Origin of the sequence: Jhaorihella thermophila, from assembly GCF_900108275.1 — a bacterium.
Classification (GTDB): domain Bacteria; phylum Pseudomonadota; class Alphaproteobacteria; order Rhodobacterales; family Rhodobacteraceae; genus Jhaorihella; species Jhaorihella thermophila.
In genome coordinates this window covers 1-43,132 of sequence record NZ_FNVD01000018.1, presented here as the reverse complement: position 1 = coordinate 43,132, position 43,132 = coordinate 1, and the positions used below count along the sequence as shown (strand labels likewise).

Annotated in this window: 36 protein-coding genes and 2 pseudogenes; 19 read left to right on the top strand and 19 right to left on the bottom strand. The window is 65.5% G+C overall.

Annotation, left to right across the window (positions count from 1 at the left end; genetic code table 11):
* The 6 genes from C4S70_RS15580 to C4S70_RS15555 form a co-directional block, all read right to left on the bottom strand.
* Window positions 1-1,253, bottom strand: a 1,253-nt coding sequence (locus C4S70_RS15580; protein WP_104009035.1) for a site-specific DNA-methyltransferase, incomplete at its 3' end; no start/stop codon positions are given.
* 425 nt (window positions 1,254-1,678) lie between these two features.
* Window positions 1,679-2,059, bottom strand: a complete 381-nt coding sequence (locus C4S70_RS15575; RefSeq protein ID WP_104009034.1) for a DUF6362 family protein — start codon at window positions 2,057-2,059, stop codon at window positions 1,679-1,681.
* The gene (locus C4S70_RS15570) at window positions 2,052-2,258 is read right to left on the bottom strand and encodes a hypothetical protein (protein ID WP_380218937.1); all 207 of its coding nucleotides are present in this window, start codon (window positions 2,256-2,258) and stop codon (window positions 2,052-2,054) included. Before C4S70_RS15570 ends, C4S70_RS15575 begins: the two co-directional genes overlap by 8 nt.
* Entirely contained in the window at window positions 2,255-2,782 is a 528-nt protein-coding gene (locus tag C4S70_RS15565) for a hypothetical protein (RefSeq protein WP_104009032.1), read from the bottom strand. The genes C4S70_RS15570 and C4S70_RS15565 overlap by 4 nt, the downstream gene beginning before the upstream one ends.
* Entirely contained in the window at window positions 2,779-6,279 is a 3,501-nt protein-coding gene (locus C4S70_RS15560) for a toprim domain-containing protein (RefSeq protein WP_104009031.1), read from the bottom strand. Before C4S70_RS15560 ends, C4S70_RS15565 begins: the two co-directional genes overlap by 4 nt.
* A gap of 510 nt (window positions 6,280-6,789) precedes the next feature.
* Window positions 6,790-7,494, bottom strand: coding sequence for a hypothetical protein (locus C4S70_RS15555; RefSeq protein ID WP_104009030.1), 705 nt, complete (start codon window positions 7,492-7,494; stop codon window positions 6,790-6,792).
* A 387-nt stretch (window positions 7,495-7,881) separates the two neighbouring features.
* On the opposite strand from C4S70_RS15555, the gene C4S70_RS15545 reads away from it, so the two are divergent.
* The 11 genes from C4S70_RS15545 (at window position 7,882) to C4S70_RS15495 (ending at window position 19,511) form a co-directional block, all read left to right on the top strand.
* Window positions 7,882-8,331, top strand: a complete 450-nt coding sequence (locus C4S70_RS15545) for a DUF2924 domain-containing protein (protein WP_104009028.1) — start codon at window positions 7,882-7,884, stop codon at window positions 8,329-8,331.
* Entirely contained in the window at window positions 8,328-9,635 is a 1,308-nt protein-coding gene (locus C4S70_RS15540) for a recombinase family protein (protein ID WP_104009027.1), read from the top strand. Before C4S70_RS15545 ends, C4S70_RS15540 begins: the two co-directional genes overlap by 4 nt.
* Window positions 9,632-10,018 (top strand): hypothetical protein, encoded by a 387-nt coding sequence (locus C4S70_RS15535; protein ID WP_104009026.1) that lies wholly within the window; start codon window positions 9,632-9,634, stop codon window positions 10,016-10,018. The genes C4S70_RS15540 and C4S70_RS15535 overlap by 4 nt, the downstream gene beginning before the upstream one ends.
* 150 nt (window positions 10,019-10,168) lie before the next feature.
* Window positions 10,169-10,351, top strand: a complete 183-nt coding sequence (locus C4S70_RS15530; protein WP_072746518.1) for a type II toxin-antitoxin system Phd/YefM family antitoxin — start codon at window positions 10,169-10,171, stop codon at window positions 10,349-10,351.
* Window positions 10,351-11,892, top strand: a complete 1,542-nt coding sequence (locus C4S70_RS15525; RefSeq protein WP_104009025.1) for a class I SAM-dependent DNA methyltransferase — start codon at window positions 10,351-10,353, stop codon at window positions 11,890-11,892. Before C4S70_RS15530 ends, C4S70_RS15525 begins: the two co-directional genes overlap by 1 nt.
* On the top strand, window positions 11,885-13,186 hold the full coding sequence (locus tag C4S70_RS15520) for a restriction endonuclease subunit S (protein ID WP_104009024.1): 1,302 nt from the start codon (window positions 11,885-11,887) through the stop codon (window positions 13,184-13,186). The genes C4S70_RS15525 and C4S70_RS15520 overlap by 8 nt, the downstream gene beginning before the upstream one ends.
* Window positions 13,183-14,013 (top strand): hypothetical protein, encoded by an 831-nt coding sequence (locus C4S70_RS15515; RefSeq protein WP_104009023.1) that lies wholly within the window; start codon window positions 13,183-13,185, stop codon window positions 14,011-14,013. The genes C4S70_RS15520 and C4S70_RS15515 overlap by 4 nt, the downstream gene beginning before the upstream one ends.
* On the top strand, window positions 14,010-14,738 hold the full coding sequence (locus C4S70_RS15510) for an abortive infection family protein (RefSeq protein ID WP_104009022.1): 729 nt from the start codon (window positions 14,010-14,012) through the stop codon (window positions 14,736-14,738). Before C4S70_RS15515 ends, C4S70_RS15510 begins: the two co-directional genes overlap by 4 nt.
* Window positions 14,735-15,889 carry an ImmA/IrrE family metallo-endopeptidase gene (locus C4S70_RS15505; RefSeq protein ID WP_104009021.1) on the top strand — a complete coding sequence of 385 codons (1,155 nt, stop codon included), beginning with the start codon at window positions 14,735-14,737 and terminating at the stop codon, window positions 15,887-15,889. Before C4S70_RS15510 ends, C4S70_RS15505 begins: the two co-directional genes overlap by 4 nt.
* Window positions 15,886-16,383 carry a DUF4411 family protein gene (locus C4S70_RS15500; protein WP_104009020.1) on the top strand — a complete coding sequence of 166 codons (498 nt, stop codon included), beginning with the start codon at window positions 15,886-15,888 and terminating at the stop codon, window positions 16,381-16,383. Before C4S70_RS15505 ends, C4S70_RS15500 begins: the two co-directional genes overlap by 4 nt.
* A 2-nt stretch (window positions 16,384-16,385) precedes the next feature.
* Window positions 16,386-19,511, top strand: coding sequence for a type I restriction endonuclease subunit R (locus C4S70_RS15495; RefSeq protein WP_104009019.1), 3,126 nt, complete (start codon window positions 16,386-16,388; stop codon window positions 19,509-19,511).
* A gap of 445 nt (window positions 19,512-19,956) precedes the next feature.
* On the opposite strand, the gene C4S70_RS15490 is transcribed toward C4S70_RS15495, so the two are convergent.
* Together C4S70_RS15490 and C4S70_RS15485 are read right to left on the bottom strand one after the other, a co-directional pair.
* The gene (locus C4S70_RS15490) at window positions 19,957-20,520 is read right to left on the bottom strand and encodes a contact-dependent growth inhibition system immunity protein (RefSeq protein WP_104009018.1); all 564 of its coding nucleotides are present in this window, start codon (window positions 20,518-20,520) and stop codon (window positions 19,957-19,959) included.
* Complete coding sequence (locus C4S70_RS15485) at window positions 20,517-22,100, bottom strand: endonuclease toxin domain-containing protein (protein WP_104009017.1); 1,584 nt, start codon at window positions 22,098-22,100, stop codon at window positions 20,517-20,519. Before C4S70_RS15485 ends, C4S70_RS15490 begins: the two co-directional genes overlap by 4 nt.
* A gap of 260 nt (window positions 22,101-22,360) precedes the next feature.
* Between C4S70_RS15485 and C4S70_RS15480 the strand changes: the two genes are divergently transcribed.
* From C4S70_RS15480 to C4S70_RS15455, 6 genes are all read left to right on the top strand, one after another.
* Window positions 22,361-23,194, top strand: coding sequence for a CPBP family intramembrane glutamic endopeptidase (locus tag C4S70_RS15480; RefSeq protein WP_235003851.1), 834 nt, complete (start codon window positions 22,361-22,363; stop codon window positions 23,192-23,194).
* Complete coding sequence (locus C4S70_RS15475) at window positions 23,191-24,381, top strand: serine hydrolase domain-containing protein (RefSeq protein WP_235003850.1); 1,191 nt, start codon at window positions 23,191-23,193, stop codon at window positions 24,379-24,381. The genes C4S70_RS15480 and C4S70_RS15475 overlap by 4 nt, the downstream gene beginning before the upstream one ends.
* Complete coding sequence (locus C4S70_RS15470; RefSeq protein ID WP_104009016.1) at window positions 24,378-25,337, top strand: alpha/beta fold hydrolase; 960 nt, start codon at window positions 24,378-24,380, stop codon at window positions 25,335-25,337. Before C4S70_RS15475 ends, C4S70_RS15470 begins: the two co-directional genes overlap by 4 nt.
* 12 nt (window positions 25,338-25,349) lie before the next feature.
* Window positions 25,350-26,363 carry a medium chain dehydrogenase/reductase family protein gene (locus C4S70_RS15465; protein WP_104009015.1) on the top strand — a complete coding sequence of 338 codons (1,014 nt, stop codon included), beginning with the start codon at window positions 25,350-25,352 and terminating at the stop codon, window positions 26,361-26,363.
* A complete protein-coding gene (locus tag C4S70_RS15460; protein WP_104009014.1) occupies window positions 26,360-27,787 on the top strand; it encodes an amidohydrolase family protein in 1,428 nt (475 codons plus the stop codon). The genes C4S70_RS15465 and C4S70_RS15460 overlap by 4 nt, the downstream gene beginning before the upstream one ends.
* A 187-nt stretch (window positions 27,788-27,974) precedes the next feature.
* Window positions 27,975-29,312, top strand: a complete 1,338-nt coding sequence (locus C4S70_RS15455) for a serine hydrolase domain-containing protein (RefSeq protein ID WP_235003852.1) — start codon at window positions 27,975-27,977, stop codon at window positions 29,310-29,312.
* A 125-nt stretch (window positions 29,313-29,437) separates the two neighbouring features.
* On the opposite strand, the gene C4S70_RS15450 is transcribed toward C4S70_RS15455, so the two are convergent.
* The 6 genes and pseudogenes from C4S70_RS15450 to C4S70_RS15425 all read right to left on the bottom strand — a co-directional run.
* Window positions 29,438-29,830 carry a hypothetical protein gene (locus C4S70_RS15450; protein WP_104009012.1) on the bottom strand — a complete coding sequence of 131 codons (393 nt, stop codon included), beginning with the start codon at window positions 29,828-29,830 and terminating at the stop codon, window positions 29,438-29,440.
* Entirely contained in the window at window positions 29,830-30,624 is a 795-nt protein-coding gene (locus C4S70_RS15445; protein WP_104009011.1) for a CPBP family intramembrane glutamic endopeptidase, read from the bottom strand. The genes C4S70_RS15450 and C4S70_RS15445 overlap by 1 nt, the downstream gene beginning before the upstream one ends.
* Window positions 30,621-31,586 (bottom strand): M23 family metallopeptidase, encoded by a 966-nt coding sequence (locus C4S70_RS15440; RefSeq protein ID WP_160114892.1) that lies wholly within the window; start codon window positions 31,584-31,586, stop codon window positions 30,621-30,623. Before C4S70_RS15440 ends, C4S70_RS15445 begins: the two co-directional genes overlap by 4 nt.
* Entirely contained in the window at window positions 31,586-33,472 is a 1,887-nt protein-coding gene (locus C4S70_RS15435; RefSeq protein ID WP_104009009.1) for a serine hydrolase domain-containing protein, read from the bottom strand. The genes C4S70_RS15440 and C4S70_RS15435 overlap by 1 nt, the downstream gene beginning before the upstream one ends.
* Window positions 33,472-34,215, bottom strand: coding sequence for a DUF6544 family protein (locus C4S70_RS15430; protein WP_235003849.1), 744 nt, complete (start codon window positions 34,213-34,215; stop codon window positions 33,472-33,474). Before C4S70_RS15430 ends, C4S70_RS15435 begins: the two co-directional genes overlap by 1 nt.
* A gap of 355 nt (window positions 34,216-34,570) precedes the next feature.
* Window positions 34,571-34,696, bottom strand: a pseudogene (locus tag C4S70_RS15425) (IS3 family transposase); the annotation flags it as partial.
* Window positions 34,697-35,021: 325 nt separating this feature from the next.
* Between C4S70_RS15425 and C4S70_RS15420 the strand changes: the two are divergent.
* Window positions 35,022-35,791 (top strand): annotated as a pseudogene (locus C4S70_RS15420) (IS5 family transposase).
* A gap of 140 nt (window positions 35,792-35,931) precedes the next feature.
* Here the strand turns inward: C4S70_RS15420 and C4S70_RS15415 are convergent.
* The 3 genes from C4S70_RS15415 to C4S70_RS15405 all read right to left on the bottom strand — a co-directional run bounded on the left by C4S70_RS15415 (window position 35,932) and on the right by C4S70_RS15405 (window position 38,787).
* A complete protein-coding gene (locus tag C4S70_RS15415; protein WP_104009007.1) occupies window positions 35,932-36,348 on the bottom strand; it encodes an ester cyclase in 417 nt (138 codons plus the stop codon).
* A 68-nt stretch (window positions 36,349-36,416) separates the two neighbouring features.
* Complete coding sequence (locus tag C4S70_RS15410) at window positions 36,417-37,619, bottom strand: serine hydrolase domain-containing protein (RefSeq protein ID WP_104009006.1); 1,203 nt, start codon at window positions 37,617-37,619, stop codon at window positions 36,417-36,419.
* A 73-nt stretch (window positions 37,620-37,692) separates the two neighbouring features.
* Window positions 37,693-38,787 (bottom strand): class I SAM-dependent methyltransferase, encoded by a 1,095-nt coding sequence (locus C4S70_RS15405; protein WP_104009005.1) that lies wholly within the window; start codon window positions 38,785-38,787, stop codon window positions 37,693-37,695.
* 154 nt (window positions 38,788-38,941) lie between these two features.
* Here C4S70_RS15405 and C4S70_RS15400 point away from each other — a divergent pair, with 154 nt between their 5' ends.
* Window positions 38,942-39,970: a GlxA family transcriptional regulator gene (locus C4S70_RS15400; protein ID WP_104009004.1), complete on the top strand. Its 1,029-nt coding sequence runs from the start codon at window positions 38,942-38,944 to the stop codon at window positions 39,968-39,970.
* Between the two features lie 17 nt (window positions 39,971-39,987).
* Here the strand turns inward: C4S70_RS15400 and C4S70_RS15395 are convergent, their stop codons facing one another.
* Both C4S70_RS15395 and C4S70_RS15390 read right to left on the bottom strand, forming a co-directional pair.
* A complete protein-coding gene (locus C4S70_RS15395) occupies window positions 39,988-41,064 on the bottom strand; it encodes a DUF2793 domain-containing protein (protein ID WP_104009003.1) in 1,077 nt (358 codons plus the stop codon).
* Between the two features lie 7 nt (window positions 41,065-41,071).
* Window positions 41,072-43,132 (bottom strand): baseplate megatron protein TIM-barrel domain-containing protein (locus tag C4S70_RS15390; RefSeq protein ID WP_200822775.1); only part of this gene is annotated, 2,061 nt, incomplete at its 5' end.

Genomic DNA, 43,132 nt, shown 5'->3' with positions numbered 1-43,132 from the left:
CCATCGAGGATCGCGTCCTTGCCAGTCTCCGCCTGCCAGCGCTCGACGGCGACGTCGACATAGGCTGGGCTGATCTCCATCGCGAAGACGCGGCGACCGTTGGCTTCGCCCGCCATGATCTGCGAGCCGGAGCCCGAGAATGGCTCGTAGCAGAGGCCGCCCCGCGCCACATGCTGACGCATCGGGATCCCGAAGGCGTCGAGCGGTTTCGGCGTCGGATGGTCCGGGCGCTCGTCCTTCGCGAAGGACGGCATCTCCCAAGTGGACGGGAGCGTTTCCTCGGCCACTTTCGGAGGCCGGTTCGGGCGGCGCCAGCCCATGAAGCAGGGTTCATGTTTCCACAGGTAATGCGACCGGGTCAGGACTCCCCGATCCTTCACCCAGATGATCTGCTGGTGGACGAAGGCGCCGGCCTTCTCCCAGCAGGCCTCCAGCATCGCCTGGCGCCGGGAGGCGTGCCAGCAATACCAGGCGGCGTCCTCGGTGATCGCCTCGGCCACCGCCGCGGCGATGAAACCGTCGTAGAGGTCCGCGCCCTGCGAGCTGTCGTCCCAGGTGACGCCGTAGGATTGGCTCCAGTCCTTGTTGCGGGTTGGATGGTTGGAGCCGTCGTAGTCCACGAGATACGGCGGGTCGGTGGCGAACAACACCGCGCGCTCGCCGTTCATCAGGCGGCGCACATCGTCGTCGTTTGTGCTGTCCCCGCAGAGCAGCCGGTGATCGCCGAGGATCCACAGATCGCCCGTGCGCGATGCCGGGTTGCGCGGCGGTTCGGGGATGGTCACCGGCGGCACGGAGCCCCCGGCGCCGCCTTCTTCTTCACCGTCCCCGTCAGGATCGAAGGCCAGGAGCTTGTCGAGCTCGCCGTCGGAAAACCCCACGAGCGACAGGTCGAAGTCCTCGGCCAGCAGGTCCTGCAGCTCGGCCGACAGCAGCGCCTCGTCCCATGGGGATTCAGTCAGCCGGTTGTCCGCGATGCGATAGGCCCGCCGCTGCGCCTCGGTCAGGTGCCCGAGCACGATCACCGGCGCCTCGGTCAGCCCGAGCTGCGTCGCCGCAAGCACGCGTCCGTGGCCCGCAATCAGTTCGCCGTCCTCGCCCACGAGGCAGGGCACGGTCCAGCCGAACTCGGCCATGCTGGCGGCGATCTTCGCGACCTGGTCGGCCCCGTGCACCTTCGCGTTCTTCGCGTAGGGTTGGAGCTTGGCCAGCGGCCAGGTCTCGATCCGCTCCGGGGCGAAGCTCAGCGTCATGGGCAGTGTTCCGTGAATGTGGTGGATCCCAGCGCGGCGGATTCCGGATGCCGCGCTGGACTCCTCGCGGGGTCCAGCGGCATCCGGGGGTATCCGGCCGAAAGGCCAGTGTTTATTGGGGTTTACGCGGGGTTTGGGTGGATCCGGATTCCGGGTGGCTTCCCAAAAAACCGGCCCTGTCGCTGGCGATATTGCGCGCCAAGCCCGCCAGCATACGTATCCGGCCCAGAAGGAACCAAGAATTCAAAGGGTTAGTGGATTGGACCCCATCTGGACCCTTCGGTGGATTCCGGGGACCCGATGGGTATCCGCCAATGAAAACGGGGAGAGCCGTCTTCCAACGCACTCTCCCCATCATGCCCTACGGATAGCACGGATTTGTTGCATGTGTCGAACACAAAAGTGTTGCAACACATTGGATTCACTCACGCATTCAGTCGTGAGGCGATCTTGGTGAGCGCGATCTGCCAGCGCCGCCACGCGGTGGTACGATCGCAGCCCAGCTCGCCGCTGATCTGCTTCCACGGCACACGGGCGGCGCGGGACCAGACCAGCTTGCGCTCGTCCTCCTCGATCCAGAGCACCCAGTCGAAGGTCATCTCAAGGCGGGTGATCGCCGAAGCAGACGGCCAGACCCGCATCGGTTGCGGTTCCATCGCCGCGATCTCACGCGCCGACCGCACGACGTCGGGCCAGGCGTTGAAATATCCCCGCGCTTTCACGGGCGGCAGCTTTCGCAACGTGCGAAACGCCTCCTCGAAATGATCGGCAACGTCGTTCGCGGTCCAGATCTTCCTTTCAGCCATGGCGCACCTCTTCCTCCGGGCGCGGCCCGTAGAGCCTGGTGCCCAGCTGTTCCACCAATTCACGCTCGGGCCAGGTCAGACGGGGGTCGTCGACATCGACGGCGAAAATGCCCTGCTCAAGCCATCCCTCCCGCTTGACCTGTTCAGGGTCACGGCGCCGGCCGCCTTGGCCCGGCGGAGTGAAACGCATCCGTCTCATGCCCGCCCCTCACGCCGTTCTCGTTCCATGGCCGCGCGGGCCTGTTGCGCCATTCGCCGGGTGCGGTCGTTGTCGAGGTCGATACGGCTGAGGCCCGTCTCCCTGTCGACATGGCTGCCTTCGCCATGGCGTGCCCAGGCGATGAAGGCGTTGCCGATCCTGTTGTGGTGCGCGATAAGGGAGCTCTGATTGGCGACGGTGATCAATGGCGCCAGGTAACGGGAGAGGAAGGGCAGCCAATCGGCCGGGTTCAGGATGACGATCTGCTCGACAATGGACAGCGGTGTTTCGACCAGCACGAAAATGCCGTGGATCTCGCTCGGCCAGAACCGGATCTCGAGCGCGCCGCCCAGCAGGCCTTCTTCGGTCAGGAGCGTGTGCTCGCAATCGAGGACGCGGTCGAAGGCCCGGTGGAAATCCACGCGTTCGGTCTCGCTGAGCCGTTCGGCCTTGTGATACCAGTCGGGCAGCTCCGTGTCGTGGAAGCGGCCGGCGTCGTAAAGGCGGATCCTGTCGTAACTCATGGGGTCGTCTCCTCTTTAGGTTGGGGATGCTGGGGCTGCCGCAGGACGGCGGGCTTCGCGGCCTCCAGCCGGGCGGAGAGTGCGTCGAGCGCTGCCCGGTGCGTGGCGAGCACGGCCTGCATGCTGGCGGTCAGGCGGGATGAGAGGGTGTCGAGGCGCGCTGCGTCGCCGCGGCAGGCAGCGACTGCGCCGACCGCGTGGTCCCGCCGAATCTCAAAGCTGGCGAGCGGCCCGAGGCGGCTCACGAGCCAGGCTTCCGGATCGGGGATGCGGGAGAGATCGACGCAGGCAGACCGAGCGCGATGGCCGGCGCCTTGCGGCCGGTAGGTCACCTCCACCGAGGAGGGGGACATTCTGCTATTATAGAGGTCTCTATAATAGTCATTTGTCCCCTTCCTCTTCCGATCCTTCTTAGCGGCCTCGCGGGTCGGCCAGAACTCCGGAAAACAGGCGGCCATGTCGGCGGCGTTCTCCAGCACGATGCCGGTGAGCGCCATCAGGTTGCGCCGGGTCGGGCGCAGGTCGGCCCAAGGCACCAGCGCATCGACGGTGACCGGCAGGGCCACATCCGTGAGCAGGTCGATCTCGAGCGGAGTGGCGGCGCTGCGGTTGACCCCGCGCCCACGGCCCATGGCCTGGATCAGCTCGCCCTCGCAGATGGTCCAGCGCACCGCCTCGGCGATGGAATCTGCGTGTTCTTCCATGGCGAGCGGGGCGCTCCGGTCTCCGGCAAGCCGGACACGGCGCACGGCCATGGGATACCACCAGCCCGCGTCCTTCGGGTTCGGCTCCGGTACGCGGCCGGTCAGCGCCATGGCGATCAGCTCTACCGTGCGCGGCGCCGGCAACGTGCGACCGAGAATGATCATGCCGCCGATCCCGCCCCAGCGATCGAGCCCGCTCAGCGCGTTGAAATGAACCGCCTCGACCCGCGGCGGCAGCCCGGCCGACCTGAGCGCATCGATCGCCGCCTTCTGCCCTACCACCAGGAGATCGACCAACTGGCCGGGGCGGTGGCACTGCCGGGCCCGGAGGTCGATCCAGGCGCGGAGGTCGCGCAGACGAGTGGCCGCGGCCTTGCGGTCCCGCGCGGGCGCGTCGGCGGCCGGTGTCAGGGCGCGGGCCGAGGTCGGGCTGCCGGTGACCTGGCGGACGCGGACATGGGGTTGGCGCGCGGCGACGGGCGTGCCGATGTCGATCCCTGGCAGGTAAGTCCGGACAAGTTCCGGGCGCAGCGTGGCGTCGAGATGCAGGATCGGCGCCTGGGCGGCCCAGCCGGTCCGCATGCGCCCGCGCCAGCGCAGGCGAAGGGCGCGGACGGACCCCGCCTCGGTCATCTCGTGGACGAGCTCGGCGCCGGCGGCATCGTGACCGTTCTCCAGCGCCTCGGCGAGGATCAGCCAGAGCGTGGCGCAGCGCCCGGGCGGCGCCCATGGCTCGCCCGCTGGCGGCAGCACCGCCTCGATGCGCTTGCGCCGCGCCGTCGGGGACATGCCGGGGCGCAGGCCCGCGTCGCGCATCCGGCGGCGTTCCAGCGTCGCGGCGTGGCGGCAATCCTCCGGGGTGAGACCCACGGCTTCGAGGAGGCCGAGGCGCAGCGGACCGGGCTCCGTGACCCGCAGCGCCTTGCACAGCCGCTCGCGGGCGGCGATCAGGTCGGCTGTTGCGCCGACATCCATCTTTCCTTTCGCCCCGTAGCAGACAAGCGAGGTGCGGCCGGGCTCCAGCCCGTCCTGCGTCAGCGTCGCCTTGCCGTCGAGACCGCGCAGGCCCGACTGCCAGAACGCCTCGTCGATGACCAGAAGCCCGACCTCGCCGATGGCCTTCGGCTTCATGTGGAAGAGGCTGTCATGGGCGCAGACGATGACCTGCGCGCTCTGCGCCAGCGGCTTCTGGCGCTGGTAGCCGCAGTCGTGGAAGAAGGGGCAGAGCAGCAGCTCCGCGCCGTTCTTCACCTTGCAGCAGCTCTGTTCGACCGGGTGCTCGATCTCGAGCGCATCGAAGGTTGCGTCGGGGTCGAGGCACATGAGCCGGTCGGGATTGTCGTCGGTCGGATCGGGCGCGGTGCGGCCCTTCCAGAGCATGGCGGTGAGCCCCAATGCCTCGAAGGCGGCAACCTGCTCGGCGCCGAGATCGTGGCGTGGAACGGCATAGACGACCTTGCGGCGGCCGAGACCGCCGGAAGTGACCAGTTCCGCGATCGCGGCGCGTGCGCGCGATGTCTTGCCAAGACCGACATCGACCGGAAGACCGAGGAGCGGCGGCAGGGCGGCCCTTGCCACGATGTTGAAATCCAGCGGGTCGCGGGCCGTGTCGGGGTTCTTCGCCTCCTCCTGTGCGGCCTCTACGGCAGCCCAGTAGTCCGGGATTGCGGCCATGAAACCGGCGATGGCGTCCGCGAGAGCGGCGCGCGCCTCGTCAGGCGTCAGCACCGGCGCGGGCCAGGTCGGCTGCGGTGGCGGGATCCGGGCCGCGCCGGCCACCAGTCCGGCGACAGCGTCCGATCCCTCGGCGCAGAAGAGGTCGTTGGCGTCGCCGGGTCGGTTCGGCACGGCGAGGCGGCCACCGACCGCAAGCGCCACCTTGCGCGCGGCCTCGACACCGGGATTGGTGTCGCGGTCGGGCTTCGCGTCATTGTCGGCGACGAGAACGAGATCGGCCTCGGGGAAGCGGACCCTCAGGGCTTCGGCCACCGGCATCAGGTTGCCCGCGTCCATCGCCGCGATCACGGTATGGCCTGTGGCGATGTGCAGGGTCGCCCCGGTGGCCCAGCCCTCGCAGATCAGGAGCGGACCGCCAGGCTCCGCGAGCGGGTCGGGCTCTGCACCGACCACCGCGAAGTGCCCCTTCTTCGCGCCGCCGGACAGGTAGCGCTTGCCCCCGTCCGGCGCGATGAACTCCAGGCTGTGAATCCACCCGTCGACATCCTGCAGCGGCACGACGAGACGGCCACGTCCGTCCATGCGCAGGGCGAGTGGCGCGGCCCGCTTGGCGGCCAGATAGGGATGATCCTTTGGGGCGGGACGGGCGCTGTCCCAGATCCGGGTGGCCCGCGCTGCGGCGTCTTCAGCGCGTGACGATGCCGGATCTGCGGAGCGGTCGTGTTCCTTCGTCGTGCCGCTCTCGCCCTGACGAATATCAGGCTGGTCAGGATTGGCCGGCTTCGTTTCAACGTATGCTCTGCCAACCTTGAATTTTGCCAATACGGAGTGCCGCGCGCCCATGCCGACGCGATCGCCAATCCAGTCGGTGGCATCCTCGCGCGTCATGCCCAGATCGCGACCGACAAGGTCGGTGAACCAGCCGCCCCGGCCTTCCTCGTGGTCGAACCACATCCCCGCCCGCGCGCCGGAAACGATGACCGCGAGGCTTCCCTTGCGCCCCCAGCGCCATTCCTGGCCCGCGCGGAAGGTCGGCTTGCCCAGGAGTTCAACCGCGAGTTCCGGCACCCGCGCGCGCAGCTCGGCATCGAAGGCTCGCCAGTCCCGCCCGCTCATCGCTGTCTCCGCGGGACGGCCGCATGCACTTCGGCCGGCGCGAGGCCGATGGCGGTGTGCTGCAGGAGGTGGCAGAGACGGGTGGACACGGGGGCTGCGGAACCGAAGGAAGGGCGTTGTTGCCCCCGGTTCTGCTACCCTTCGGCCCGCCTTCGCGACGTCGAAACCGGTCCACCCGGCCGCTGACCATCGCGGTGAAAAGGGGTGACCCCTTCCGCCAAGACATTGAAATCATGTCAGATCACGGGGTGACCCCAAGGGGTTGTTTGTGGCTCCAACAGTGCGCCTGGCGGCCGGGCGCGACAAGTGGGGCGACCCCTTTGCCGCGCGCAAGGGGTGAACGGTTCACCCCTCCCCTGGAACGGCCCACATCCGCGGCTGACGCATCTGGGACCCACGGGATCGTCGCCCCCGCTCTCACGAAACGAAATATTGCCCATCACCGGACAGGCCCGTGCCACGATCGCGTTGGCTTCGACAACGCGATTGCATGCGCCCGCACCGGTCGCGTCAGGCGCGCCGCAGATCGGGGCCGAGCACCCGCTTCGCCCCGCCGCGCTGCGCCGAGGGCAACCGGATCAGCGTGGCCATGGCGTCGGCGAGCTTGTTCGAGACCGGCTCGCCCTCGATCTCCTGCTCGAGGAACCAGTCCACGAGGCAGTCCTTCTTGCCCTGGTTCTCGGCCGTGATCCCGAAATGCGCGATCGCCGCCCGCATCAGTTCGAGATAGGGCGTCGTATAGGGCGCCGTGTCCGTGCCGGCCGCAGGTTGGACTTCGGGCGCGTAATCCGGCCAGATCGCCTTCATCAGGAAGCGCGGCATGCGGATGTCGATGAACTCCCAGTCCCGCGCCGTCAGGCGCCCGAGGCTGTATCTGCCCTCCCGCCACTGCTCGGGCCGGATGCTGCTGTGATAGCCCGAATGCAGACCGAACCCGCTGCTGCCCCCGTAGCCCCAGCCGTTCGGGCGCTCCTCCGTGTAGCGACCCTGGGCGATGAGGTCGCCATCGCGCAAAGCGACGAGCAGCTCGTTCTCCGCCTCGGCCTTCCAGGCAATGGTGGGATCCTGCGGCGGGTTCCAATGGTTGTGCGCCGGGACCGGCTTTGGCGGCGCCTTGGCCGCCTCGGCGGCGCGCCGCGCTACCGTCACGCTTTGCACATGGGCCAGCGCCTCTGCAAAACTCCATTGGGTACGGTCGAGCGATTGCAGCGACATCGGCGGCCTCGTGATTCTTGCGGGATGGCGTGAACATAATGCGAACGCGTGGCCCCCTCAACCCATTCCGACGGTGCAAGGGTGGAGGGGTTCACCCTTTCCCCTCGCGCGTGGGTTGACCGGTTCCGAGGTCGCACGCAGCCGCGCGTTGCGGCACCCATGGATCATGATGTTCGATCCCGGTTCCCTCCGTCGCCCCAACCCCCTGCCGCCCGACATGCTGAGCCCGGCCGAGCGCCGCGCGGAACTGTGCCGTCTGCTGGCTGCCGGCCTGGTCAGGCTGCGGATGCGGGAGAACGGGCAACTCACTGCGGAGAAGGGAGAATTTCCGCTACACAACTCGCTCGACCAGAGCGGTAGTGCAGGTCCAACCAACCGGAGGACCGCATGAATACACACGATCCCATCCCCGCGCGCCTGGCCGCGCTGAAGACCATGAAGACGCCGGAGCTGAAGGCCCAGTGGCGAGAATTGTTCGACAGCGATCCGCCGCCCTTCAACCGGCGTTACCTCGAAAGCCGGCTCGCCTACCGCATCCAGGAACTCGCCTATGGCGGGTTGAAGACCGAGACGATCCGGCGGCTTGAACGGCTCGGAGAAGAACTGGACGGCGGCGACCGCAAGAAATCCCGCATCCGGGCGGACCTCAAGCCCATCGCCGGGACCCGCCTGATCCGCGAATGGCAGGGCGTCGAGCATGTCGTCACCGTCACGACGGATGGGTTTGAGTGGCAGGGGCGGCCCTACACGTCGCTCTCGGCCATAGCCCGCGCCATCACCGGCACGCGCTGGAACGGCTGGGTTTTCTTCGGATTGAAGAGCCGGAGGCGTGCATGAGCGACGTGAAGATCAAGCGCCGCTGCGCGGTCTACACCCGCAAGTCCTCCGAGGAAGGGCTGGAACAGGAGTTCAACTCGCTCGATGCTCAGCGTGAGGCCTGCGAGGCGTTCATCGCCAGCCAGCGCTCCGAGGGCTGGGTGCTGGTCCGCGATCAGTATGACGACGGCGGCATCTCGGGCGGCACGTTGGAGCGTCCCGGCCTGCAGCGGCTGATTGCTGATATCGAAGACGGGCTCGTCGATGTGGTCGTCGTCTACAAGATCGACCGCCTCAGTCGGTCGCTCGCCGACTTCGCCAAGCTGGTCGAAGTGTTCGACCACAATGACGTGACCTTCGTCTCTGTGACGCAGTCCTTCAACACCACCACCTCAATGGGACGGCTGACGCTGAACATCCTGCTGTCCTTCGCCCAGTTCGAGCGCGAGGTGACGGCCGAACGCATCCGCGACAAGGTCGCCGCCAGTCGGAAGAAGGGGATGTGGATGGGCGGCGTGCCGCCCTACGGATACCGCGTCGAGAACCGCAAGCTCGTCATCGACGAAGAGCGCGCGGAACATGTGCGCTGGATCTTCGCCCGCTTCCTCGAGATTGGCTCGGGCACGGAACTTGCGCGCGAGGTCGCGAAACGCGGCCTGCGCACGCCCCGCGGCAACCGGATCGACAAGAAGTACCTGTACCGGATGCTGAACAACCGCGCCTATATCGGCGAGGCGGTCCACAAGGGCGAGAGCTATCCCGGCGAGCACGACGCCATCATCGACCGCGAGACATGGGACCGTGTCCACGCCATCCTGCAGGAGAGCCCCCGCAAGCGGGCGATGCGGACCCGCGCCGAGACACCTGCGCTGCTGAAGGGGCTGCTGTTCGGCCCGGATGGCGCGGCATTCTCGCCGACGCACACCCGCAAGGGCGACAGGCTCTACCGCTACTACGTCAGCCAGACAGTGCTGAAGCACGGCGCCGGATCCTGCCCGGTCGGCCGCGTGCCCGCTGGCGAGATCGAGGCCGCCGTCATCGACCAGCTGCGCGCCGTGTTCCGCCAGCCCGAGATCGTGGCGGGCACGTGGAAGGCGGCGAAGGCGCAGCAGGGCGACGTCACCGAAGCAGACGCCCGCACCGCCCTGCAGCAGCTCGACCCGCTTTGGGACGAACTCTTCCCCGCCGAGCAGGCCCGCATCGTGGCGCTCTTGGTCGAACGGATCGACATCGGCACAGAGGGGCTCGACATCCGGCTGCGGGTCGATGGGTTGCGCGGTCTGGCTCGGGACATGCTGGCAGGCGACAGGGAGAAAGCCGCATGACCAGAGCCACGCCCGACACCATCACCCTGCACGTCCCGTTCCGAGTGGTCAAACGAGGTGGGCGCAAGGAGGTGCAGCTGCCCGACGTCGCGCCGGTTCAACGCAAGACCGACAGCACTCTCGTCAAGGCGCTCGCACGCGCCTTCCGCTGGAAACGCATGCTGGAATCAGGGGAGTTCGCCACCATCAACGAGCTTGCCGAGCGTGAGGGGATTGCGCCGTCCTACATGACCCGCGTCCTGCGGCTGACGCTGCTCGCGCCGGACATCATCGAAACGATCCTGGACGGGCGGCAGGGGCAGGAGGTGACGCTGGGGCGGTTGTTGAAGGGGTTTCCGGCGGAGTGGGAGGCGCAGCAACCATCTTTTCACAAGGTCGAATAGCAGGCCTTTTGCAAACAGCTTCGCACGCGCCCATCCATAAACACCATCCTGCTTGCCCGCTCTCCTGGACGTCCGCCAGCGCGGCTGCTTTCAATTTCCGATTGATTCCAATGGCCATTTCGGCCACTTCTCGTCATGGGAGGACCACCCATGACCGCACTTTCCGCCCGCGACGCCAAGTACAACTTCGGCCGTCTGATCGACCTCGCCCGCGCCGAGCCGGTGGTGGTCGAGAAACACGGGCGCCCGGTCGTGGTGGTCCTGTCCGTCGAAGAATACGAAAGGCTGACCGGCAACAAGGTCGCCCCGTCCCGACTGGAAGGCGAGGAGTGATGGCAACGAACAACAACGCCCCCCTGGGCATCGAGGCAGAGCTGTTCAAGGCCGCCGACAAGCTGCGCGGCAACATGGAGCCGTCGGACTACAAGCACGTCGTCCTCGGCCTGATCTTCCTCAAGCACATCTCCGACAGCTTCGAGGCCAAGCACGCCGAGCTGATGGCCGAATACCCCGAGGGCGCCGAGGACCGCGACGAATACCTCGCCGACAACATCTTCTGGGTGCCGAAGGAGGCGCGCTGGTCCCACCTGCAGGCCAGCGCGAAACAGCCCACCATCGGCAAGATCATTGACGACGCCATGCTGGCGATCGAAAAGGACAACCCCTCGCTCAAGGGGGTGCTGCCCAAGGATTATGCCCGCCCCGCGCTCTCGGCGATCATGCTGGGCGAGCTGATCGACCTCATCGCCAACATCTCCACCCGCTCTGAGCAGGGGCAAGAGCGCGACCTCTTCGGCCGCGTCTACGAATACTTCCTCAAGGAATTCGCCGGCAGCGAAGGCAAGCGGGGCGGCGAATTCTACACCCCCCGCTCGGTCGTGAAAACGATGGTCGAGATGCTCCAGCCCTGGAAGGGCCGCGTCTATGACCCCTGCTGCGGCTCGGGCGGCATGTTCGTGCAGTCCGAAAGCTTCGTCGAGGCGCACGGCGGCCGCATCGGCGACATCGCCATCTACGGCCAGGAAAGCAACCACACCACCTGGCGGCTCTGCCGGATGAACCTTGCCGTGCGCGGGATCGACGCCGACATCCAATGGAACGCTGAGGGCTCCTTCCACAAGGACGCGTTCCCCAGCCTCAAGGCAGACTTCATCCTCGCCAACCCGCCCTTCAACGTCTCCGACTGGGGCGGCGAGCGCCTGCGCGAGGATCCGCGCTGGAAGTATGGCGTGCCGCCCAAGGGAAACGCGAACTTCGCCTGGCTTCAGCATATCCTCTACCACCTCTCCCCCACCGGCACGGCGGGCGTGGTGCTGGCCAACGGCTCGATGTCGTCCACGCAATCGGGCGAGGGCGAGATCCGCAAGGCGATGATCGAAGGCGAGGTGATCGACTGCATGATCGCCCTGCCGGGGCAGCTCTTCTATTCAACCCAGATCCCCGTCTGCCTGTGGTTCCTGGCGCGCGACAAGTCGAACGGCATCGCGCGGGACAGGAAACTGCGCGACCGGCGGGGCGAGATCCTGTTCATCGACGCCCGCAAGCTGGGCCACATGGTGGACCGCACGCGGCGCGAGTTCTCGGACGAGGACATCGAGAAGATCGCCGGCGCCTACCACCGCTGGCGCGAGGGCGAGGGTTACGAGGACGTGCCCGGCTTCTGCAAATCGGCCAGCATCGAGGAGGTGCGGGCGCATGGCCACGTCCTGACCCCGGGCCGCTATGTCGGCGTCGAGGCCGCCGAGGAGGACGACACGCCCTTCCCCGAGCGCTTCGCCGCATTGCAGGCCGAGCTGGAAAAGCAGTTCGCCGAGGCCGACCGGCTGACCGGCGTCATCCGCGAGCGACTGGCGGGGGTGGTGGTTGATGGGTGAAACGCTTCGCCTCGGCGATTTCTGCTCCAAGATTGGCAGCGGAGCGACCCCGCGCGGCGGCAAGGATTCCTATTTGGAGATCGGACCATTTGCACTTATCCGAAGCCAGAATGTTTACAACCACGGGTTCGAGCGCACCGGACTGGCCTATATCTCGGAAAATCAAGCAAATGCCTTGAGTAATGTTGAAGTCCAAACCGGCGATGTTCTCTTGAACATCACTGGTGACAGCGTGGCCCGCGCCTGCCAAGTCACGGATGACGTCCTTCCAGCGCGGGTAAACCAGCATGTCGCGATCATTCGACCTGATGGTCAGAACGTCGACGCTCGGTTTCTCCGATACTACTTGGTTTCTCCCACGATGCAGGCCGAGATGCTGGCACTTGCATCCGCAGGTGCGACAAGGCCAGCACTGACAAAGGGGATGATCGAGAACTTTCGGATCCCTGCGTTCTCGATCCAAAAACAACGCGCCATTGCCGGCGTGCTCTCCGCCCTCGACGACAAGATCGAGCTGAACCGGCGGACGGGCGCGACGCTGGAGGCCATGGCGCGGGCGATCTTTCGCGACTGGTTCGTCGATTTCGGCCCCACCCGCGCGAAGATGCAAGGCCGCGAGCCCTACCTCGCCCCCGACCTCTGGCCCCTCTTCCCCGCCAGCCTCGACGACCAGGGCATTCCCGAGGGGTGGGAGATGGGCACGCTGGGGGATGTGGCCGACACCAACGCCGCGAGTTGGACCGCCAGGAGCCACCCGGACGAGGTAGAATATGTCGATCTGTCCAAAACCAAGTGGGGCACCATTGAATCGACCGCGAAGCTTCCATGGGAAAAGGCGCCCAGCCGAGCGCGCAGGATTGCCCGCGCAGGCGATACCATCATCGGAACGACGCGACCCGGCAACGGTTCTTTCGCCTACATTTCGAGGGATGGCCTCACAGTCAGCACTGGCTTTGCAGTCCTGACACCTAAAAGGCCGGAGTTCCGAGATTTCGTCTACATCGCCGCAACCGATCCCGAGAACATCCGCAGGCTCGCCAACTTGGCGGATGGTCACGGCGGGGCGTATCCGGCAGTCAGGCCTGCCGAAGTCTCGGATACTCCCGTCGTCATACCCCCGGACGAAGTGATCGATGCGTTCGCAAAAGCTGTTTCACCGCTGCGGGCGCGCATTGAATTCAACAAGACCGAAAACGAAACCCTCGCCCAGACCCGCGACCTCCTGCTGCCCAGGCTCATGTCCGGCGAGATTCGCGTGGCCGAGGCCGAGAAGATCGTGGAGGGCGAGGTGTGAGCAGCCTTTCCGATATCGACAAGAGGTATCTGGAAAGCCTGCTGGGCATGGGTGGCGGCTATGTCCTCGATTACAACGATGCCACCTTTGCCGAGTTCTTCCGCCGCCACGGCGTCGATATCCACTCGCGCAAGTATCAGACCTTTGGGACATCCAAGGCCAAGAAGCTGCGCGCCTTTTGGGAGCGGGAGCCCGACGCGCTGGTGGGCAAGGTTCTGGAGGAGCTGCTCGAGGCCTACGTAGCCAGCAAGGAACTGAAGGGCGAGGCTCCGAATACCGCCTTGCTCGATCGCTGCCGGAAGATCGTCGAACGGTTGACCGGCAAGAAGGCAGCCCCTGCTTCCGACGCCGAGGCGGGATTTCTCGACCGCGAGTTCCAGATCCCGAACATCAATAGGCTTCCGGTCGATGCGGGCGTCGCACAAATCCTTGAGGCCCGGATCGCTGAAGCAAGAAATGCCCTGAAGGCCGGCGCGCATCTTTCGGTGATTTTCCTGTGTGGCAGCGTCCTTGAAGGGGCGCTCCTCGGCGCCGCGCAAGCCGATCCGGCCGGTTTCAACCGAGCCACCTGTGCGCCGAAGGACAAGACCGGGAAGGTCCGCCCCTTCCAGGACTGGACACTCGCGGCCTTCATTGATGCGGCCTGCGAGGTTGGTCTGCTCAGCCCTGACGTACAGAGATTTGGCCACGGTTTGCGCGACTTCCGAAATTACATTCACCCGTATCAACAACTACTTTCAGGCTTTGCCCCGGACGAGCACACGGCAAAGGTCTGTTTCCAGGTGCTGAAGGCGGCGCTCGCTGATCTCGCAGGAGAGAGGAGATGACGGCAGATTGGTTTCCCGGCATCCGCGCCTTCTGCGCGCACTGGTCGCATGCTCCGATGCTGCAGCAGACTTTCCAGACGCTCGAATCCGAGTTTCAGCGTGACAGCGACGCTTGCATCGACGCGGCAAAGGGGCTGGTGGAATGTGCTTGCCGCCTCCTCATTGAGGAACTCGACGACCCGGTCGCCCCGCTCAAGCCGACCCGTTCTGATGTCCCGCTAGGCGAGTTGCTCGGATTAGCGGTCCGCACCCTTGAACTCGGTGAAGTCAGGCACCGCGCCTTTGCCAATCTCATACGCGAACACAACAAACTGGCCGACGCCTTGCGGATATTGCGCAATGAAGGGGGAACGGTCTCGCACGGAAAGGACGGTTTCATCGCCAAGCTGTCCGCTCACCATAGGCGCGCATCGGTCCTGGCGGCTGATGCCATCGTCACCTTTCTGCACGAGGCCTATCTGGAGCGCGAGCCGGACCCTGTGCTGACGCTCGAACCGTACGACCGTTTCGCCAAGAGCAACGCGCTGATAGACGAAAACTGCGCCCTTGTGGCAAGCTCCGATGAAGACGGAAGCCTGACGGTGACGGTCTCTCTGCCCGGCGGAGATGATGTGGAACTGGTGGTGACACCCTCGCAGCTTCTGTTCGGGGTAGATCGCGAGGCCTACAAGCTGGCGCTGAATGCCTGCCGCGAGGCAGGCCAACGGGAGGAAGAGGTGGCATGACGCGTGCACCGGTCAAACCGGAGATGCTGCGCTGGGCGATTGAGCGCGCCCGGGTGTCGCCTGATGACCTGAGCGCCCGGTTCAAGAAGCTGGAAGAGTGGCTCCAGGGCGAGGGGCAACCGACGCTCAAGCAGCTCGATGCCTTCGCTAATGCGGTGCATGTGCCTGTGGGCTACCTGTTTCTTCCCGAGCCGCCCGAGGAGCGGTCGCCCATTCCCGACTTCCGAACGTTTGCCGGTCGCACGCTTGCACGGCCGAGCCCCAACCTGCTTGAGATGATCTACGCCTGCCAGGAACGGCAAAGCTGGTATGCCGATTTCGCCCGGCTATACCAGGAACCCGAGTTGCGCTTCGTCGGCAGCGCAACTTTGGATACTTCGCCGGAAGTGGTGGCCGCGCGTATCCGTCAGGCGCTGGGCTTCAGCATCGAGGAACGGTGCGATTGCGCAACATGGACAGACGCGCTTCGCCTGTTCATCCGTCGGGCTGACGATGCCGGCATTCTGGTTATGGTCAGCGGCATCGTGTTCAGCAATACGAACCGCCGGCTCGACGTCGAGGAATTCCGCGGGTTCGCATTGGTCGATCGCAGGGCTCCGTTGGTGTTCATCAATGGCACAGATTCGAAGGCCGCCCAGATGTTTACCCTCGCGCATGAACTCGCGCATATCTGGCTTGGAACCTCTGCGCTTTCGAATGCCAGCGCCCAACCCGCCGGGGGATTCAGACGCGAAGAAGTGTGGTGCAACAAGGTGGCCGCGGAATTGCTTGTGCCACTTGATGCCGTGCGGGCAGAACTGCAGCAGAACGAGCCTTTGGCCGACACACTTCGACGTCTGGCACGCCAATTCAAAGTGAGTACGCTGGTCGTTCTGCGCCGTCTCCTTGACGCTGGTCACCTGACACGCCCTCAGTTCGATGCGGCATGGCAAGATGAACTCGATCACATTCGCGAGATCTCGCAAGGCGCAAGCGGCGGTGGAAATTTCTACCGAACTACCCTCTCTCGAGTAAGCCATCGATTCACGAAAGCTCTCGTAGTCAGTACTCTCGAGGGGCAAACCCTTTACCGTGATGCGTTCCGGATGCTTGGCGTTAAGAAGACCGAGACATTCAACAATCTTGGCCGTGAAGTCGGGGTGATGATGTGACGACATATCTCCTCGACGCCAACGTTTTCATTCAAGCCAAGAACCTCCACTACGGGTTCGATTTCTGTCCCGCATTTTGGGAGTGGCTGGGGGTTCAGAACACGGCGGGAAAGGTGGCGAGTATTGAGAAGGTCGCAGACGAAATCGCGTCGGGTGAAGACGATTTGTCGAATTGGGTTCAGGCCTTGGGACGTGCTTTTTTTCGGCCTGCTGATGATGCGGTCTTGCCAGCATTGGGGACGGTCAGCACTTGGGCAAGTGGCCAAGGCTATGATCCGGCTGCGGTCGCGACCTTTCTCCAGGTCGCGGATTATTGGCTTGTCTCACACGCACTGGCACACCGCTGCACGGTCGTGACGCACGAGGTTCCCGCGGACTCGGCCAAGAAAATCAAGATTCCGAACGCGTGCATTGGATTAAAGGTGGAATGGATCACGCCTTACGAAATGCTGAGACGGGAGAAGGCGAAGTTTGTTTTGGGTAAAGGGAACTAGGTTTGGTCGGCAGCTTTCTCACAGAAGATGATATCGAAAAGGCCCTGATCGCCACGTTCGGCGAGCTTGGGTATGCGAACGCGCCCGACGCCGTCATTGGCCCGGACGGCACCGCGCCCGAGCGGTCGGCCTATGATGACATCATCCTGCGCGGGCGGCTGGAAGCGGCGGTTGAACGCCTGAACCCCCACATTCCGCCAGAGGCGCGCGAGGAGGCCATCAAGCAGGTTCTGGGGTCGGAAAGCGCCTCGCTGGTCGAGGAAAACCGCAGGCTTCACCGGCTGATCGTCGAAGGCGTGGATGTCGAGTTTCACGCCGAGGACGGCGCCATTCGTGGCGACAAGGTGCGCCTGATCGATTTCGACGACCCGGACGCCAACGACTGGCTGGTCGTCGATCAGATGGTCGTGATCGAGAGCGGCCGCAACCGCCGGCCCGACGTGGTCGTTTTTGTGAATGGTCTGCCGCTCGCGGTGATCGAGCTCAAGAACCCGGGCGCGGAGACGGCAACGCTCACCACTGCCTACAATCAGCTTCAGACCTACAAGGCCGAGATTCCCTCGCTCTTTCGGACCAACGCGGTGCTGGTGACGTCCGACGGCACCTTGGCGCGCGTAGGGTCGCTCACCGCCAACGAGGAGCGCTTCATGCCCTGGCGCACCACCGACGGGCGCGAGGTGGCGCCGAAGGGCAATCCCGAGATGGACGTGCTGATCGAGGGCGTATTCGAGAAGGGGCGCTTCCTGGAGCTCATCCGCGACTTCACGGTGTTCGGCGACACCGGCTCGGGCATCGTCAAGATCATCGCAGGCTACCACCAATTTCACGCGGTCAAGAAGGCGGTCCAAAGCACGCTGCGCGCCAGCGCTGTCGACGGCGACCGCAAGGCCGGGGTGATCTGGCATACACAAGGCTCGGGAAAGAGCCTGCTCATGGCGTTCTTCGCGGGCCAGCTGGTGCGGCACTCGCAGATGGAGAACCCGACCATTGTCGTGCTAACTGACCGCAACGATCTCGACGATCAGCTGTTCCAGACCTTTTCCATGTGCCGCGACCTGATCCGCCAGACGCCCGAGCAGGCGGAAAGCCGCGAGCATCTGCAACAGGTCCTGAACCGCGTCTCCGGCGGGATCATCTTCACGACCCTGCAGAAGCTGTCTGAAGGGAAGATGACCGACCGGCGCAATGTGGTCGTGATTGCTGACGAGGCCCACCGGAGCCATTACGGATTCCGGGCAAAGATCGACCCCAAGACAGGCAAACGTACCTACGGTTTCGCGAAACTCCTCCGGGATGCGCTGCCCAACGCGTCTTTTATCGGCTTCACCGGAACGCCGATCGAAAAGGACGACGTGAATACGCCGGCCGTCTTTGGCGACTACATCGACATCTACGACATCACCCGCGCAGTCGAGGATGGCGCGACGGTACCCATCTACTACGAAAGCCGCTTGGCCCGCATCGAGCTGCCCGAAGAGGCAAAGCCCCGGATCGATGCCGAGATCGAAGCACTGACAGAAGACGAGGCCCTGACCGAACAGGAAAAGCTGAAGCAGAAGTGGTCGAACGTGGAGGCGCTGGTTGGCGCCGAGAAACGCCTGAAGATGGTCGCGGCGGATATCGTCGAGCATTTCGAACGGCGGCTCGCCGCGCTTGATGGCAAGGGCATGATCGTCTGCATGAGCCGGCGAATCTGCGTCGCGCTTTACAACGAGATCGTGGCGCTTCGTCCGGAGTGGCATTCCGACGATGACAATGCCGGCGTCATCAAGATCGTGATGACTGGGTCGGCATCAGACCCGGCGGATTGGCAGCCACACATCGGCAACAAGGCGCGCAGGGATCTGATCGCCAAGCGCGCCAAGGATCCGGACGATCCGCTGAAACTCGTGATCGTTCGCGACATGTGGTTGACGGGTTTCGACGCCCCGTCGATGCACACCATGTACATCGACAAGCCGATGCAGGGGCATGGGTTGATGCAGGCCATCGCTCGGGTGAACCGCGTCTTCCGCGACAAGCCCGCCGGTCTCGTCGTGGATTACATCGGGATCGCGCAAAGCCTGAAGAACGCACTGGGCCAGTATTCTGAGAGCGACCGGCGCCAGGCCGGCATCGACGAGGCCGAGGCGGTGGCGGAAATGCTGAAGCGCTACGAGGTCGTTCAGGATCACTTCCATGGCTTCGACTACAGCCAAGCTTTGAATTGGGAACCGTCAAATCGCCTTCGGACTCTCGCGGCAGCAATGAACTGGATCCTAGAGCGCCAACACGCGGCAGCCGCCCAAGAGGCAAACGAAGAAGCAAGAAAGAAAGCCCTACGCCGATACCAGGATGACGTCCTTGCGCTGTCAAAGGCGTTCGCGCTCGCAGCGGCGAGTGAAGAGGCTCAGACCATTCGCGATGAAGTCGGTTTCTTCCAAGCCGTTCGGGCAGCGCTTGTAAAGGCGACGCAAGGGACAGGTGGCTCGGCGGCCGGCAAGCGCCTTGCCGTACAGCAAATCATCGACAGGTCCGTGGTTTCGACAGAAATCGTGGATATCCTCTCGGCCGCCGGGCTCAAGTCGCCAGACATCTCGATACTTTCGGATGAGTTTCTGGCGGAAGTCCGGCAGATGGAACAGAAGAACCTCGCGCTTGAGGCGCTCAAGAAGCTGCTCAACGATGAGATCAGGTCCCGTGCACGGTCAAACGTCGTCGAGAGCAAGAAGTTCTCTGAGCGACTAGAGCAGGCCGTTGCGCGGTACCACACGAACGCGATCAGCACTGTCGAAGTGCTCCAGGAGCTGATCGAACTGGCGCATGACATTCGAGAGGCCAGGAAGAGGGGCGAGGAAGAAGGTCTAACCGAGGAAGAGATCGCCTTCTACGACGCTCTCGCCACCAATGAGAGCGCGATCGAGGTCCTTGGGAACGATTCACTCAAGCTGATCGCGCACGAGCTTCTGGAGAGCCTCAAGTCGAACGTGACTGTGGACTGGTCCCATCGCGAGTCCGCAAGGGCACGCATGCGGGTTCTGGTGAAACGCATCTTGCGTAAGTACGGGTATCCTCCAGACCTGCAGGACGCTGCGATCAGGACCGTTCTGCAACAGGCGGAAGCGCTGTCTTCGCAATGGGCCAATTGAGTGCCGTTGGTTCGAGAAAACAATGTTGATCTGAACCCACCGCGAGGCGCGGCACCCCTGGCAGCGCGCTCTACACCGGTCGGGACGCTGGCGAACGTCCGATCCCGGTCGGTTCTCGCCGGTTGCCACCCGCAGCGAAGTGTTCAGGTCGCGTTACATATTTTTCTAGTTAAATCAGTGGCTTGAGGAAAATTCACCAAATCCGCGCAGTCGAGAGGTCCGGAGAATATCGGCCCTGAGAGACGGCTTCCGGGCCTCCTGGCACCCATGCTGGTGTTCAGCCCTTCTCGCATAACCCTCGAAAACAACGGAAAAATCCGGCCGCAGCCGGATCGAGAGAACGCCTTCGCGGGGGCAAGTGGCGGAGGGGACGGGACCGGGATCGGACGTTCTCCACCTTTCCGACAATCAATGCAGCGGATCAATATATATTATTATCAATGGCTTAGGAATTTCTGCTGATCTCGATGGCCGCAGTGACGGCGTCGCCGAGTTCCGTGTCCGAGACGGACTCCGGTAAACGAATGGGCTCGTGTCCCCTGATCCCCTCCCAGGCCCCGCGGCCGAGATAGCGCAAAGGTCTCAGTTCGATCTGTCCATCCCGTAAGGTAACTGCAACGCTTCCCACACCGTTGTAGAGAGCCTTATTGGTTTTCACACCGGCGCGGCGTTTCAGGTCGTTTTCCCGCGCCCTGATCTCGTCTGCGGTCGGCGGGCGCACAACGGCGTCCCACTCGGGATGGTCGGGGGTGATGAAGCGGCTGGCGGCGAGTGCCGCTCGCAGGGCCCGCCCAAGGTCGGCATTCGTCGGCGAGGGATCCAAATATTCGGTGTAACCCTTTGGGTCACCGTATGCCGCGCCATACACGGCTTGGGAGAAGACATGCGTGAAATGGCGGAAAGCGTCGACGGTCGCTTCCTTGCGTTCCTTGGGCGGTGGCGGCGCGGGCGGCTTCGGCTTGCGTGCGTTCTGGGCCTTCAATTGGGCCAGTGCCTTTTCAAAGCTCATTGCACGAACCTCACGTTCACCTCAATCCCCCACTCGGAAGCATAGTCGATGGCACGTTGAATTTGTATTGCCTGTTCAGGTGTCGTGCCGAACGGCACCGCGAGTTCCAGTCGGCGCGCTTCGATTTGTCCTGGCCGTATCCGAAAGTCGCCGCTCCTGCCCTCCTCGAACCGCTCGATCCGGTCGACATAGTTGCGCAGCCTCGCGAAAATTCGGCTCGGGCGATCGCGATAGGTCGGCGCCTGCGTGTCGAGCGTCTTGGCGCTGGTCGCGACGCGGGACACTGGGTCGAAGAAGTCAAACGTCGGGAAGTTCGATGGAGAACGCCTGCCGTAGTCTCCGGAAGCCTCCAGCAGGTCTTCCCATGGCTCGCCCTGCGACCGGATCGGACCGGACCACGCGATGCCGGGATTGTCGATCGCGTCCCAGTCCACGTCCGCGGGATGGCGTCGGGCGCGCGCTGCTTCGGCCAGCAAGGCGTCGGCGAGATCATCCCTCCCGTCGCTCTTGCCGCGGTGCCTGCTCCGCCGCAGCAGGCGCGCGGCCATGATGCCTGGCGCGACGTTAAGAAGGATCAGGGTCTCGAGATAAGCGCGTTCGCGATGCGCAGCTTCGACCTGAGCGCGCGTCGCGAGCCCGGCGCGATAGGCCGCGTCGGCCAGATCGGGGCGTGCCCGCACGGCTACAACATAGTCGAGAAACGCCGCCGCGATCTCGGGGCTGTCGCGCCAGAAGGCGGCGATCTCCTCGACGCGATCCTCGAGCGATTGTCGCAATTCCGCCAATTCGGCGCGCTGCTCCTCGGAAAGGTTGCCGGCTGCCTCGCGCGCCACGAGCCACGCGAAGCGCGCTGCCGTCCGGACCTTGCCTGGCAGTTCGGAGATTGCTTCGAGCAATCCGACGCCGAAATCCCGTCCGGCTTCCGCGATCCCTTCGACTTCCGCGCCGAGGCGCGCGGTCGTGTAAGCTATGCCTGTGTCAGGAACGTAGTCCGGTTCATCCGGCAGGAACGGTTCGGCATGACAGCGGCAATTGTAGGCCTGGCCCGGATGGCCACCCTCGGGCGGCGTGTCCCAGTCAAAGATCCTGTCGTCGTATTCGGCGTGGCTGTCGCGCACGCGCGCATCATCCCGGGACCGCCAGACATACTGCTCGATCCCGAGTGCACGTTGGCGCAGCTCGTTGATGAGACCCCGAAAGCCGGTCAGCAGGCGGTCCTCCATCGACTGACGGACAGTGCGCAGACGCTGTGGATGGGTGTGCCACTCCGCCCGGATCGCCTCCATCCGCCTTTCCCACTCCGCCAGCGTTGCGGTCCGCGCGCCAGACACGTCGGCCAGGTCGGCAGCCGTTAGCGGGGGCGTGAAGGTGTCCCCAATCACGCCGAGGATCATCGCGGTGTTTTCCTCGACAACGCGGTCGATCCGTCCCTCGAATTCATTTCTCAAGGCCTCGTAGCCAGGGAACTCCGACTTGACGGAAAGGCCCACGCGTCGCCCGATCCAGCCATGCGCCCCGCGCGACAGAACGAACTCGCCATTTCCTCCAGTTCGAAGGAACTGGCCAAAGCTGCTCTGCATGGGACCACCGATCACTGGATGCGTGGCGAGCACCCTACAGCGGGATGGTTAACGCTCCGGTAACGAACCGCGCGGTGATCACTGAAGGTTGGATCCCGGTCGCGTTGGCGGAGGGGATGGGTCTGGGATCGGACGTTCTCCACTGCTGGTGCTGCGATAGAGGCATCTCGAGGCCGCCAGAGGTTGATCCCGATCAGGGGAAGAGTGTTCTGGAATCATGTAAGATCACTTTGAACAATCAACATTTGGGAGTGAGTTCAGTGGCCGTCCTGCTTGCGTCGCAGGAGAAGCGCTTCGGAAGCGCCCTTCTCTTCGGTTTCCTCGTAATCACCTTCGCGATCACCTGGGGCGTGATCGGTAGCTACATCTTCTGGCCCGACGCCATGACAGCACGTTTCGGGGAGATAAGTGGGGCGCACCCGTTCTTCTTTCTGGCGACATGGGCGCCCGCGATAGCCGCTTTTTCCGTTGTGCTCTACATCGGCGGCCTCAAGGGTGTCGCAGCCTTCCTCTCCCGGCTCTTGCTTTGGCGCCTCCCGGCGCCGTGGTGGGGCTTCATCCTCATCGTGATCCCGCTCGTCTACATGGCGGGGTCACTGATCAAGGGCGGGCCGCTCTTGGCGCCTTTGCCGCCGGAGGGGATCGGGCCGGTCGTGGCGCTGATGTTCATGATGCTCCTGCTGGGACCCATCGAGGAGTTCGGATGGCGCGGCGTGGCGCAACCCCTCCTGCAACGCTACGTGGCGCCCTTCTGGGCCGGCGCGCTAATCGGCACGGTCTGGGGCATCTGGCACCTGCCGGCCTTCTACCTGGCCGGTGTCGTCTTTGCCGAGTGGAGCTTTCTGCCGTTCTTTGTCGGCAACATCGTCCTGGCGATCCTCGTGACCCCTATGTTCAACGCATCGCGCGGCAGCCTCCTGATCCCGATGCTGTTCCACTGGCAACTCATCAACCCGTTCTGGCCCGATGCGCAGCCCTACGACACCTGGATCCTCGTCGGTGTCGCGGCCGTGGTCGTGTGGTGGAACCGCGAAACAATCTTCACGCGCGCAGGGGCCGTGACCGAGGTGATCCCGGGAGAGGCGCGGTCATGATGCGCCACGATGTCCGGGCGGCCTGCGTTGCCGTGGGTTTTGCCGCCGGGTCCATCCTTGGCACGGCGGCCTTGGCCGAGAGTGCCGAGCTACAGGATCTGCTGTCCAAATTCCAGGAGAGCTACGGGTTTCCCGGTGCGACCGCCGCAATTGCGCTTCCCGATGGCGAAATCGTCACCGCTGCAACGGGCCTTGCAGATGTGGAGGCCAATCGACCGATGGCGCCCGACACACCGATGCTCGCCGCAAGTATCGGCAAGAGCTTCGTCGCCGCGACAGTGCTATCGCTCGAATCCGAAGGAGTCGTGTCCCGGGCGGACCTAGTATCGGACCATCTCGGCGGCTTCGACTGGTTTGCTCGACTGCCGAACCATGCGACCATGACGGTGGGCGATCTTCTGCGCCATGGTGCCGGGTTGCCCGACCACGTCCATCTTGAAAGTTTCCAGATCGAGATGGCCGGACGCATGGGCAGCGGGGCTGCGGCCTTCACGCCCGAGGAAGCGATCGCCTTCATCCTCGACGCAGACCCGCTCTTCGAGGCCGGGGCCGGTTGGGCCTATACCGACACCGGCTACCTGCTTCTGGGCCTCGTCATCGAGGCGGCGAGCGGAAGGTCCTACTACGACCTCGTCTCCGAGCGCTTTCTGGACCCGCTTGGCCTTGCAGACACGCGCCCGTCCAACATACGCATGCTCGATGGCCTCGCCGCCGGTTATGTGGCCGAGGACAATCCCTTCGGCCTCCCACCCCGGACGATGGACGCCCAGGGAACCCTTCTATGGGATCCGGCGATGGAATGGACTGGCGGCGGGCTGGTCTCGACCTCGTCCGATCTGTCGGCATGGGGACAGGCGCTGTTCACCGGACGCGCGATGGACGTCCCCTACCTCGACCGCCTTCTCGACAGCGTTTCGGTGTCGCCGGACGCGCCCGATATCCTCTATGGCGCAGGCGTCGCGATTTATTCCCAGACGTCGCGCGGACCGGTCTACGGCCATGGCGGGTGGATCCCCGGCTATGTGTCGAGCCTGAGGCACTACGCCGATCATGGCGTGACCGTCGCCTTCCAGATCAACACGGATGTGGGGATTGCGGACGACAGCACCGATCTGGTGCCCGCGCTGGAGGCCGCTCTCGCCGATCTGGCTGTCGCGATGGCCGGCGCGGATGGGTCCGAAGAATGACAACGCGGCGTGGCGTCCTTCTTGGCTTCAGCGGCCTCGTGCTGGCCGGTGGAGGTTACGTCGCTGGCGCCTTCTGGGAGGCGCGCGGCCAGGCCGAGAGCCGCCTGTTCGGTCATTCGAGTGTCATCGAAAGCCGGGCGGGCGCGCTGGAATACGCGGTCGCCGGAGAGGGCCCGCCTGTGATGATGATCCACGGCACGGGCGGGGGCTTCGATCAAGGGCTTCTCTTTGCCGCGAAGCTTCGTGAGCGCGGCTTCAGCATCGTCGCCCCTTCGCGGTTCGGCTACCTTCGAAGCGCCTTTCCCGATGACGCTTCCCCAGTCCATCAGGCCGACACCCTCGTCGATCTGCTCGACCATCTGGGCATCGATCGGCTGCCGGTTCTGGGCGGCTCGGCGGGGGCGCTGACGGCGGCCGAGTTCGCGCTGCGCCAACCCGATCGCTGTTCCCATCTCGGACTGTTGGTCCCGGCCGCCAACCTGACGAACCACGATCCGGTGGAATTCACGGCGGTTCAAAGGCTGGCCGTGGGCGCTGTGCTCGGCTCGGATGTCGCGTTCTGGGCATTATCGCGGCTGGCGCAGGGGCAGATGATGCGGACGCTTCTGGCCACCGATCCGGCGCTACTCGACACGGTGTCGGAGGAGGAGCGGCTCCGGGCGGAGACGATCCTCGACCAGATCTTTCCGATCAGCAGAAAGTCCGACGGGCTGCGCACGGACGGTTTCTGGACCGGGACGCCCTCGCCCACGGCCTTCGACCGGATCGCCGTACCCACGCTGCTCCTGTCCTGCGAGGACGACCTTTTCGGCACCGCCGCCACGGCCCGCCTGCTGGCCGAGCGCATCCCGGGCGCAGACCTGACCATCTATCCGACCGGCGGGCATGTTTGGCTGGGACATGACCACGACTTCGCCGACCTGATCGCGGCCTTCATCCGATCCACACCGTCCTGAGAAGGTGCCGACATGCCCTATTTGCAAGTGGTTCTGACTGACTTCGGCGGGCCTGAGCGCCTCGAACTCAGAACCGTGGAAGACGTCCCCAAGCCTGGCCCTGGCGAGGTGCGCGTGCGGGTTCTCGTCACCAGCGCCGCGTTCACCGACGTTATGATCCGCAAGGGGATGTATCCAGACGTGAAGGAGAAACCGCCCTTCGTACCGGGCTATGACCTTGTCGGCGTGATCGAGGCGCTGGGGTCGAGTGTTGAAGGCTGGTCGCTCGGCGAACGCGTCGCCGACCTCACGACCATCGGAGCCTACTCCGAATACATCTGCCTTCCCGCGGAGCGCCTAACCCGCGTGCCCGATGGCGTGGCGGACGCGGACGCACTCGCGATGATCCTCTCGGCGGTCACGCCCTATCAGATGCTGCACCGGGTCGCGAAGGCGCGGGCGGGGCAGAGCCTCCTGATCCACGGCGCGGGCGGTGCCGTGGGAAGCGCGATGCTGCAACTGGCGCGCGATGTCGGCATTGCGGCCTATGGCACGGACGTCGCCGCCAAGCACGACCTCATCCGGAGCTTCGGCGCGACACCGATCGATGCCGAGGCGGACGACAAGGAGGCCGCGATCCGCGATGCTGTCGGCGACGGTGTCGATTTCGTCTTCGACCCGCTCGGTGGCGAGAGCCTGTCGCGCTCGCTTCACGCGCTGAAACCCGGCGGGATGCTGATCGCCTTCGGCTTCCAGAACGAAGTTCTGGGACGCGGCGGCTCGATCCCGCTCGATTTCGTGAAGCTCAAGCTCTGGGACTGGCTGCCCAACGGGCATGCGACGGCCTTCTACTCCATCGGGGCCATGCGACGGCAGCATCCGGAGTGGTTCAAGGAAGACCTCGCCACGCTTTTCGCGATGCTCGCGGAGGGCCGCCTCGATCCCGCCATCGCCGAAGTCGTGCCCCTGTCGGAGGTGCGCCACGCACATGAACGGGTCGAGGCGGGTGAAGCTCCGGGAAAACTGGTTATGAGGGTGAGCGAATGAGACACCGATACTGGAAAAGCATCCTTGTCGCGTGGGTGACGATCCTCGCAACATCCGCCGCTCAGGCCGACACGCTCCTGAACGACGTCACGATCGTGGATATCGAAAGCGGTGCCCTTGCGCCGGGACAGTCCGTGCTGATCGAGGGAACCGAAATTGCGGCTGTCGGTCCGGATCTGACCGCAGGCGACGATGTCCGGCACATCGACGGTGAAGGCGGCTTCCTAATCCCGGGTCTCTGGGACAGCCATGTTCACATCTTCTCATCGCCGACCGAACCCGACACCGCGCTACCGCTCTACCTGATAAACGGCATCACCGGCATCCGCGACATGGGCGCGCTCTGGCCCATCGCGGACCAGCAAGCCCTTCAGGCCCGGATCGAGACAGGAGACGTCCTCGGGCCGCGCCTTATCCTTTCGGGTGCCTGGGTCGATGCGAGCCCCGGCTCCTGGCCGGGCATGTTCCTGGCCGACACGCCCGAGGAAGCACGCGCGGTGGTGGACCGGATCGCGGCCGAAGGCTGGGCCGCGGTGAAGTCCTATTCGATGCTGGACGAGGCCACCTATCTGGCCCTGGCCGAGGCGGCATCCGAAGCTGGCCTGCCGCTCGTGGGCCACATTCCCGAGCAGATCCCGCTCGACACCGCGATCAGGGCCGGCCACGACGGGATGGAACACTTCGGCCGTGTGACCAAGGCCTGCGCCACGCGGGAAGGCGAGATGGTGGCAGAGATCCGCGACACGCTCATGCATGGCGGCGACCTTCAGGCGGTGATGGCGCGGATGGCCGGGCACAACCGCATCGTGCTCGAGACCTGGGACGAAGCCCTTTGCGACCGCGTCCTTTCCCGGATGGCGGCCGCGGGGCTTCACGTGAGCCCAACGCTCGTCGTCGCGGACTTCTACACCGGCAACTGGCCCGCGCCCGACGCGCCGCGCATGCGCATGCTGCCGCCCGAGGTGCGCGCGTCATGGGATCGCCCGGATTTCCGCCTGCAGGCGCTGACCGACGATGTCCGCCAGCTTGCCGATTCCTCGATCGCGCTCGACCGGCGGACCTTCGCCATGGCCCATGCGGCAGGCGTGCCGATCCTGGCGTCCTCGGACGCGTCCTTCGCAAACCCTTACCTCTTCCACGGTTTCTCGCTGCTTGATGAGCTCGACATCTATGTCGCTGCCGGGTTGACCCCGCGCGAGGCGCTCTACACCGCAACGGTCGCGCCGCCGCGCTTTTTCGGTCTGGCGGATCAGGACGGGACCGTCGGGCCCGGACGTCGCGCCGACCTCGTGCTGGTCGATGCGAACCCGCTGGAAGGGCTCGAAACGCTGCGCAACCCGCGTGCCGTTATCGTGGGCGGTCGTGTGCTGGACCGTGCCGCGCTCGAGGCGATGGAGGCCCGGCTCCTCGCCGCCGGGGAATGAGGTGCGCATCGTGCGGACCATGATTGGCTACTTTGCTCTTGCGTGTGCAGTCGGCGCAGGCAGCTATCGGCCTTCAACCTCGGCAAGCCCGTCCCATGCCACGGCGCGGGCCGGCGGGACACACCGGCAGCACCATCGAACGCGTGGCGGGCTCGGACTTATCCTGCTGGCCGCTGTCTTGCCGGCAGTGGCGGCGGGGCAGGACGATGCGCCGACGCGGGCGCCGCAATGGGCCATCGAAATTCCAACCCGCATGGCGGCCGACGGCGTGCCGGGCGCGGTTGTCGTGCTGATCGAAGGGGGCGCGCCGGTCTGGACCGGCGCTTTCGGCATGGCTGATCAGGCGTCGGACACGCCAATGACTGCTGATGCGCTGTTCCGGGTCGAATCGATCTCCAAGCCTGTCACCGCATGGGGTGCGATGCGGCTGGCCGAGACCGGCCGGCTGGATCTCGACGCGCCCATCGACGCGTGCCTGACGCACTGGTCCCTGCCCGAGGAGGCAGCCGGGATCACGCCGCGCATGCTGCTGAGCCACTCTGCGGGTGTCGACCTCGGCGACTACGCGGCACGTTTTCCGCCCGATGGGCCGAGACCCGGCTTGCCCGAACACATCGCGCAGGACTTCTCCCTGATCGCCGCGCCGGGTACGCGGTTCAGCTATTCCGACACCGGCTTCAACCTGCTGGAACTCGTGATCGAGGACTGCACGGGCGAGGACTTCGCCCTATTCATGGCGCGCGAGGTGCTGGCGCCCCTCGGCATGGCACGGGCCAGTTTCGACTGGACCGGCGAACCGATGCCAACGGGCCACGATCTGCGGGGCCGGCCTGTCGCTCCTTACGTCTATCCGGGGCGCGCGTCGGGAGGGCTCTTCGCCACAGCAGCCGACATCGCGCATTTTGCCGCGGCCGGCATGGCGGGTGCCGAACAATCGGTCCTCTCCCCGGAGGGTGTGACCGCGCTGCACAGGCCCGAGGTGGCGGTCGGCGGCCTGTTCGGATTTGCCGCCCAAGGCTACGGGCTGGGCCATTTCACCGAAGTCCTGTCGGACGGGCGCGCGGCGGTCTGGCACGGCGGCCAGGGCTACGGCTGGATGAGTCACATCCATCTGGTGCCCGAGAGCGGCGACGGCATCGTGATCCTCGCCAACAGCCAGCGCGCCTGGCCGCTCTTCGCCGCGATCCTGCGGGCCTGGTCCGAGAGCCTCGGCGTCGCACCCGTGGGCATGACGCGCGTGCTCTGGGCCGAGACCGCGGCACGGGTCGCAATCGCGCTCGGCCTCCTCATCGGGGCGTTCGGTCTGTGGCGGGCAACACGGCCCGGGCGGCGGCCCCGGGTTGCCCGGGTCATCCTCGGCGGGGTCGGCGCGGCACTGATCCTCTGGCCGTTCTGGGCCGCGGCGCAGGACTACCTGTTCCTGTTCTCGATCCTGCCCGGCCTCTGGTCCAGGCTTGGCGCGACCTCGGCGCTGGCCGGGGTGGGCCTTGTGGCTCTGGCTCTCTCCCCTCAGCGGCGACGATGAGGGTGCATCTCGCTTCGACACGCCCCATTTCGCAAAGCCCGACCAGGCGCGATCATGTTCTTGCGACCTTGATGCCCCGGCGTCTCGTCAGTTGCATCAAGCCATAACTCTCGTTTCGTGCGGGCTCACGCAAGCGCGGTCAGCGCAATTAGCACGATAACGATCGGCAGACGCGCCAGTCCGATCCGTCGCCAGGCACTGTCTGTGTCGATCCCGGACACGGTCCTGCGCCCCTTGGGATTGAACACCAGCGCCGCCGCCTTTACCGCCCAGACAAGTGGCACGCCGACAATCAGCGTCCATCCGGCCCAGTTGCGGTCGGACGCCGAAAATTCCGCGGCCGCAAGTGCCCAGACAGTCAGCAGCACCGCCGCCGCCGTCCAGAACCAGATCGGGCGCCGGTCGCCTCCGTATGCGGTCGACTCGATGGCCTGCCAGCGACGACCGAGGACGATCATGCCAAGGCTGGTTGCGAGCGCGAGCGCGGCCAGGCCGTATCCGAAGATCGCTATCCACATCAGCTATGCCTCCGTCCGACGCGCCAAAGCGCGACAGCCGAGACCATGGCAGTCACGGTCAAAAGCAGTTGAAAGACGGCTTCGGCATCGGGCGGCATGACGATGACCTCGCCCGTGGCGTTGATCATGAAGTGGAAGACCACCATCATGAGAAGCGATCTGTCCGAAGCGAGATACCCCCATGCCATAAGAATGGATTTCATCAGGATCGACCACAGGAACAGCCAGAGCACCGGCGGTCCGCCGAATTCGTCGTAGTAGCCCGGCACCGCGAAAAGCGGCAGATGCCATGCGGCCCAGACGAGGCCCAGAAGACCGGCCGCCGCGAGCGGCGAAACCGCCGTCAGCAGCGCATCGAGCCCGTAGCCGCGCCAGCCGATTTCCTCGGGGAGCGGACCGAACACAAACAGGAACACCGCAAGCCCAAGCAACGCAGCCCAGTTGTCGGCCGGCATCGCAAACACCGGCCCCGGTGCGCCACCGAGCCAGAGGACTCCATGCGCGATCAGCGACAATGCCGGGATCAGAAGAAGCGCTGCCGCCCAGAGCCAGAGCGGCGCCCGGCGCGGGTCGATCAGGCGGACCCAAAGGTCACGAAGCCCCCGTGCGCCGCTGTGGTGGTGCTGAAACCAGAGTCCCATGACAAGCGGCCCGATCCCGCCTGCATAGACCAGCCAGCGGCCCGGATTTTCCCATGCCTCCAGTCCGGAGACCGCAAGTCCCAGCCAGAATGCCCAGGTCCAGAGGATCGTGGCGGCCAGAAACGCGAAGGGACGGTAGCTGGCGCTGCTCATCCCGCGCGGCCTCTCAGCCGGTCCCCCCTGACAAGGAAACGCCCGTCGATCCGCAGGCCCAGCGGCTCACCCGAAATTGGCGGCGCGCCTTCGGCGGCGGGGCGTTGCGCATGGATGTGAAGATGCGGCTCTGTCGAGGCGCCGGAATTGCCGACCTGACCCAGCGGATCGCCGTCGGCAACCCTGTCGCCCGGAGCCACCGTGACACTGCCCTGCCGCATGTGGGCCAGCACAATCTCGGCATCGCCGCAGCGCAGGATGACGTGGTTGCCGAGGCGGTTCACCGGGTCCTCCTGCGGCACGTCGAAGTCCGGCATCGCGTTCTCGACCGCGACCACCGTACCGGAACAGGGCGCGACAAGCGGCGCTCCGAAGATGGCATAGGCCGCGGGGTCGCTGGGCCGCCAGCCTTGCGCGCGCAAGCCCCAGGGCCCAAGGCCGAAGAAGTCCACCGCATAGGACTGACCGCGCCAGGGCCGGAACCGTTCGACACTGTCATCGAGCGTGCGCATATGGGCGTTGACGATGGGATGGGAGCCGCCGCTGGCGACCAGGAAGTGACCTGAACCGAACGGGTTGGAGATGTCGACCACCGGCACGGGAGGCGCGGCCCGTCCCATCAGGGCCTGACCGCCGAACCAGGCGCCCAGACCCAGAAGACTCGCGGACACCGCTGCTCCTACCCAGTTCCAGCCACCCGAGGGCCAGACCGCCAGCCCGCCAAGACCCGGTCGCGCGAGCACCGCCAGAAGGACCCCCGCGAACCAGATGGCGCCATAGACCCAGGGCAGCCACCAGACCGGCACCGCCCATTGCGCGACCCGCGCGAGCGCGAACAGGAAAGTGCCGGTGCCGACGATCTGAAGCAAAAGACCCGCGACCGATCCGGACGGGAATGCCAGAAGCCAGACGAGCAGTCCGACCGGGAGCGCCACCTGAAAGAAAAGGATCGTCGCGAGCATCAGATCGGCCCTCCGAATGCCAGGTCCCAATGCAGGAGCATCCCTCCGAACGCGAGGAGAGCGACGGCGAAAACGCCATGATGGAGCTTTCTGAACAGACTCCAGCCTGGCGCGTGCACGGCCAGAGCCACCGACAGGGCCATGAGGCCCGCGACAACAACCACGGCGTTGGCCAGGAAGAACACCGCCGCCAGCGTCGTCTGGGGCTGGTCGAAGAGGAACTCGGACCCCAATCGTGTCGCCGCGAGAGCGGCCGCCACGCACGCCGCCAGGAACGTGAGGACTGCAACTGCGCAGACCGCAGCCATGCCCGCTGCAAGAGTCCCCTGCCGCGACCCGCCGGCCAGTCCGTGACGCCATACGAGCCCGGCAAGCGTGGTGAGCGACAACAGGACCGCAACACCGAAAGTCACTGCAATCCAGACCGGGTTGGCAAGCCCCTTGGCCCGGTCCCAGGTCTGCGCGCCGGTTCCATCGGCCATTCGGAACACCCGGTCGTCCACATCGCGGAGGAAGAAGACGCGTGCGCCTTGGTCATTCTGCCACAGATCGGGGCCAATGGGTTCGAACCGCAAGGGCACCGGATCCGTGTTTGTCGGCAGCAAAAGCGCGCCATCCGGCAGGGCAGTGACGACAAGCGGGCCGAGAGCGCCGAAGATCTTTCCTCGGCCGGAGAACGGGCGCCGGTTGGTCAGGTAGAGACCAGCGGCCTCCGCCGCCCGGTCGATGGCATCCGGGGGCGGTGCAGGCGCTTGCAGGGCAAGACCCGCATCGGTCGCGAGTTCCGACAGGAGGAGCTCGGGCACAAGGAAAGGCAGGCTCGTCCCTGCGCCACCGTTCTGCGAGATGAAGACGCCGGCGCCGATCTCGGGGATGAACAGGAGGTTCGACAGGAACTCGTTCAGCCCGCCGCCGTGTCCGTAAAGCATCGTGCCGAAGAACGGACGTGACTGGAAACCGTGCGCCATGTCGGCGGCGTCGGGCCGGTCGTCGAAGAGCCGCGTCCGCATGGCGGCCATGCTCTCCGGTTCGAGAAGTCGTGTGTCACCGACCGCGCCATCGCTCATCAGGAACTGCAGGAACCGTTCCATGTCGGCGGCCGTACTCGCCATCCCGCCTGCGGGCGCAAAGGCGCCGATGTCGATACGGAAGGCCGGATGCGCGATGCCATCCTGAACCCGGTAGCTGACCGAGAGCGGCGGCTGGTCGTCACTGCGACCTGCCTCGCCCGTCGTGGTGTCCTCCATGCCGAGCGGGTCGAGGATGCGGGTCTCGACGAAGTCCTCCCACGGCATGCCAGCTAGTGTCTCGACGACATGGCCGGCCAATGCTGCGCCCCAGTTCGAGTAGGACGTCACCTCCCCTCGTGGAAACACCTGCTCGGGCGCGGCCGCCGCCAGCGCCTCGGCCCGCGGCAGGCTGGCGATGGCGTCGTCGAAAATGGCGAAGCTTTCCTCGAAGCCCGGCCGGTGGCTCACCAGTTGCGCCAACGTCAGTGGCGCGTCTCCGGGGACGAGACTCTCCGGCAGGATCGGCGTGATGTCGTCATGGAGGCCGACCGCACCCTCCTCGACAAGCATCATCACCGCGATCCAGGTGAAAAGCTTGGTGATCGAACCGATCTCGAAGCGTGTGTCGTTCTGGCTGACAGGCGTTTCCGCCTCGAGATCGGCCAACCCGTAGCCGCGCAGGATAGTGGTGTCGCCCGCAACGACGACCGCGATCGCGCCGGGCACCCGTTCCTGCCGCATGAAGCCGTCCGCCAGCGCGTCCAGACGGGCCGCGAGGACGGCCTCGTCGGTACCGTCGGCGCGCAGGGGCATCGCAAGCGTAAGCGTCAGAGCGACCAGCAGCGCTATGACCAGGATCTGCGCGGACTGTTGCATCACTCCGCCCTCGGGAACGTCACAGACGTCACATCGGCGATGAAAAACGGAAAATAGTCATCCGTTCCGAACATGTTGCCGGCCTCCACATGGGTCGGCAGGGTGAACCCATCGAACTCCCGGAACTCCGAAAGATACCCGCCGAACGGCTGCAGGCGATAAATCTTCTCTGGGTTCGCGTCGCTCCAGCGCAGGAAGGAGACCTGCAGCGGCCGCCCCTCGGCATCGACGGTCACGTCGACCGACTGTTCCAGATCGCCGCGCCGCATCGTGTACCTTGCGGTGTCCTCCGAGACGGGCTCCCAGGTGACATCGGGGCCGGGCAGCACGGCCGCCGGCGTCCAGAAGGCGGCTTCGGCGACGTAGCGTCCGAAGGCGGAGCGGGTATGATCCGGGTCACCGCCGAAACGTACCACCGGCGCCAGGCCGTAAAGCCAGAAACGTGTCCATGATCCGCTGTCGGAGCCCGACATGCGCATCGTCCGCAAACCGCCCGACATCGCCCATACGAAGCCCTCCGGCGCGGCCAGCACCTGTGTCGCGCGCATCGGCATGTAGCCGGGATCGGCCTTGTCGCCCATGCCGAACCGGCCCTGCATCTCGATCAGGGCGATCGTGTAAAGCGGCGTGCCCTCGGCAATGGCAAAGGTGAAGAAGCGCCGCGCCGGTTCGGGCAGGTTCGCGACCATATCGTCCGAAAAGACGGGTGGGTCGGAGGGTTGCGAGACGATCAGGCGGTCCATCTCCGCCCGGTCGGCGCGCCGGTCAGACTGCCGCCAGAGCGCCAAGGCGGCGATTGCGATCATCAAGAGCACGAGAATGAGGAGCAACAAGAGTCTCATGTTTAGCCTTACACGGTATTGGCGCGGCCGCCACCCGATATCGCTGACGGTGACGTCAGGTGGCAAGCCGCGTCTTAATGCGTTTCAACTGCACTATACTGATTCAACAGGTCTATTGTGACAGCACGCCTTGATCACGATCAGAGAAATCGAATGCTCCGATAGTGCGAGCTCTTGGCCGGCGAGGCCGTCTAGAAGAAGATTGAGCGATGACAGTGAGACGGGTGAACTGGCCCCCATTTCGACCTGACACTTTGGCGGTTGCGATTTGGGCTGCGATGAACTCGCGAGGCCAGCGCAGTTTCAGCCCTGAGTGCGGGTGGTTTTCGTTGTAGTCCTCGATCCAGCCTCCTACCCATCCGAGAACGGTCTGGGTATCCGGTGTGGCATTGTCCCGTATCGTGGTGTACTTCACCCATTCGCCGGCGCGAAAATGCAGAGCCTGCCCGGCGCCAACCCGAATTTCCCCGTCCTTGAACTCCGCCGTTAGTTCGCCGGCCAGAACGACGGTGATCTCATCGAACTCTGGCGTCTGACCCGGCTCGGTCCAGCCTGACGGACTGATCATCCGCGCTACGCTCGCCGCCTCAAATCCGGTTCTGGCACGTCCGACGAATTCTTCGATCTGTTTAGAGCGTGTTTGAGAAGGGGGATTCCCACGGGCGGGGCGGTGTGATTCATGGGGCGTCGACTTTTCTCAAGCTCGGATCGACGCTTTGTCCTGCCGCCGCGACTACCCCACCGACCTGACTGACGACCAGTGGGCCGCCATTGCGCCCATGATCCCCGACGCCCGCCCCAGAAGCCGCCCTCGCAAGGCCGACAAGCGCGAGATCGTGGACGCCATCCTCTATCTGCTGCGCGCCGGGTGCGCCTAGCTGCTTCTGCCGCACGACTTCCCGCCTTGGCAGACCGTCTATTACTACCTGCGGCGATGGGAACGCGAAGGCGTCTGGGATCGCTTCCACCATGCGCTGCTGCTCGAAGACCGCGAACGGGCTGGACGCGAGGCATCCCCAAGCGCCGCCGTGCTCGACAGCCAGACCGTCCGGACGGCGGATCGAAAAGGGGATTCAAAGGCTACGACGCCGGAAAGCGCACCCATGGACGCAAGCGCCACGTCATGACCGACACCGACGGCCGACTCCTGGCCGTCGAGGTCCATGCCGCCGACATCCAGGACCGGGACGGCGCACGCGGCGTGCTGCAGCGTTCGCGCCGCGCCTTTCCCTTCGTCGAGCAGGTGTTCGCCGACGGCGGCTATGCCGGGCGGCTCGTCGCTTGGGCGCAGGACAAGGCGCATGTCGCGCTGGAGATCGTCAAGCGGCCCCGCGGCGCGAATGGCTTTGTCGTCATCCGGCGCAGATGGGTCGTCGAGCGCACCTTCGCCTGGATCATGAAGTGCCGCCGCCTCGTCCGTGTCGCCGAGGCGCTTATCACCATCGCCGCAATCGCAACCCTCGTCAGACGGCGGTGAGCAGCCTTTTCAAACACGCTCTTAGGCGGCGTACCGGCCGCCTGGACGATCGCAGGTTCTTCGATCAATTTGGCCATTCCATTTTCCTTTCCTCGGATTCACGCACAAGATACGGCCAACTCGAGGTGGCATGATCGCCCTCACCCATGGCCCAATTGTCGAAGTACGCTCAGGTTGTCCCACGCCACCCAGGACTCCGCGATCATGCCGCCCTCGATCCGGTAGATGGCGATGTAATCGGCGGTTGCGCGCTTCCCTGACGCGGGAAATTCGCCAAGCGGCCCGTTCTGAGTGCCAGAGAAGCGATGGCGCACGGCAACCTTGTCGCCCTCGCACAGAAGATCCTCGATGGTCTCGACAGCATCAGGAAAGACACGAAACTCCTGGCGCAGGAAGTCGACCAGCTCAGATCGGTCCGACAGTACAGGCGGACCGGAGTCCGCCGCGTGACGGACGAAACCGGATGCCACGCGCGTTTCGAGCGCCCGCCAGTCCTGCGCGTTCACGGCCTCGACAAACGCTTCGACGACTTCCCGTGGTGATTTCCCAATCGACATACTCAGATTTCCCCCATGAAATGCGTCCGGGCACCGACCCATTCTCGGGACGGCGCCCGTTTCGTCTTTCAATTGGTCGAAAGGGCATCAACCCCATAAACCGCATCACGGAACTCGGCCGGGAACGCGCCGATGACACCGGCCACGGAGGTGTTCGTCATCACCAGCACCGTCAGGTCTTCGGCCGGATCGACAAACCAGTGCGTGCCGAGCACGCCGCCCCAGGCCCAGGTTCCCTCGCTCTGAGGCGACCCGGCGGCCTCCGGATCGAGGAGAACGGCGGCGCCAAGACCGTGGCCCCAGCCCGGTCCTTCGGACAGGGCGCGAAGGTCGCCGATCTGGTGCGACGTCAGCATTTTCGCAGACTCCTCGGACAGGATCGGCGCGCCGCCGTTCCGGATCGCCTCGAGAAAACGCAGATAGTCGCGTGCAGTGCCGCTCATGCCGCCACCACCAGAGGGCCAGGCCGAAGGGTCAAGCGTGCGACTGGGCCAAACGCTGACACCGACCGGGATCATGTCGCCGTCATCGAGACGTTCGGCCCTTGCGGGGCCATCCCGATAGGCCGTTGCCAGCCGCTCCGCATCCACCGCGACAAAGGCCGTCTCGGACATGCCAAGCGGGCCCGTGACGTAGCGATCGATGGCATCAGGCAGCGTCATGCCCGAGGCCGCTTCGATCACTGCACCCAGCACATCGGTCGAGACCGAATATCTCCACTCGGTCCCCGGTTCGTAAAACAGCGGGGCGCCCGCGATGGTGCGCATGGCGTCTTCCAGCGTTCCTTCCGAGCGTTCAAGCCCTGCGGGCAGATGACCGTAGATCGAGGGGTCCGCATCCGGCTCGAAGAACGGATAGCTGAGGCCCGATGTATGCGTCATCAACTGGCGGACCGTGATGTCCGGCACGCGCCCGTCGGGCAGCGCCGGGGTGAAATACGGCAGCCACTCGGCCACCGTGTCGTCCAGCGACAGGCGCCCCTCCTCGACAAGCGCGAGCGCCGTGGCAGACGTCATCGCCTTCGTCATCGAGGCGAGGCGGAAGATGGTGTCGTCGGTCACCGGACGCCCGGTCTCGCGGTCAGCATGTCCGGCGTTGCGGTGATAGATCACCTCACCGTCGCGCGCGACGATGGCGGTGAGCCCGACGATCCGCTCCGAACTCACCCAGCGGTCGATGACGGCATCGAGCCTCTCGGCCATGGCCTCGTCGGCCAGCGCAGGCGACTGACAGAGCGTCGCCGCCGTCAGACCCGCCGCCAGCGCGCGCATGGCGCGACCTCGTTTTCGGGTGTTTCGTTCTGACGTTTCCATTCTTTCTCTCCTTGTGTCGGTATTGGTCAGATCAGATTGCGGTGCCGCGGCGGGCGACGAACCAGACGTTCATCGGGTCATGCGGCAGCACATGGCGCTCGACTTCGGCAAAGCCCGCCTGGCGCAGGAACCGCTCGGCGGTCTCCCATCCCCACATCGTGCCGAGCCCCTCGCCGCCCTGGCCGATGGACACGGGCGTGCAGTGAACGGTCGACACGGCATAGAGCAGCGTGGCGAAGGGAAAATCCCGGTTCTTCTCGAGATCGGCCGAGGCGCCGATATCCTGCATCAGGTAGACTCCGCCGGGCCGGAGCGATGCGTGGATGCCGGCCACCAGCCCGAGCGGATCCTTCTGGTCGTGGACGGCGTCGAAGCTCGCCACGAGATCCCAACGACCCGGTTCGGCATAGCCGGTGAGGTCGCGAGTCTCGAACCGGACATTGGTCAATTCCTCGGTGCGGGCCCGCTGCGCCGCAAAGTCGATGGCGTCGGCGCACAGGTCGTAGCCCACAAACCGGCTGGCGGGATAGCGCCGCGCCATGGCGAGCAAGGCCGCACCGCGGCCGCACCCTGCATCAAGCACGTCGATCCCGGCCGTCAGCCGTTCGTGCAGTTCAGGCGCGATCGGCAGGACATGGTCGAAAAGGCCAGCCGTAACCGTCTGGCCACTGTCCTCGGCCATGATCTGGTGGAAGCACGGATAGTCGTCGTAGCGCGTTCCGCCGCCGGTCCTGAAATTGGCGATGGTCCGGTCCTCGACCTTGCCGAACAGCGCAACGTGCTGAGCATAGACTGCGAGATTGCCGAACGGCGCATCCCCGGCCAGACAGGCAGCATGCTCCAGCGGCAGGCGGTAGTCTCGCGTCTCCGGCCGGTAGTCCACGACCCCGGCCATGACCATCACGGCGAGCCATTCGCGCACATAGCGTTCCGACAGCCCCGCCGCCGCGGCGATCTCGTGGCTGCCGGCAGGATCCGTCAGGCTGGCCAGCGTCTCGAACAGGCCCAGCCTGTGGCCGAGCGACATCATCGCCGCCGCCGCGCCGGCATCCAGCATGTCCGCGACACGGCCTGCGAAGGCCTCCGCCGCGGCGGTATCGAATTCGTGCCTTTTCTGAACGTTCATCGCTTTCGTCCCCGATGGAATTGGCTTCGGGGCCTGCCTAGAGCCGATTCCGATTCGGGCGTGAGGGGCAAATTGGCCGAAATAGTGTCGTTTCGGCCATTCTGCGTTCCCTTCCGTCTCGATTTCCGATGGGGATTCGGCCATGATCGGGCCAATGTCCGATCCGACACGCACCCTGACCGTCAACCTGCTCGTCCTGCCGGAATCCTTTCCCGGCGCGCTCTACTGCCTGCACGAGCTGCTGGGACAGGCGGGCCGGACGTGGGAGCCGATCACGGGCGAACCCGAGGCCGCCACATGCCGCTTTGTCCCGCGCATGGTGTCGGTGACAGGAACGCCCGCGCCGTCGCCCGCGGGGCCGGTCATCGCCGTCGAGGCCCCGTTGCATGCGCCCCCCGACCCGGACATCGTGATCGTCACCGATCTCGGCCTGCCGGCCGATTTCGATCCGCGGGGCCAATGGGCAGAGGAGGCCGGCTGGCTTCGCCGGATGCATGCCGGTGGCGCCGTCGTCTGCTCGATCTGCTCGGGGTCGCTGTTCCTGGCCGAGGCGGGCCTGCTGGACGGGATCGAGGCAACGACGCACTGGGCGGTCGCGCCGCTGTTCCGCGACTATTATCCGTCGGTGAAGCTGCGCCCCGAACGCATCCTATGTCCTGCGGGGCCGGAGCATCGCATCGTGACCGCCGGCGGCGCTTCGACCTGGAGCGAGCTTGGTCTTTACCTCGTGGCGCGTTTCGCCGGCGAGACCGAGGCGCGGCGCATGGCCAAGGTCTTCGTGCTCGGCGACAAGTCCGACGGCCAGCTTCCCTTCGCCGCCATGGCACGCCCGCGGCAACATGAAGATGCCGCGATTGAAAGGGCGCAGATCTGGATCGCGGACAACTACGCGGCTGAGAGTCCGGTAACCCGAATGTCCGAAGTCGCGGGTCTGCCTGAACGTACTTTCTCACGTCGTTTCCGCAAGGCGACAGGGTACAGTCCGGTGGAATACGTGCAGGCATTGCGTCTGGAGGAAGCCAAACAGATGCTGGAGACAACCGCCATCGCCGTCGATTCAGTCGCGGAGGCTGTAGGCTACGCGGACCCGGTCCATTTCCGGCGCATCTTCAAGCGTGACGTGGGGACGACGCCGACGCGCTACCGCCAAATGTTTGCAACCATGGGCGCCGGTTTCTTCTGAAGTCAGACTGACTATGCTCAGCCGATCTTCGCGCCCCAGAAGGACGTGTGGTCGGCTGCAAAGTAGCCGTCCGCGGCGCGGAAATTGCCCTGCAGTTCGATCGTATCGCCGGCGGTGAGCGGGACCATAGTCTGCAACCACAGCGCCGTCGCCTCGGAGACATGCGCGCCGCTGATCTCGCCGAACGAGCCGCGGATCTCGGTCGTGCCGTTCAGCACGAGCCGCCCGCTCATCCGGGCGGACGTGCTAGCGTTGATCTTGTAGAGAAGCGTCGCGCCGAAGAGGTAGGTGCCGTCGACCGGGGCCACGAAGCGGTTGTTCGCGGCGTCGAAGGCGCTCTGATCGTTATAGTCGGTGTTGTTGATGGCGATCTTCGTCCAGGTCCCGACGCCCACGTAGTTGTCGTAGTTGGTGTACGCCTTGAACCGCGGCAGCCGAGGCTGGTCGACGATACCGGTGGCGTTATCGACACTGAGCCCGTCGAAGAAGGTGCTGCCGTCGGCCGAGACGGCGAGCCGGAACCTGTCCGAGCCGAAGAGCCCCACCAGCGCCTTGGTCACGAAGCCGGTCTGCAGCGTCAGCCCGAGATCGTCGCCCGCCGCCTCCTTGTTCATGGTGTAGAAGAGATCGCCTGTCCCGCCCTCGGCCTTGGGTCTAGCCGTCCAGAGCGCGGCGTTCAGCTTGGCCGAGAACGGGTTCGACGCATCTGCCGTCGTCCCCAGCCCCATTAACGCCATGTTCTGCAGCGCCGCCGGTGTGGTCCCGATCCAGGCTGCACCGTCGTAGACCAGCAGCAGGCCCTCGTCCTCGACCCAAGCCCGCCACCCGGTCCGTGGCGGCAGGCGCAGCCAGGCGCCGTCCGTCCAGAGCGCGACGTTCAGGTCCCAGCCCGCCCAGTCGCCGGTCGCGCCCGACGCGACGATGTAGCGGTCGCCGTCGCTGGGGCTCGCCGGGGGTGCCGTCAGATCCCGGTCGAGGACGGAGAGCTGAACGAGCCCGTCGAGGATCCGCAGCGCCTCGTTGTGGGTGACATGCTTCTGGGCCTGCGCCGCGAGGATGTAGGGCAACAGGAGATGCGTCGTGGCGTCGGACATGGGGTCCTCACAAAGTCAGCGAGACGGTTTTCGGCGCGCCCCGCCCGACGAGGGCGGAGAGCTGGAAGATGCGGATGTCGAGCGTGTCGCCGGGGCCGAGCGGCGCGCCCCGGTCGGCGGTCTGGTCGGCGGCCGTATAGACCGCACTGGTGTTGCTGGTGGACAGGGTTCGCTTCACGGTCGCCCCAGCGAGGATCTCGACCTCGTAGGCTTCGATCTCCTCTCCGAGCGGCACCTCCAGCCCGCCCCAGCTGTCGGCGGCGAGCGCGCGGGAGCGACGCGTCCAGCGTATGGTCAGGTCGCCGGGCGCGCGTGGTGCACGCCATGGCTGTTCGACATGGGCGACCGAGAATGGTCGCAGGCCCATGCCCACTGGCGTGAAGGACTGCGCCACATAGGTCTCGTCGCTGACCGGCCGGCTCGCGGGGCCGATGCGCCAGTTCCACGGGATGCCGAGATCGGCCTCGGCGATCGGCAGCGAGGCGAGGCTGTCGTCGAGCACCACCACCCGTGCGCCAGCTGGCGCGGGATTGCCCATCGCACTTTCCGTGCCGCGCTGCCCGCGCAGGAGCCGGGTCAAGCGATACCGGCCGGGGGCGATCAGTTCGGCTGCGCCCGCCTGCACGATTTCCCAGACGCCCGGCGCGCTCTCGATGGCGAGCGCGTTTGCGCCGCCGAACAGCGTCAGGTCCGTGACGCTTTCCAGCGTGCCAGACAGAAGATCGACTACCAGCACGTTGCCGAGATCGAAGCGCGAGGTCGGACCCGCGTAGAAGTCCGAGACCAGTGCCCCGATCCGTGCCCGCGTGCCAAACGTCGTCAGCAGCTCGAACCCGTCCGTCGAGGGGCTGCGGTAGACAGCGATCTCGCCCGGCCACGGTATCGCATGCGCCGCGGCGAAAGGGCGGTGCGCTGGCTGGTCCTCGGTCAACTGCGGCAGGTCGAGCAGCACTGCATCGGGCGCGCCGAAGACGACCGCCTTTGACAGCGCAGAGGGTCGCGGGGCGCCAGGCGGCAGATCGTAGGCATCCCGATCCTGACGCACGGCCTCGATGCCGCGCGCGTCGGCATCGGCAATCGAGATGAGCCGCAGCGGGATGGACCGGCCGTCATGGGCGAGCGTCACCACATCAGCCGGATCAAGCGCCAGCCGCGAGGGCGGCAGGCGAAACACCGCGCTCTCGCGGCCGGTCCAGGCCTCCATCAACGCGCGGCGGCAGCGGCGCTCGGCTTCCTCGGGCGGCACCGCCATCGGGAAGGACTCGGACGCGATGCGGGTCGTGTCGACGGTGATGCGCCGCGCCTCGACCTGTGCGGCCTCGTAATCCTCGTCCGCGCGAGCCACCTGCCATTTCAGGGCCTGCGGGAGCTCGGTCTCCTGGCCGCGCGTCAGTTCCAGCACGTCGCTCTCGCGGGCCGCGACCAGATCGTCCGGTGCGACGCTTGCCACCGCCGCCCGGCCGCGCATCACGAAACGGATCACGCCCTCCGTCTCCACCGCGTCGAAGCCGAAATGCCGCGCCAGCGTGGTGATGGAGGCGCGCGGGCTTTCAAGCGCGCCAATTGCATAGCCCTCGACCGCGCCCCAGAGGCCGCTGACGTCGATCCGGGTCTCGGGCAGCCCCGCGCGCAGGCAGAGGTGGCGCACAAGCGCGGCCAGCGACACTGCGCCGAGCCGCCCCGTCAGCCAGTGGCCGAGCCGCCAGTTCGGTCCGTCGGTCCAGACATCGGTCAGTTCGGGAAAGAACGGATATGGTCGCGCGTCCCAGGTCCATGCCGCGCATTCCGGTACATCGACCATCCGGCCGCCATAGACCGAGGACAGCGGGTTGTTCGTCGGATCGGCCCAGAAAAGCCAGGTCGCTTCCAAATACGACCGCTGGATCGCGTCGTCCCGCCAGCCGCGGGAGAAATACGGCGTGAAGCTTTCCGACGATTTCGGATCGAAGAAGACATTGGGCTGGTTGGTGCCGCGGTCGATGGCCGGGCAGCCCAGTTCGGTGAAGCGGATCGGTTTGGACTGCGGAAGCCACGGGGTGGTGCCACGGTTGCGGGAGGTGATCCAGCC

Excerpts from the sequence above, each read along its gene's own strand:
- C4S70_RS15535 (WP_104009026.1), top strand. The coding sequence starts at position 9,632 with ATGACCAGAGCCACGCCCGACACCATCACCCTGCACGTCCCGTTCCGA.
- C4S70_RS15415 (WP_104009007.1), bottom strand. The coding sequence starts at position 36,348 with ATGTCGATTGGGAAATCACCACGGGAAGTCGTCGAAGCGTTTGTCGAG.
- C4S70_RS15465 (WP_104009015.1), top strand. The coding sequence starts at position 25,350 with ATGCCCTATTTGCAAGTGGTTCTGACTGACTTCGGCGGGCCTGAGCGC.
- C4S70_RS15505 (WP_104009021.1), top strand. The coding sequence starts at position 14,735 with ATGACGCGTGCACCGGTCAAACCGGAGATGCTGCGCTGGGCGATTGAG.
- C4S70_RS15450 (WP_104009012.1), bottom strand. The coding sequence starts at position 29,830 with ATGTGGATAGCGATCTTCGGATACGGCCTGGCCGCGCTCGCGCTCGCA.
- C4S70_RS15545 (WP_104009028.1), top strand. The coding sequence starts at position 7,882 with ATGAATACACACGATCCCATCCCCGCGCGCCTGGCCGCGCTGAAGACC.
- C4S70_RS15435 (WP_104009009.1), bottom strand. The coding sequence starts at position 33,472 with ATGCAACAGTCCGCGCAGATCCTGGTCATAGCGCTGCTGGTCGCTCTG.
- C4S70_RS15470 (WP_104009016.1), top strand. The coding sequence starts at position 24,378 with ATGACAACGCGGCGTGGCGTCCTTCTTGGCTTCAGCGGCCTCGTGCTG.
- C4S70_RS15575 (WP_104009034.1), bottom strand. The coding sequence starts at position 2,059 with ATGGCTGAAAGGAAGATCTGGACCGCGAACGACGTTGCCGATCATTTC.
- C4S70_RS15510 (WP_104009022.1), top strand. The coding sequence starts at position 14,010 with ATGACGGCAGATTGGTTTCCCGGCATCCGCGCCTTCTGCGCGCACTGG.
- C4S70_RS15440 (WP_160114892.1), bottom strand. The coding sequence starts at position 31,586 with ATGCTCGCGACGATCCTTTTCTTTCAGGTGGCGCTCCCGGTCGGACTG.
- C4S70_RS15520 (WP_104009024.1), top strand. The coding sequence starts at position 11,885 with ATGGGTGAAACGCTTCGCCTCGGCGATTTCTGCTCCAAGATTGGCAGC.
- C4S70_RS15570 (WP_380218937.1), bottom strand. The coding sequence starts at position 2,258 with ATGAGACGGATGCGTTTCACTCCGCCGGGCCAAGGCGGCCGGCGCCGT.
- C4S70_RS15395 (WP_104009003.1), bottom strand. The coding sequence starts at position 41,064 with ATGTCCGACGCCACGACGCATCTCCTGTTGCCCTACATCCTCGCGGCG.
- C4S70_RS15485 (WP_104009017.1), bottom strand. The coding sequence starts at position 22,100 with ATGCAGAGCAGCTTTGGCCAGTTCCTTCGAACTGGAGGAAATGGCGAG.
- C4S70_RS15460 (WP_104009014.1), top strand. The coding sequence starts at position 26,360 with ATGAGACACCGATACTGGAAAAGCATCCTTGTCGCGTGGGTGACGATC.
- C4S70_RS15475 (WP_235003850.1), top strand. The coding sequence starts at position 23,191 with ATGATGCGCCACGATGTCCGGGCGGCCTGCGTTGCCGTGGGTTTTGCC.
- C4S70_RS15530 (WP_072746518.1), top strand. The coding sequence starts at position 10,169 with ATGACCGCACTTTCCGCCCGCGACGCCAAGTACAACTTCGGCCGTCTG.
- C4S70_RS15405 (WP_104009005.1), bottom strand. The coding sequence starts at position 38,787 with ATGAACGTTCAGAAAAGGCACGAATTCGATACCGCCGCGGCGGAGGCC.
- C4S70_RS15540 (WP_104009027.1), top strand. The coding sequence starts at position 8,328 with ATGAGCGACGTGAAGATCAAGCGCCGCTGCGCGGTCTACACCCGCAAG.
- C4S70_RS15525 (WP_104009025.1), top strand. The coding sequence starts at position 10,351 with ATGGCAACGAACAACAACGCCCCCCTGGGCATCGAGGCAGAGCTGTTC.
- C4S70_RS15560 (WP_104009031.1), bottom strand. The coding sequence starts at position 6,279 with ATGAGCGGGCGGGACTGGCGAGCCTTCGATGCCGAGCTGCGCGCGCGG.
- C4S70_RS15445 (WP_104009011.1), bottom strand. The coding sequence starts at position 30,624 with ATGAGCAGCGCCAGCTACCGTCCCTTCGCGTTTCTGGCCGCCACGATC.
- C4S70_RS15410 (WP_104009006.1), bottom strand. The coding sequence starts at position 37,619 with ATGCGCGCGCTGGCGGCGGGTCTGACGGCGGCGACGCTCTGTCAGTCG.
- C4S70_RS15490 (WP_104009018.1), bottom strand. The coding sequence starts at position 20,520 with ATGAGCTTTGAAAAGGCACTGGCCCAATTGAAGGCCCAGAACGCACGC.
- C4S70_RS15430 (WP_235003849.1), bottom strand. The coding sequence starts at position 34,215 with ATGGACCGCCTGATCGTCTCGCAACCCTCCGACCCACCCGTCTTTTCG.
- C4S70_RS15555 (WP_104009030.1), bottom strand. The coding sequence starts at position 7,494 with ATGTCGCTGCAATCGCTCGACCGTACCCAATGGAGTTTTGCAGAGGCG.
- C4S70_RS15565 (WP_104009032.1), bottom strand. The coding sequence starts at position 2,782 with ATGAGTTACGACAGGATCCGCCTTTACGACGCCGGCCGCTTCCACGAC.
- C4S70_RS15400 (WP_104009004.1), top strand. The coding sequence starts at position 38,942 with ATGTCCGATCCGACACGCACCCTGACCGTCAACCTGCTCGTCCTGCCG.